Source organism: Paraburkholderia sp. RL18-085-BIA-A (assembly GCF_046027075.1).
Taxonomy (GTDB): Bacteria; Pseudomonadota; Gammaproteobacteria; order Burkholderiales; family Burkholderiaceae; genus Paraburkholderia.
In genome coordinates this window covers 1-57,671 of sequence record NZ_JARESU010000039.1, presented here as the reverse complement: position 1 = coordinate 57,671, position 57,671 = coordinate 1, and the positions used below count along the sequence as shown (strand labels likewise).

Below are 57,671 nucleotides of genomic sequence, written 5' to 3'. Positions count from 1 at the left end.
TCCCTTCGACATGGCCGTGAAGATTCGGATTCCCGACGTTCAGGCCTTCGCTGCGGATCATCTGCTCGAGTTCGGTCCCCGGAAAAATCCTCAGCCCGACCGTCACCGAAACGCGCTCTGGATCGACCCGCTTGATGAACTCGATCGATTCCCGCGCGGTTTCCTGGGTCTCGCCGGGCGCGCCGAACAGCAGTTCGATGATGTGCTCGAGGCCGTGGCGCTTCGCCGTATTGACCGCATCTTCGATGTCGGGGGCACCGAAAGTGCGGCGAAGTATCCTCAGCATCGTTTCGCTGGCGCTGTCGACGCCGAAGTTCATGCCGACACAACCGGCTGCTTTCATCGCGGCCGCCAGTTCATCGGGAAACGGCCGCGGCATACCGTACGCATACCACTGGATCTTGCCGGCGAGCCCGTGCCGGATGATGGCCGCGCACAGCGCAAGAGGATGCGCGACGCTCAGATTGAATTCCGAGTCGTTGATGTGAAAGACGTTGACCCCACGTTCGACCAGCGATGCCATTTCAGCGACGACATCGTCGGGTTCGCGCAGGCGCACCGTGCGGCCTTTGATCAGCGGCTCGACGCAATAGATACACGAGCGATTGCAGCCGCGCTTCGTTTCGATGCCGATCTGGCCGCCTTTGGCGAAATAGTGCTCGTTGTTTACCAGCTCACGTTTGTGGGGCCCTAGCCTGGCTAGCGGTCCGCACCCGTTCGGGGCGAGCGGCGTAGCGTGCACGCCAGCCGCATCGCGGTAGACCACGCCGGGTATGTGCGTGAAACTCGTGCCTTCTTCGAGGCAGCTCAGCAGCTCGGGAAAGCTGAATTCGCCTTCCCTGACGATGCCGAAGTCGGCGTCGAGGTAGGCGAGCAATTTTTCCGGCATCACCGAGTAACCCGCACCGCCCATCACGACCGGGACCGCGCGAGCACGCCGAAGCAGCGCGACGATGTCCCTGATTCTCTCGAGAAAACTGTAGCCGCTGGAAAAGTAGACGTCGTCGGTATTTCGCAGCGTCACCCCCCAGAAATCCGGTGCGGCCGTGCTGCAGTGCGCGGCAATGGCCGCCTCGCAGTCGTCGCAGAAGCAGAGGTCGAGCAAATTGAGCTCGAACCCCGCTCGCTCCATCGGCGCCGACAGGTAGTCGAACGCAATCGGCGCAATCGCCGGTTTGATCTGGTTCGTGTTGACGAAAGTGACGCGCTTGGCCATGTTCGATCGGCTCCAGGTGAAGGGTTCGCGAGGATTCGCCGAAGCGCGCCTAGACGGCGACGTCGATGGACATTTTCTGGCCCGCGCGCGCCACGGTCATCTCGCTCATGAACTCACTGAACCGATGCATCATCACCGCTGCGAGGTGCTTCGCCTTTTCCTCGCAGTCGGAGAACGCATAGAAGCCCGGTCCAGCGCTGCTCATCCCCGCATACACCGCGCCCTCGCGCTGCATCGTCTGGTCGAACTCACGCATCACGTCGGTCCGGAAAATGCCCTCGAGCACCTTCATGTTGCTCATGCTGTTGAGCTCCCAGCCGTGCTTCAGGAACGCAAAGAGGTCGTTGCGATGCAGTGCCGGCCGCAATTTCTTTTCGATGAAGTCGCGCCACGCGATGCCGTAACGCTTCTGCCACTCGACAAAATGCGTCGGCACGAAGCCCGCCTCGGTGGTGCCGGACATGTCCGCGCCCTCGCCATGGGCACGCAGCGCTTCGGTCGATAGCGTGTCGTAATTGCCGACGGCGGTGGTCACCCAAAGGTTTTCCGAACTCAGATTGCCGAGGAAACGGCCGTTGCCGTGCTTCTCGTCGACCCAGACCAGGCCGCCGAAAAACAGGCACGCTTCGCCGACGCCGGTCTCGAGGCCGAAATACACATGCTCGTCATCCTTCGCGGTCTCGACGTAGTTGCGGGTGATCATTTCCCACATGTCGTGTGGCGAAAACGGTGAGCCGAACAACGCGTTCAAGCCGGCGAGCGTCGCAGTGTTGAACGAGACATTCGAGCCGAAGCCGCTGTGCTTGTGCTGGATGCTGTGCAACCGATCGACACGGATGTCGTCGCGTGCATAGCCAACGGCTCGCTTGAACAACTCCAGCATGTGACGCCCGCTCGGCACGTCGCAGCCACCCGTGCCGCTCGTCGTCCTGCTGACGGTGATCCGGTGTCCGACCGTGCTCGTCGACACGCCGAGCCCGCCGCCGCCGAAGCCAGGCGCCATCTGCATAAAGTCGAATACCGCGAAGTGAAGGCGCCCCGGCACCGAGACCTCTGCATGATCGTAGCTCGGTAGCGCCTCGCGCTCCCAGTGCGGCAGCACAGTCAGATTCGCTCCCGGCAGGAACTGCCCCGCTTTTGCCTTCCACGCCTGATTCATTGCTCTACCTCCATCCTCGTGAGTATTCGTTTGCCTGACGTTTCTCGACCATTTACCTGGCTCTACGAACTTAAATGCGCAACCGGTCTTCGTCTCATGACGGCGGACATCGGGGACATCATGAACATCGCGGACTTGCTGCCCCGCCGCCATCCATTGTTCGCGCTCCACGTGCACGGTTCGTGCCAGGCATTCTCCTGCGACACGCGGTTAGTCCTGATTCGAAGCAATGACGAAAGCAGCCAGCCCGATTTCAAAAGGCAGCGCAATGCACGAGAACGTTTAGACGTTCAGGGCGCGGTGGATGAACTGGCCCGGTATCAAACGTCCTGCTGGCGACCTGCAGCCAACACATGCGCTTCACGTGTTGGCCCGGCACCGACATCCAGGCCGCGGCGACAGGCTCCCCGAACGTGCGTCGACAAATCGCAGGACCTGCCTGAATTCGCGCGATACCGGCGGCCCGTCTTTTGAAATCCGGCCACTCCGTTCCGTCACTGCAGGGGAAGAGGATGCCTTTCTTGCGGTCACCGAATGACTGGCATAAATCATGCGGAAAGTCCCCACGGGAAGTGGCCGTCTTAGCATGATTCCTCTTTGCCGTATCCGAACCCGAATCGCATGGCATCGGTCGATTGCCAGTCGTGACTCGCCCTCTTGATCTTTGACGGGAGCCGCAGATGACAGCAACCTTGAAGGACAACGCGCTGGCGCGACGCCGCATCGATTGGCCGCGCGCTTTGCGGGCGATCAAGGCGCTGCGAGCGAGTACAGACGATATTCAGCATGCCTATGAAGTGATGATCGCGCTCGACGGCGGCCAAATGGAGGCGATGTACCAGCGTTTTCTCAGCGAGCCAGGCGCCGCCGCGCTGCTTTCCGAGCAGCCGTCACTGCTCGCCACGCTCGGGGATTCCGACACGCTGCTCCACTTGCCGCCGGGCTCGTTCGGCCGCGCTTACATGGCGATGATGGAGCACAGCGGCTACCGCGCCGATGGTCTGCTTCAGGCGAGCCGGCTGGCCGCTGGTCTCGAAGAAATCCTCCCCGGTCCGGACCGTCAGTGGTTCATCGAGCGCAGCGGCTGCATTCATGACCTGCTGCACGTGCTGACAGGCTATGGTCAGGACTGGGCCGGCGAGACCTCGCTTCTCGCGTTCGACTGCGGCCTCGAGCCGATGCGTGCGCGCCTCGTGGGTCTGCTCGGCACCGCGCTGACTGCGCCGTGGTGGCCGGACTTCTGGGTCCATCGTTTTCTGCGCCGCGCGTGGCTACGTGGCAAGCGCGCGCGCATTCCCCTTTCATACCGCTGGGAAGTCGCGTTACAGCGACCACTCAAAGCCGTCCGCTCCGAGCTGGCGATCGAGCCTGTCGCGCTCGCCCACCCACAGGGCATCCTGGCCGGCGGCCAGACGCTGCCGTGGCGCTACGCCGCGTCGAGCAACGCGTGAACAGAGAGGATCCCACCATGGCCGGCACACCGAAGAATGCGTCGACGCGAAACAGCGTATTCGAAATCGTACGCACGCAGCTTCTGGACGTCTGCCGCGAACATCAGCGCGACTTCGACGCCGAGATTCGCCTTGAGAGTTCACTCATCGCCGATCTTGGCCTCGACTCGCTATCGCTCGTCGAAGCGGTTGTCGCACTCGAGCAGGCGTTCGGCATCGAGCGCCTGCCGCTAGAAGCGTTGAACGAAGGATGCGACCAAGCGTATTTCACAGTCGGATCGCTGGTGGATCTGTGCATACGGCACACCGCAGTCCCTGTCGCCGCCGATGAGGGGATGCGCGCATGAGCCCGCGCCTTTCTCTGGCCACCTCGCATACCAGGCGTGGCCGGCTTGCCGCTGCGGCAGCCGCTTTCGGCAACACGCTCGGCCGCATGCCGCTGGCGGCCGAGGCCGTGCCGATCGCCGGCGCGTTCATCTGCTCGCTTCTGCTGTACGGACGGATAGCCGGCGTCTCTCTCGAACCGGGCTGGCATGTACTCGCCGGCCTTGCGTCATTCTTCCTGCTGTTCGTCCAGCTGCGCCTGATCGACGACCTCGACGACCTCGAACGCGACTATCGCGCCGGGCACTCGCTGTCGGCGCAACGCGCGGCACTACGCGCACGCCTCCTCGCCAGCCTCGCGGTCGTCGCGCTTCTGCTCGTCGCGCTGAACAGCGCAATGGAGCACGCATTGACAGCCGCCGCGGCCGCCACCGCGCTGGCCTTCGCCGCCCCTTTCGCTTTCAAGCGGCTGTTCCCGACCCGCCCGTTGCTCTGCTTACCCGCTTTCGAAGGCGCGCCATTCGCCAACTTCATGTACGGCTATTTCTTATGGCGCGACATGGCTGACCGCGAACTGAGCTTCTACGTTGTAGTGTGCGTAGCGGGTTCGATGTGGACCGGTTACGAGTTCTGGAAGTTCTCGCGCAAGGTTGGCACCACCGCACTGCAGCCCTATCACCTCTCTGCGCGCGGAGTCCGGGTCGCGTTGAATGCCCTCCTGATTCTGGCGCTGGGCATCAACGTGTCGCTTTCGCGCCTGGCAGGCATGTCGCAAACGTACTCAATCTATGCAGCGACACTGCCACTCGTGTGGCTCGTCTGGCTCAACGCGAGCTGGCCGGGCCCCGCGAGCAGGCCGGGCCGGCCACGCTGGGCTGGCACCCGCTTTATCGTCGCCGTCGAGTTCGGACTGCTGGCCGGGCTTCTCCTCAAATGACATGCAACTCTGGATGGTCATCCACAATGAATAAGCACGTTCTCGTCACCGGTGCGCGAGGTCTGCTGGGCGCCGAAGTGATCGCCCGGCTGACGGCAATGGGATACCCGGTCGTCGCATTTCTGCGCTCCGATGGTCCAGTTGTCCGCAACGACGGCACGCCGCTCGCAGCAACGCCGTACCGCGGCCACACGCCCGCGGCCGGAACCCTCGCATGTGTGCAAGGCGACGTCGCCGAAACCCGCCTTGGACTCGATGCGGAAACTTACGATGCACTGCGCGCGGGGACAGTCGCGATCGTCCACTGTGCCGCGCTGACCAGCTTTGGGCGCAAGCCCGAGGTCTACGACGCGATCAACTTTCGCGGCACTGAGCGCATCGTCGAGTTCGCGCAACGACGCAGCGATGCGCCGATTCCGCTGCTCTATGTGAGCACCGCCTATGTCTGCGGCGAGCGCCCCGGCGTGTTCAGCGAGGACGATCTCGAACTTGGCCAGCGTCTGGGCAACCCGTATGAGCAGAGCAAGTACCGCGCGGAACAGTCGGTGCGAGCGGCGATGCGCACCGGGCTGCCCGCGGCGGTCCTGCGCCCGTCGATCATCGTCGGCGACTCGGCGACCGGCGTGATCCGCAAGTTCGACACGCTCTACACCGTCGTGCGCCTGACGGCCGCGGGACTCGTGCGCACGATGCCCGGCGACTACGGCGCGACGCTGAACATCGTGCCGATCGACTGGGTCGCGGACTGCGTTGTCGAGGCGCTGGCGAAGTTCCCGCTCGTGCGAGGACGCACGCTGCATCTGACCTCGGGCACGCCAACGACGCTGCGCGAAATCAACGACGTATGCGCGGAGTTTCCATCGTTTCACGTACCTCGCTATGTGCCGCGGCATGTCTTCGATGCCGCCGCGATGAAACCGCTCGAGCGGCGTTACTACGATGAGGTCGTGAAACTCTACGAGTCGTACCTGACGCGCCAGGTGCGCTTTGCACGGGACGCGACCGCCGCCATCCTGCCGGCTTTGCCTCGCGCGGCGGGCAAAACGCTGCTACGCAGGATCTTTCGTTATGGGATCGCGGCGGGCTACTTTGTGCCGCGCACGGCTTGACGTTTAGGGAGCCTCACCATGTTGATGACTGATCCGATGCTCGCCGACCTCTGGCAAAAATCGCGGGCCGCACTGAGCACCCAGTTCGAACAGCGGGCACCGAGCGCCGTCTTTCTCGAAGGCTCGATCGCCGAAGGCTTCGGTAACGAGCGCTCCGACGTCGACTTCGTCGCGATTGTCGATACGGGGCTCGAGCCGGCCACGATGCCGTACATCCTGTTCATCGATGGCCGCCGGGTCGAAGTGAGGTTGCTGAGTCCGGCGCGCCTGCGCCGCGAACTCGCGCAGGTCCGCGAAGCACTGGGCAAAGGCCGTCGCGCGGTTGCGCGCCTGTCGTGGAATCTGCTCGAGCGTTGCCAGCGCTTTATCGGCGCGCTGCCGATCGACAACCCGGCATTGATCGAGACGCTGCAAGCCGGGCTCGGCCGCGAGGCGCTCTGCGAGGCGGTGGCGCTGTGGTTCGACGATTTCGCGCGCCAGACCGGCCGCTATGCGGTGGCGATGTTCGCGCTCGGCGAGCCCGACTACGCACGCGCCTGGATCAGGACCGCCGCGTTTCATGCGGCGAAGAGTCACGTGGCACGCCTCGGCGAGTGCTACATGGGCCCGAAATGGCTGTCGCTGCAGCTCGAACGCGCGGCCGTGGACGCCGGCCGCGTCGGCCGTCTCTGGAACCTGCTGCACGCGCCGCGCGAGCATGGCGCGGCAAGCGGGTTCCTCGCGGCGGGGGTCGCGCTGATTCGTGAGTTCGGCGTCAACGGTGTGAGCCTCGTGGCCGATAACGTGCTGATCGGCCCGGGCAAAGACACGACGACGTGGCAGATTGGCGAACGAGTCCACGTGCTGCGCGGTAGCGACGTCTTTGCGCTCGACGACGAAGCGGCCCGGGCCTGGCGTGCGATCACCTTCGACACGCCATGCACGGCCATCGCCGGCGCTGGCGACGCGCAGGCGACCAGCCGGCGCCGCGCGCTGATCGCCGGGTTCAGCCGGCTGGGCCTCGTCAGCCTGCGCTGGAAGGGCAGCGGAGAAATCCACGCACGTCAGCAGGCGACTTCGACGCCGGTGTCCCGTGCCCCCTTGATCTCGATCGACGGCGCGCGCCTCGCGGCCGGCCGGGAGACCGGCGCCCAGTTGCTGCCGATGCCCGCCGGACGGTTCGCCGAAGCGGGTCTCGAGATGATCTGGGCCAACATCGGTCTCGAGAACGCGCGCGAGGACGCCCAAGGTGCACTCCACCACGGCCAATGGAAGGTGCTCGAATACGCGCTGCAACGGATGATGCAGACCGCCTGCATGGTCACACTCGGGGCGCACGGCGTGACGCCGCAGTCGACGATGGAAGAAGCGACGCTCGACGCGATCCGGCTGCTGCCTCTCGATGCGGCGCTGATCGACGGCATCCGCGAACTCGAACAGTGTTCGATCGGATCGGCACGCGACGCGCAGCGTTACGTCGCGCTGGCCGACGAGCTGGCGCAGCGGCTGCGCAAACTCGGCGGCGACCCGCAATTTCCGGCGAGCTTCGATACGACGTCGGGTTGGCGCGGGACGATCCACGCCGCCTACGACTGGATCAACCTCGGCGCGCATCTCCACGCGCGCTTCCCGCAGACCGCTCACGGCGGGCGCGGTACCGCCGAGGAAGCGAGAGATCTGCTCGCTTCGTCGAGCACCTGAGCAACGAGGCCCCAAATGAATTTCGACACCATTGCGCCCGCACGCGGCGAAATCGACCCGGCCGGAAGCCGCGCCCCACTGGAGGCCCACGCCGCGAGCAGCAGCGCCGGCCCGGAAGCATCGCCACGCATGATCCTCACCTCGGCGAGTCCGGCCGAAACCATCGAGCGGCTTGCTGGCAACAAGGGAAAATCGCTCCATCGGCTCGCGAACCTCGGCGTTTCGGTGCCACCCTGGGCGATCCTCGGCACCGACTGCTTTGCGGAGTTCCGCCGCGACGGCGGCCTCGATCAAACCATCGGCGCGCTGCTTTGCGACTTCACGCCGGCGAACGCCGCCGCGATCGCAAGCGCAATCCGCGAGGCCGTGCTGACCTGCGACATGAGCGCCGCGTTGCGCGCCGACATCGCACGCGCGTACGGGACCATCGGAGATGCGCCGCTCGCGGTGCGCTCGTCCGGCGTCGAAGAGGACAGCGCGAGCTTCTCGTTCGCAGGCCAGTTCGATACGTTCCTCGATGTCCGCGGGCTCGACTCGACGCTCGAGCACGTGCGCCGGTGCTGGGCTTCTGCGTATTCCGAGCGCTCGCTGCGCTACCGGTATCAGCACGGACTCGATATCGTCGGCGCCGGCATGGCCGTGATCCTGCAGCGCCTCGTTCAGGCGGACAAGAGCGGCGTCGTGTTCACGATCAACCCGGCGAACGGTAAGCGCGACGAGCTCGTGTTGAGCGCCGTCTACGGGCTCGGCGAGGGACTCGTGTCGGGCGCAGTCGACGCTGACACGATCACCGTGGACCGCCGCACCGGACAACACAAGCAGGTGGTGATCGGTGAAAAACGCGAGCGTCATGACGGCCACCACCTCCGCGAGGTGCCGGCCGCGCTGCGCGATATAGCGGCCCTTTCCAATGACGAGATCACGCGCGTCGTGGCGACGGCCTGCACGCTCGAAAGTACGCTCGGCGAGCCGCTCGATATCGAATGGTGTATCGCGGAAAAGCAGTTGTGGATCCTGCAGGCGCGCCCGGTCACCACGCCGGTCGCAGCGGTCCAACCGCAGGCGGGCGAATTCCAGCTGTGGGACAACTCCAACATCGTCGAGAACTATCCAGGCGTGACGACGCAGCTGACGTTCACATTCGCGCAGCACGTCTATACGCAGGTGTTCCGTGAGTTCTGCCGGCTGCTCGCGATTCCGCACCAACAGCGGCGCGAGATGGATGGATTCCTGGGCTCGACGCTCGCGTTCCTGAACGGGCGCGTCTACTACAACCTGCTGCACTGGTACAAGCTTTCCGGGCTCGCGCCGTTCCAGGACCTCGGGCGCAAGATGATGGAAGTCCAGATGGGCGTCGGCGAGCCGCTCGATCTTGCGAGCTTCGCCGCGCTGATCACGCCGTACACGGCAGGCTCGCGCGCCGGACTCGCCTGCATGCGGGCCTTGAGCGGCGCGAAGTTCGCGTGGCACTTCGCCCATCTCGAGCGTAACGTCGCGCGCTTCCGCGCGTTCTTTTATCCGGTCTACGACGAGTTCAACGCGCTCGACTATCGCTCGCTTCCCGCCGACGCGGTCTATGCGCACTACCGCCGCTTCGAGCAGGCGCTGCTCGCGCGCTGGGGCATGATGATCGTGCTCGAGTCGGCGATCGGTCTCAGTTACGGCGTCGTGCGGCGCCTGATCAAGCGGTGGATGCCCGGTGCGCCCGACTGGCTCGAAGTGGCGGTGATCGGCGGCATCGACGACATCGAGTCCATCGAGCCGGTCCGCAGGCTGGCCGCGATTGCAGAAGCCGTGCGGGCGAAGCCTCAGGTCGAAGCACTGATCCGCAACACGCCGTCAGCCGAAGCGTATGCGGCGCTGCGCGGCTGCGGCGCCCCCGAGATCATCGCCGACATCGAGCGCTACCTCTCTGACTTCGCGTACCGCAGCAAGAACGAACTGAAGCTCGAAGAGCCCGATCTGCGCGAAGACCCTGGCGTGCTGTTCGATATGTTGAAGGCCTCGCTCGCGCATGGTGCTGCGTCGATCGATCGCACGGGCAGCGAAGCGCGCATCGAAGCGTTGTTGCGCGAGCGGCTCAATCCGCTCCAGCGCTGGATTTTTGCACGCGCGCGCAGCCGCGTGCGCGCCGCTATCCGGGCGCGTGAGACCGTGCGCTTTTGCCGTTCGCGTGCGTTCGGGGTCGCGCGCCGGATGTTCCGCGCGATCGGCGACGGTCTCGCCGGCGACGGCGTGCTGGCAACGGGCTGCGACATCTTCCATCTGCGCCTCGAGGAAATTCGGGGATGCTTCGAAGGCACGGTCTCCCATCGCGAGCTGCGTCCGCTCGTCGAGCAGCGCAAGCGCGACGATGCGGCCTATCGCGACATGGATGATCTGCCGCCACGCTTCGTCACGCATGGCCCGGTTGCGGCCTGGCTCAGCAAACCGGCGAACCTCGCCGGGCTGCACGCGACGCCTGCCCACGCGGGCGGCGCGACGCTGCGCGGCACGCCCTGCTCGCCGGGCTTCGCCGAAGGGCCGGCGAAGGTCGTGCGCGAGGCGAACGAGTTCGACGGCGGCATCCTGGTCACCTATCGGACCGACCCCGGCTGGGTACCCGTATTCGCGTCGGCGACCGGGCTGCTGATCGAGCGCGGCAGTCCGCTGACCCATGCCGCGATCGTGGCACGCGAGATCGGGATCCCGACCGTCGTCCAGATTCCGGGCCTCACAACGCGCGTGCAGTCGGGGATGCAGCTAAGGGTCGATGGCCATAGCGGCGTGATCGAACTGCCCGAGCCGACCTGAAATGAAATGGCTGCCCGCTGACCATTGAACCCGCCCCTGCAAAGGAAATCGCCATGTACCACCTACTCAACGATCGTCGCGACCTGCCCCATCTGCGGCTCTACATCCAGTGCGCGCTGCTATTCATCCCCGCCGCAGCCGTGCTGTATGGCCTCGGCCACTTTCCCTGGTGGTTAGGCGTTGTGTATGTGCTCGTCTGGAACGCGTTCGGCGACCGCTTCACGATGAGCTACCACTGCACGCTGCATCGGCGGCTCTTCAAGAAACCGTACCGGGCGTGCGAGATCCTGCTCGACTGGGTGCTGTGTCCGTTCTTTGGTCAGACGCCGGGCACTTTCTATGTCCATCACATGGGCATGCATCATATCGACGACAACCTGCCACACGATCTGAGCTCCACGATGCGGTATCAACGCGATAGCGTGAGCGGCTTTCTGCGCTACTACCTGCGCTTCGCTGCGCTGGTCCCGGTCGAGCTCAGCGTCTATCTGTGGCGCTCGCGCAATACGAGGCTGATCAGGCAACTGCTCGCGGGTGAGGTCGCGTTCTACGCTGCGATTTCCGCAGCCGCGTACTGGAACCTCCGGGCGACGCTCGTCGTGTTCGTGTTCCCGTTCCTGTTCGTGCGGCTGATGATGATGATCGGCAACTGGGTCCAGCACGCGTTCATCGACCCCGATCATCCTGACAACCCGTACACGAGCAGCGTCAATACGATCGACTCGCGTTTCAATGCGCGCGTCTTCAACGCCGGCTATCACATCTACCACCACGTCCGGAAAGGGACGCACTACAGCGAGCTCACGACGGAATTCGCAGCGAACCTCGAGAAGTACGGTCGCGAGGACGCGGTCGTTTTCGATCGCATCGACATCGCGCAGATCTGGCTGCTGGTCGTCACGCGCCAGCACCGCAAGCTCGCAACGCATTTCGTGCGCCTGCCGGGCGCGCCGGCGCGCAGCGACGACGAGGTGATCGCGCTGCTGCGTCGCCGTCTGCAGCCGATCCGCGACTGGACGCCCGCTGCCCAAGCGAGCGCCGAACCTGCCGCCTGAGGCACGCAAGCCATGCACATCACGCAAGTCACGCGCGCGTTGTCCGCTGCTTCGCTCGATGAATGAAGCTCGATTACAGAACCAAGGACCCGTCAACATGGACCAGACGCTAGTCGATGCCGTTTCAGCGCTGCCGCGGGGCGACGCCCGAGGCCTCCGCTTTGTCTCCACGCACGGCGACGAGCACTACTATCCTTACGAGGTGCTCGAGCGCGAAGCGCGCAAGCGTGCGAGGAAGCTCGCGGCACTGGGCTTGAACAAGGGCGAGCGCGTCGCGCTCGTGATCCTCGACCCGGAAGCGTTCATCCTGAGCTTCCTCGGCGCATCGTTCGCCGGTCTCGTCCCGGTACCGATATTTCCGCGCGGAAGCCTCAACTTCAGGACCCGCACGCGCTACGCCGAAACCGTGAGTCACATCGTGCGCTCGGCTGGCGCGCGGATGCTGCTCACGTCGAGCTCGGCAAGAGAGACCATCGAGGACGTGCTGGCCGTCGACACCGGCCTCGAACGCATCGTGACCGTTGAAGCGCTGGTCGACGCCGAGCCGCCCGCCTGCGATTTGCCAGCGCTGCATCCCGATGACCTGTGCTTCCTGCAATACACGTCGGGCAGCACGTCCCTGCCGAAAGGCGTGATGGTCACGCATCGCAATCTGGTCGCGAATGCCAGGGCGTTCCTCGGACCCCGAGGCATCGATCTGCGCGAGCAGGACGTCTATGTCAGCTGGCTGCCGCTGCACCACGACATGGGGCTCATCAGCGTGCTCGGCGCGCTTATCTGCGACTTGCCTAGCGTGCTGCTGGCAACCGAAGGATTCGTGCGTCGGCCTGGCCTCTGGATGGAGGCGATCACGAAGTACGGCGGCACGATCAGCTTCGCGCCAAACTTTGCGTACGCGCTCGCCGCGCGCCGTACCCGCGATCAGGACCTCGAAGGCCTCGACCTGCGGCGGCTGCGCGTGGCCGGCTGCGGTGCCGAGCCGATCAACGCACAAGCAATGCGCCAGTTCTGCGCGCGCTTCGAGCCGGCGGGCTTTCGCGCCGAAGCGCTGCTGCCGTGCTACGGAATGGCCGAGGCCACACTCGCGATCACGTTTCACGACCACGGCCAGCCGATCGTCACCGACGTCGTCTACACGTCCGCCCTGGGGCTCGGTCGAGCCATACCGGCCCCGCGTGATACCGGATTGCGCACGATCGAACTGGTCGGCTGCGGCCATCGCTTCCCCGGACACGAGTTGCGGATCGTCGACGAATCCGGGCGGCCGTTGCCCGAACGCTGCGTCGGCGAAATCGTCACGCGCGGGCCCAGCATCACCGCGGGCTATTACGGCCAAGCCGACGCGACCGCCGCCGCGTACCGCGACGGCTGGCTCCAGACCGGCGACCTCGGCTACCTCGCCGACGACCAACTCTATATCTGCGGCCGCAGCAAGGATCTGATTGTCATTCACGGCTCGAACCACTATCCGCAAGACATCGAATGGGCGGTGGCCGAATTGCCAACGGTGCAAAGCCGCGGTGTCATCGCGTTCAGCGTGATGCGCGATGGCGACGAGACGCTGATTGTCTGTGCCGAGGGCAAGGCGGCGGACGCCGCGGCGCTGCGGCGTGCGATAGCGCAGAAGGTCGCCGAATGCGCGGGCCTGCAGGTCGGTCACGTTGCGGTCGTGCAGGCGGGCAGCTTGCCGCGGACCTCGAGCGGCAAAGTGCAGCGCCGTCGCACCAAGGCACAGTTCGAAGCCGGCGAACTGGAGGAACACACGTGAGCCGCATGCGCTGGCGCGGGATCATGCTGACGGTGTCGGGCGCGCTCGCGCTCGCCGCCTGTCACGCGAAACAGGCCGAGGTGACGCCGCCGCGCCCGGTCATCGCCGTGGTCGTGCACCGGGACAGCAAGCCCGTTCTCGCGACGCTGCCGGGCGAAGTCAACGCACGCTATGCGACGCCGCTGTCGTTTCGCATCGCAGGCAAACTGATCGAGCGGAACGTACGTCTCGGCGATACGGTCACGGCCGGCCAGGTCATCGCGCGGCTCGATCCCGACGACGCGCAACGGAGCCTCGCGAGCGCGCAGGCTCAATTGATGGCGGCGCAGCATCGGCTCGGCTTCGCCGAGCAGCAACTCGATCGCGACCGGGCGCAGGCACAGGAACAGCTGATCGCGACGGCGCAGCTGGAGCAAACGCAGGACGCGTATGTGGCAGCCGTCGCGCAGCGCGATCAGGCGCTGCAGCAGTTCGCGTTGCTGAAGAATCAGACCGAATACACGGTCCTCGCGGCGGACCATGCAGGCGTCATTACCGCCGAAGACGCCGATACCGGGCAGAATGTCGCGGCGGGACAAGCGGTCTACCATCTCGCGTGGTCAGGCACGATCGACATCCTCTGCGACGTGCCCGAGAGCCTGCTGCAGGCGCTGGCGGTCGGCAGCGCGGCCAGTGTCTCGCTGCCGGCCGTCACGGGCCGACGCTTCACCGCCCACGTCCGGGAGCTGTCGCCGGCTGCAGATCCCGGTAGTCGAACCTATCGCGCGAAACTGACGCTCGATGCGCCAGGCCCCGAGGTCCGCCTCGGCATGACGGCCACCGTCACCTTCGCCGACGCGGCAGGCGAGGCGCAAGCGGACGATCCGATCACGCTGCCCGCCACCGCGCTCTTTCACGAAGGCAACGCGCCGGCCGTCTGGGTCGTTCGGCCCGGCGACCATGCGCTGGAGCTGCGCCGGGTCCAGCTCGGCCGCTACGACGACCACACCATCTCAATCTCGCGAGGCCTCAACGACGGCGAGCGCGTCGTGCTGCAAGGCGTGCACACCGTCAGCGCCGGCGAGACCGTGCGCGCGGTCGCGCCGTTGCATCCCGAGGACTTCGCATCATGAGAGGGCTGTTCAGCCAGGGGTCCGGCGGACCGGGTGGCCCCGGTGGAGCGGGTGGGCCGCGGCGCCCGGCAGCGGACGATACGGGCCGCTTCAATCTGTCCGCGTGGGCGATTCGTAACCAGGCGCTCGTCATCTTCGCCGTCGTGCTTGCGACGTTGTTCGGCGTGCTCGCCTATTCCCGGCTCGGACAATCCGAGGACCCGCCGTTCACGTTCCGCGCGATGGTGATCCGGACCTTCTGGCCCGGCGCAACCGCGCGCCAGGTAGAGGAGCAGGTAACCGACCGGATTGGCCGCAAGCTACAGGAAACGCCTGATCTCGACTATCTGCGCAGCTACTCGCGTCCCGGCGAATCGCTGATTGTCTTCACGATGAAAGACTCTGCGCCGGTGAACCAGGTGCGCGAGACATGGTACCAGGTGCGCAAGAAAGTGGCCGACATCGCGGATACGCTTCCGCCTGGCGTGCGGGGGCCGTACTTCGACGACGAGTTTGGCGACGTCTACACGAACATCTATACGCTCGCGGGCGACGGGTTCTCGCCGGCCCAATTGCACGACTATGCCGACGAACTTCGCAGCGTACTGCTGCGCGTGCCCGGCGTCGCGAAAGTCGATTATTTCGGCGACCCCGACGAGCACATCACGATCGAGATTCCCAACGCGCAATTGACGCGGCTCAGCATCACCCCGCAACAGCTCGCACAGGCGATCAATGCGCAAAACGCGGTCACGCCGAGCGGCACGCTAGCCACCGCGTTCGACCGCGTGTACGTGCGTCCGAGCGGCCAGTTCACCGACTTGAAGGCGATGGCCGACACGCTGATCAACATCAACCACCACCTGGTTCGTCTCGGAGACATTGCAACGATCAGGCGCGGCTACGACGATCCGCCGGTCTCGCAGGTTCGCACCGACGGTCGCGCCGTGCTCGCGATCGGCATCACGATGCAGGCTGGCGGCGATGTGATTCAGCTTGGCAAGCTGCTCGACGCGCAGACCGCCGAATTGCGTGCGCGTCTGCCTGCGGGGCTCGAACTCGATGAGGTGTCGAGCATGCCGCACGCGGTCTCGCATTCGGTCAACGCCTTTCTGGAGGCCGCCGCCGAAGCCATCGCGATCGTGCTGGCCGTGAGCCTCATCTCGCTGGGCTGGCGCGCCGGCGTGGTGGTTGCGATCTCGATCCCGGTCGTACTCGCGGTCACTGCGCTATGCATGGATGGGTTCGACATCGGCTTGCACAAGATCTCGCTCGGCACGCTCGTCCTCACGCTGGGCCTGCTCGTCGACGATGCGATCATCGCGGTCGAGATGATGGCCGTGAAGCTCGAGCAGGGATGGAGCCGCGCAAGGGCTGCGGCGTTCGCCTACAGCAGTACCGCGTTTCCGATGCTGACGGGGACCTTGGTCACGGTGGCGGGATTCTTGCCGATCGCGTTGGCAAAATCGGCCACCGGCGAATACACGCGCTCGATTTTTCAGGTGTCCGCAATTGCGCTGATCGCTTCGTGGTTCGCGGCAGTCGTGCTGATTCCGTTGCTCGGCTATCACCTGCTGCCCGAGCGCAAGCGCACCGCACGCGAGCCTGCTGGGCACGGTGTCTGGCACGCGCTTCGCAAGATCCGCCGGCCCGACGACGCGCCGCCGGGGCCGGCCCCGGCGGCGGCGCTCCGCGCCACCCGCTTTCATAGCCGCCTGCGTGACTGCATCGCGTGGTGCGTGAAGCGGCGCCTCGTCGTGCTCGGCGTCACGGCTGCGCTATTCGTTGCCTCACTGGCCGGCTTTGCGCTCGTGCCGCAACAGTTCTTCCCCAGCTCCGAGCGGCCCGAACTGCTCGTAGACATGCGGCTGCCCGAAGGTGCGTCGTTCGAAGCGACGCTGCGCGAAGCAGCGCGCCTCGAAAAGACGCTCGCCGGCCGGCCCGAGATCGATCATCTGGTCGACTTCGTCGGAGCGGGCGCACCCCGGTTCTATCTGCCGCTCGACGTCCAACTGACCCAGCCCAACTTCGCGCAGTTCGTGATCACCGCAAAGTCCGTCGACGAGCGCACGAAGCTTGAGCGCTGGCTCGCGAGCACGCTGCGAAACAGCTTTCCCGCCGTGCGTGCACGCGTTTCGCCACTCGAGACGGGTCCCTCGGTCGGCTATCCGGTGCAGTTTCGCGTAAGCGGAAGCGACCTCGGCACCGTGCGAGAGATTGCAGAAAAAGTCGCGGCGACGATGAAAGCCGATGACCGCACGACGGGCGTCCATTTTGACTGGGACGAACCCGGCGAACGCTCGGTGCGCTTCGAGATCGACCAGCAGAAGGCGCGCGGGCAGGGCGTCACGTCAGAAGATGTGGCGAGCTTCCTCGCGATGACGTTGTCGGGCTACACCTTCACGCATTACCGGGTCCGCGACAGGTTGATCGGCGTCGACCTGCGCGCGCCCCAGCGAGAGCGGGTCAACCCCGACGAGATCGTGAACCTCGCGATGCCGACGCCGAACGGCTCCGTTCCGCTCGGCGCGCTCGGACACCTGAACAACGAGCTCGAATACGCTGTGATCTGGGACCGCGACCGTCAACCGACGATCACGGTCCAGTCCGACGTGCGCGGCAACGCGTTGGACATCGACGTGATCCAGGCGATCGATCGGACGCTGGAGCCGCTGCGCGCGTCGCTGCCGATCGGCTACCGGATCGAGACCGGCGGCGCGGGCGAGATCAGCGGCAAGGCGCAGGCGTCGGTGATCGCGCAGCTTCCGCTGATGCTGGTCGTGGTGCTGACGCTGCTGATGATTCAACTGCGCAGCTTCGCGCGCGTGCTGATGGTCGTGCTCACTGCGCCGCTGGGGCTCATCGGCGTGGTCGGCGCGCTGCTGCTGTTCGGCAAGCCGTTCGGCTTCGTCGCGATGCTCGGCGTCATTGCGATGTCCGGCATCATCATGCGCAACTCGGTCATTCTCGTCGATCAGATCGAACGCAATATCGCCGCGGGCCACGCGCGCGTCGATGCGATCGTTGGCGCAACGGTCCGGCGCTTCCGCCCGATCATGCTGACCGCCGCGGCAGCGGTGCTCGCCCTGATCCCGCTGCTGCGTTCGGCCTTCTTCGGACCGATGGCGACCGCACTGATGGGCGGCATTACGTGCGCCACCGTGCTGACAGTGTTCTTCGTGCCCGCGCTATACGCGACGGCGTTCAAAGTACGGCACGGCGAACGCGGTGTGCAAACCGCGACCCCGACAGTCGGATATACGTGGAGTTGATCGTGGCCACAGACTGCAACCCCGTTGTCGGGCCGGCGCTGGCGAGCGCGACGCATTGCGCCGGCGCGCCGGGTCGAGCGCGCGCAGCGGCGATCAATGGTTGGCGCGCGGCGTTCAGTGCGGCCGCAGCAATCGCACTTGGCGCATGCTCGTTCGGTCCGAGTGGCCAGCCGCCTGCGATGCCCTCTCCCGCCCATTACGGCGTCGAGCCCCTGCCCGCGCAAACGGTCGCGGCGCTCGGTGTCGCGCAGCGCTTCGCCCCCGGCGCGCAGCCGGCGCCGCAATGGTGGCGGCTGTTCGGCTCGACAGAGTTGAATGCCCTCGTCGAAGAAGGCTTGCGCAACAGCCCGACGCTCGCGGCCACCGACAAGCGCCTGGCCGCGGCCCACGAACAACTGCGGGCCCAGCTCGGCAGCTCGCTGCTGCCGTCGGTCGATCTGGTCGCGCAGGCGTCGCGCGGGCGCGATCCTGGCATTCCGGTTCCCGGTGGCCCAAATACGCTGCTTTACAACCAGTTTGTCGGCGTAGTCCAGGCGCAATATACGTTCGACCTGTTCGGCGCGGTGCGCAAGGCCAACGCGGCCCAGTCCGCGCGTGTCGACATCGAAGCGTATCAACGCGAATCCGCGCGGCGCGCACTGGCCACCAACATCGTCACGGCGACGATCGAGGCGGCGATGTTGCGCGCCGAGATCGATGCGAACGAGCGATTGATCGCGCTTGCGGGCGATCAGGCTCACGATACCGAACGGCATTACCAACTTGGATCGCTGCCGCACGCCGACGTGTTGACTGCACGGCAAAGCATGGCCACGCTTGCGGTCAGCGTGGCCGAGCTGCGACAACGGCTGACCGTGACAAGGCATGCGCTTGCGGTGCTGCTTGGCCGCACGCCTGACGCGGCGCCGCCCGAGCCCGATCTGGCGAGCCTCCACTTGCCGCAGGACCTGCCCGTCGTGCTGCCATCCGACCTGTTGCGCGCGCGGCCCGATATCGAGGCTGCCGAGGCGGCGCTGAAAGCCGCCGCAGCCGACGTCGGCGTCGCAACGGCACAGCTGTTTCCGAGCCTGTCGCTGTCCGCATCGATGGGGCAAGGCGGGTTCAGCTGGCCGCTCGCGCTGTCGGGCGCCGGCGCGATCTGGGGCATCGGCGCGACGATTTCGCAAGCGCTTTTTCATGGCGGCGCGCTCGTCGCACAGCGGCGCGCGGCAATCGACGCCTACGAGGCCGCCGTATTCCAGTACAAGCAGACCGTGCTGGCGGCGTTCGAAAACGTCGCGGACACGCTCGCGTCGCTCGAACACGACGCGCAGGCACTCGAGGCCGCGAGCGTCGCTACCCGTGCTGCACGCGAGGCGTTCGATGAAGTCACGTCACGCCACCGGCTCGGCGCGCTGCCCGCTTCATCCGCCCGCGGCGGCGAGCAGCAGTACGAGGCTGCGAGGCTCGAAGAAATCCGCCTGATCGGCCAGCGCCTGACCGATACGGCGACGCTGTTTCAGGCGATGGGCGAGTTGCCGGTTGGCAGCAACGAGACGCCTGACCATCTGGCCGGCAAGTGATCAGCCCGCTGCTCCCGCCGGCGCCCGATTGCGTTCAGCGTGCGGGGCCGCGGGGAACGCCGACAAGGTAAGTGAGACCGAGCGGCGATCCGTGCACCGGCTGCGTGCCGATGTCCCATTCGAAGCTCTGCTCGTCCGGGATACTCGCCACCAGTTCGCGCAATTCGTCGGGATCGTAGATGCGCAGCATTGAAACAATGCCGTCAAACAGACATAGCAGCGGGATGGCCGGGAGGACATAGGTGAGCAATAGTCGCGACCAGCGAAACGGGCGGATCAGCGGAGTCAGCACGAGCATCATCAGCGGCATCAGCAGAATGAACACGATACCGAGCAGGCGGTGGTCGGCGCCCTCGACGACGACAATCGCCCGGCGCTTCATCACCGCGTCGGCAAGGATTGCCCGCGCATCGTGCGGCCGAAAATGGTGGAAAGCATTGAACATCGTGCGCACACCGTCGAATCTCGATGGCACATCCATCGCATCCACCGGTTCGCTTACATAAGTGACGCGGCCGGTTGACCCGGCAGATACCCGCTCGTGCGCGGCGCGGTTGGGATAGAAGTCTGTCAACTGCACCGTCACGCAACCGGACTGCGCGAGCAACGGTGCAAGCGTCTGCCACGGGCCGCCGCCGCCCGAGCAGAGATCGACGATCCGGTCGCTGCCGGCCCGCCGCATCGCGTCGCGCAGCTTGACCGCGATGACGTTGAATCCCTTGTGGGCATTGGCCAGAAAGTGCAGCCAGTCGGTAGCGCCGTCACGGACGGCCCGTGGGCACCACGGCTCGTCTTCGATTTCGAGCAAATGCAGGCGTCGCATGATCACGCGGGCAACCGAGGTAACTGAAGACCGGCATGTTCCATAACGCCCCCTTGCAATGTGAAACCAGCTGGGCGGAGCAGGCCATCACGCTAAACACCACGCATGTCAGCATTTGTGATGCGGACTCTTCACCGAAGTCAAACGAGTCAACGCGTGGGCTTTTTAACGATGTCAGTCGACTATACGGCAAGCCATACTGTTCGGGAGACGAAATTCTCCACCGCTTACGGCGCCCGCAAAGGCGACCGGGTCGGCCGGGATCGACAACACAAACCTTGGCGATTCGAATATCTGGCAGTACGCTAGGAAGGCGCGTGATAGTTGGATCGGCGGTGCGCGGCGGTGCTGTTCGGTGGTGCGCGTTCAAGCGTGCAAGCGGAGGAAAGAGATGGCGATGAGCCCGATGGCAATGCGCTTCATCGCGCTGTGGTCTCGCAGCGGCGGCGTGGATGGCGAAGCCGTCTATGCGGACCTCGCGCGTCTTTATACCGAGCCGACACGTCATTATCACACGCTGCGCCATATCCACCGCTGCCTGAACAATCTCGATTCGACGCGTGACGCCGTTCCGCATCCCGACACTGTCGAACTGGCGCTGTGGTGCCACGATGTGATTTATGTTCCGGGGGCCGGCGACAACGAGCAGCGCAGCATCGAGTGGTTTCGACGCTGGGCGAATGGCCGCATCGCATCAGACGATCGCATCTGCGAAATGATTCTGGCGACCAGGCATACCACTGCGCCGACCCTAACCGATGACTGCTTTGTGGTCGACATCGACCTCGCAGTGCTCGGCGGCGAGCGTCAGTGCTTTTGTGAAGACGGGGCGCGGTTGCGGGCCGAGCGTCCCGACCTCGACGATCGCGCTTATGACGCTTATGAACGGAGGGTCCTCAGCAATTTTCTCGCCCGTCCTCGCATCTACTACACCGATCTATGTCACGCGCTCTGGGAAACACGCGCGCGTAACAATCTGCTGTGGCGGCTGGATCGTGAGTTGCCCTGGAACGTCCGGAGCGTCTGACCAGCTGTTGGCGCGAGCTCGCCGTAGGTGGTTTGCGCGGCTGGGGTTACGGCCAGTCCATTAGCTATGCGTACCAAGGCAACCCGGTTCCCATGATGTCGTATGGCGCGATTATTGGCTTGCCGATTGTCACGTTTTCGATTGGCGCTTTGGCTACTACCGGGACCGCCTGTTGATGCTGGCGCGACTACGCGTAAATCTCCGCGACCACGCTTCAAACGACCACCCGGTCGTCCGTTCTAGCGTTAAGCATTCGACTTCGCGAACGCGCCGCCACCCATCGACTCGTCGCATTCGCCCTTGGGAGCCAACAGCACGAGGCAAGTGCCGCCTCTAACAGCACATCCGAGGCGGGGTATCAATTTATCCGCAATGTGTCCGCAAGCAATGCAACAGAGTGCGAGGCCAGTCGGTGAAAATCCTCTACATATTTGCTACCACGTTGTCGATACTGTCAGCACGCTGTTACGGTGAGGCAACCAGCTATCCGCCTTTGCCGGCGCTCAACCTCGATATCTCGCAGACGTCAGTCTCCGGCCTGTCGTCGGGAGGGTTCATGGCGGTGCAACTGGCCGTCGCATACTCGTCGATCATCAAGGGTGTGGGCGTCGTCGCGGCCGGTCCGTACTATTGCTCGCAAAACAACCTTCTGATCGCCATGTCCCGGTGCTCGTGCACCATCCAGCCGGCGAGCGCGTGCCTGGTGTCGGCTGACAGTGCCGATGTGGCAAAGCTCGTCTCGGTGGCCAGGACACTATCGGCCAATCACATGATCGACGACGCCGCTGGTATCGCGAGTCAACGCATCGTCACGATCTCGGGGGCGCAAGATGCGACCGTGCCGTCGCCTGTCGTCACCCAGTTGCAGCAGTTCTATGCGGCGCTCGGCGTGCCGGCGCAGAACATGGCGCACTCCGAAATCAGCGACGCAGGCCACACCATGCCCACCGTCGACTATGGAGCGGCCTGCGCAAAAAGCGAATCGCCGTTCATCGGCAAATGCGATTTTGATGGCGCGAAGATGATACTGGGCTGGATCTACGGCCCTACTCCGGTCGCGCCGCCCGCTGCGGCGAAGCCACGGGGACGCTTCATCCGCTTCGATCAGAGCCGCTATCTGCCGGCGAACCGTCCAGCGAGCTTTTCCTGGACGACGGGGATGGACACCACCGGTTGGCTCTACGTCCCGAGCACTTGTGATGCCGGTGCCCCTTGCCGACTGCACGTTGCACTGCACGGTTGCGAGCAGGGTCAGGACTATGTCCCGCTCGACTCGCGGCCTGGCCTCTTCTTTGGCACCACATTCGTCCGGCACGCTGGCTATGCGCAATGGGCGGACAACAACCGGATCGTGGTGCTATATCCGCAGGCGGTATCGATTCCCGGACTCAACCCAAACGGATGTTGGGACTGGTGGGGTTACACCGACAGGCATTTCGCCGACCAGCAAGGCATTCAGATGCGCGCGATCAGGAACATGATCGAACAGTTGACGTCGGGCGCCCGACATTGATCGGCTGAAAGTACTGCTTGTGCGGCATCGGCAGTTCGATCGTTCACCTCTTTCCGCATCGCCCCTGGCTCTCACGTGGAGACGATGCGGACTAGTTGCCGCGCCCGGATGTATATGCACTGGTAGCGCACGCTGGGACTTTGCGCCCACAAGGTCCCATATCGGACGGTCTCCACGTCAGCCCGTACCGGCCGACGAGGTCGCGGATGCAAAGAGAAGTTGGTACCGTGATGCGCTACGCGCTCCACCACACGTTTTCCGCAAACGAAAACCCCATCATGCCGCCTGTCGGAATCGCGCCGAGTCCCTTCAGCCTTACGTCGTAACCATCGAGCAGACTCAGGAACGCAGGAATGCCAATTCCGCCTTCGTTGCTGACGATGGTCTGCATATCCGCATACATCTGCTTGCGTTTGGCATCGTTGGTCTCTGCGCGCGCGGCGAGCAGCAACTGGTCGAACTGCGCACTTTTCCAGCCCGACTCGTTCCACGGGGCATCGGACTTGAAAAACTGCGTGAACAACACATCAGCACTGGGACGCGGATTGATGCTGCCAAATCCGAGTGGATGCTTCATCCAGTGGTTCGACCAGTAACCATCGGTCGGAACCCGGTCCACCGTCAGGTTCACGCCTATCTTCTGCGCGCTTTGCTGCATCAGCACGGCCATTTCAATCGAGCCGTTAGCGGCGGTGGTGGCGAAGATCGGCGGAACCGCAGTACCCACGGCGCCGGCCTTCTGCAAATGAAACTTCGCGCGATCCAGGTCGTACGGCCGTTGCGGCAGTCCCGCGAAGAAGTATCGATGCGACGGTGGAATCGGCTGATCATTGCCGACCACGGCATAGCCGCGAAACACCGAACTCTTGATCTGCTCGCGGTCGAACAGGTATTTCATGCCTTGCACGAAATCCGGATTGCCGGTGAGCGGATTGTCGCGACGCATGATCAGATCCGTATATAAACCGGACTTCGTCTCCTGGATCGCGTAGCCGGGTGTCGAGGCGACGCGCTGCGTGGCGCGTGGATCGACGGCCGCGATCAGATGCACATCGCCGGACAGCAACGCGTTCACGCGTGCAGCATCGTCGCTGATGCCGATCAATTCCACTTCATCCAGATACGGCTTGCCCGGTCTCCAGTAGTTGGCGTTGCGTGCTCCGACGGTCGTGACGCCCGGCTTGAAGGTCTTGAGCTTGAAGGGCCCCGTACCCACCGCAGTGGAAAAATCGGTGACGCCGTTCTTGACGATCACGAGTTGTGGCGTTGCGAGGATCGACGGCAGGTCGGCGTTGGGCTGCGTGAGCGTGATCTGGATTTCGTTGGGACCGGTCGCCTTGATGTCGTCGAACTGATCGGCGACCGATTTCACTTTCGACCCTGTCGCCGGATTCTTGTGTCGCATCAACGAGTACACGACGTCGGCGGCATCGAGCGCCTTGCCGTCATGGAACGTCACGCCCTTGCGCAATTTGATGATCCAGACCTTCGCATCGCTGCTTGTGAACGACTCGGCCAGCGCGGGTTGCGGCGTCAGGCTGGCGTCGAACTGCGTGAGCCCACTATAGAACATGAAGAAGCGGATGTAATCGGTGCCGGTCGAGCCCTTGGCCGGATCGAGCGTGTCCGCGGTCGAGCTTGCGTCGTACGCAGCGCGAATCCTGCCGCCCTTCTTCGGCGTGTCGCCAAAGGCGCTCGACGCGCCCGCCAGCATCCCGCCCGCACCGGTGGCGAGCATGCCAGCCGCCGCCAATACCCGCATCATGTGACGACGGCTAAGGCCGCCCGGTTTGTTTTCGTCGCTCACGGTGCCTGCTCCTTGGTCCAAAGTGGAACAAATCCATTTCTAGGCTGCGGTGGTCGGGCTGCGTCGATGTCTGGCGCCATGCACGTCAAGGCCGCCAGGCCCGTCGAGGCCCCTGTGATAGCGACGCGCACGTGAAGCAGAAAGCGCGCGGGCTAGATGGATTTAAGCATCGTCAAATTAAAGAAAGATCCCGATAATGCCGCGCATACAGGCGGCGCACGTGGTTTTGGTGGCGCTCTTCAGCATAAATAGCTGCGCGCTCTGCGAGCGCGGGTCGGCGGCCGACTATCTGCAGCGCTTGCACGACGACTCCGTCTGCACTAACTCGCGCGCGATCCTCTGGTACGACCCCTTCGCTTCGTCAGGCCGAAGGACCCACGACGTAATCGCCCGGCGTCACGCCGACAGTCCGCCTGAAGTGGCGGCCCAGATGACTTTGATCGAAGAACCCGACTTCAGTCGCCACGACGGATGGCGGCGTCCCGTGCCGCAGCAAGCGTTGCGCATGCCGCACGCGCACGAGGCAGAGATAGCGGTGCGGCGAGATACCCACTTCCTGCCTGAACAGCGTCGCAAAGCGTGAAACGCTCAGTCCGGCGAGCGCGGCGAGCATCGCAAGGCTCACGGGCTGCGCGAAAGACGTTTCTATAAACGCGACCGCCCGCTCGACGGCGCGTGAAGTCGTACGCCGCAGATCGGACGTGGCGGTCGAAGCCGGTCCCGGAACAAGCGGCGCAAACACCATCGGGGTAGCCGGCAAATCTTCCGCCGCATAGTCGAGCTTCTTCGCCATGGACGCACCCGTCAGGCCTCGACCGGGACGGCGCTCGCCGTCGTGGCGAAACGCTGGATCGCGAACGGATCGATCGGCGTACTGGTCGCGCCCGTGTCGATCAGTTCGGCCATCACGTCGCCGACGCCCGGCCCCAACTGGAAGCCGTGCCCGCAAAAGCCGAACGCGTAATACAGCCCGTCGACCTTGCCACTGCGTCCCATGATCGGACGATCGTCGGGCATATAACCTTCGACGCCACTCCACACGCGAATGATGTTCAGCCGTGTCAACGCGGGTGCGAGTCGCGCCATCTGTCTGAATTGCAGCAACGTGCTTTCCGGCAACACTTTCGCGCGCCGTTCGTCGAGATAGGCAGGGCCGCGTGCACATCCGCCGATCACGATATTGCCGCGCTCCACCTGCCGGAAATACAGCACTTCCTCGATGAACGGCGACGACACGCCTACCACCGGACCGATCGCATAAGGAACCGGCTCGGTCACGGCCATTTGCGGACCGTGAATGGCAATCGGCACGGGCTCGCCGAATTGCGCACTCAACTGACTGCCCCACGCGCCTGCGGTAATCAGCAGGTTCGGCGCGCAGAAGGTGCGGCCATCGGTGCTGGTCGCGCGAAACAGATCACCGTCTTTCTCGACGGTGGCGATCTCGGTGTTCTCTTCGATGCGGGCTCCAGCGCGCGCCGCGGCGCGTCCGAAAGCGGGCGCGGCGAGACGCGGATTCGCATGACCGTCCTGCACCGAATGCGACGCGGACAGCACTTCATCCCCGAGAAACGGAAACTTCGCGCGCATCTGCGCGCCACGATACAGATCGAGCTTGAGCCCGTATTGCGCCGCTTCGCGCGCATAGATTTCGAACCCGTCGTCCTGTTCTTGCCGGTAGCAAACGCGAACATGACCGGACTTCAGAAATTCGGCGCTATGACCGATCAGTTCGGGCAACTTGCCCCAAATCTCGCGCGACCGGTTCGCAAGCGGCAATTGCGGCAGAAAGCGTCCTTGCCGACGCACGTTGCCGAAGTTCGTGCCGCTCGCCTGCTGACCGACAAGGCCGCGTTCGAGCAGCACCACCGAGCGGCCTCGCTGGCGCAAGAAAAACGCCGCGGCAACACCCATGAATCCGCCGCCGACAATCATCACATCCGCATCGATCCGGCTCATTTTCCCTCCGCTACCTCAGTGGGTTCAGGCGTCGTAACGCTCACCGGAATAGTCGAAATCGCAAACGGCTTGACCGGCGCCTGGCCGCGCAACCGGCCAACCTTGTCGAGCGGCACGCCGGCTGCGGCGGCAATGACTTCGGCTGCCGCATGGCCGCAATAACGCCCCTGGCAACGTCCCATGCCGACGCGGCTGAACGCCTTCGCGCGATTCGCTTCGCACGCGCCCTCTTCGAGCGTCACGCGGCGCAACTCGCCCACGCTAATGCCTTCGCAACGGCACACGATAGTGTCGTCCGACAAACGTGCGGCATGTTGCGCGGGCCACGGAAACGCGTCGGCGAGACCGGCGCGAAAGCGGTCCATCTTCGCACGCTCGCGCTTCAATGCGTCGACGCGCGCCGCATCGACCGGCCGACCGAGATCTTTCAATACCGCCAGTGCTGCGAGCGCGCCGGCCGCTTCCGCGCCGTCGGCGCCGAGCACGCGTACGCCATCGCCGGCGAGATAGACCGTCTTGACCGAACTACGACCCATGGCGTCGAGTTGCGGCAACCATTGATGCGTCGACGCATCGAACGTGAAAGCGCAACCGGCCAGATCTGCGAGTTGCGTCTCCGGACGCAGGTGATAGCCGAGCGCGACGGCGTCGCACGCGATCCGCTGCACGGTGCCACACGAATCCCGGTAACTGACGCCTTCGACGCCAAGCTGATCGTGACCGTGGATCTCCACGGGCTCGATGCCGCTGACGATCCTGACGCCGCTTTTCTTCAACGACTTCACCAGCGTCGCGCCCTTGCGCAACACGTCCGGCCGCGCAAGCAGCTTCGGCAACGCGCGCAGGCGCTTGCTGAACGGCGACGTATCGAGCACTGCCGCGACCTTCGCGCCCGCTTGCACGTACTGGTTCGCTACCAGATACAGCAGTGGCCCCGAACCCATGAACACCACGTTGCCGCCGATCGTGCAGGCCTGCGCCTTCAGCGCGATCTGCGACGCGCCAAGGCTGTATGTGCCGGCGAATTGCCAGCCTTTGACGGGCATCAAACGGTCGGTCGCGCCGGGGCAAAGAATCAACGCGTCGTACGCGTGGTCGCTCGCGAGGCCATCGCGGGCGGTATAGAGCTTGCCGCCCGAGATGTTCCAGGCCAGCGTTTCGGGCCAGTAATCGACTTTCGCGCGCAACGCTTCAAAGCTGTCGTGCAGACTTTTCGCACGCGCGGCTTCAGTGCCGTAGAGCTTGCTGTACGGACGCGAAAACTGGTCCGGCTGACGACGATAGATCTGTCCGCCGTCGCGCCGTCCTTCATCGACGATCATCGGGCGGATGCCCGCCGCAACGAGTGTTTCGGCGCAGCGCACGCCTGCCGGCCCCGCGCCGACCACGATCACACGAGGTTGGACCATGACACCTCCGGCTGGCGGGTGACGATATCGAGGTCCGCGTCGACCGTCGTGGTACAGGCGCGCAAGCGCTCGCCGTCGGTGGTCCAGACCCAACAGTCCTGACACGCGCCCATCAGGCAGAAACCGGAGCGCACTTCGGGACCGAACTCGGAATGGCGAACGTGATCGTTATTGCAGAGCATTGCGACCAGCAGCGTGTCGCCTTCAAGACCGGCGACCACTTCGCCGTCGACCCTGAACGACACGGCGCGGCGCCCCGTCTCGGCAAGCCGGACGAATCTCGACTTCATGCGCATGACTCCTGTTGCACGCCGCCAACGCGGCGTCGATCGAACGTGGAAATGGCGGCGAACGCCGTCGGCGTGTCTATCAAAAGCGGCCTCATCAATGCAGTATGTCCTGCACGCGGTAATACGCGCCGACCAGCGGCAGGAACCACGCATGGCCGAAATGCCCGGGTATCGCGGGCCATTCGAGTTCGCGCCACGGATTCACCGCAGCCGAACCGTACAGCACGTCGGCCATCACGCGGCCCATGTGGACCGACATCTGCACACCGTGACCGCTATAGCCCATCGAATAGAACAAGCCTTCGTGCTGGCCTGCGCGCGGCAGGCGGTCGGCGGTGATATCGACCAGACCGCCCCAGCAATAATCGAGGCGCACGTTGGCGAGTTCGGGAAAGTAGGCCGCCATACCGGCGCGCAAAATCTCGCCGCTCTTGCTATCGGACTTCGGGCTCGACATCGCGAACCGCGCCCGTCCGCCGAACAGCAGACGGTTGTCCGGCGTCACCCGAAAATAATTGCCGATATGCCGCGTCGTCACATACGCGCGGCGTGCCGGGAACAGACGATCGAGCTGGGCTATGGGCAAGGGCTCCGTCACGACGATAAAGCTGCCGACCGGCGCAATTCGGCGACGGAACCACTGGAACGGTCCCAATTGCGACGCGCCGGTCGCGACCAGCACGCGATCCGCGCGGATCGTGCCACGGTCCGACGTGATCTCGTATCGTTGGCCGTCGAGTTGCTTCATCTGCGTGACGGCGGCGTGTTCGAAAATCCGGGCGCCGTTGCGCACCGCCGCCTGCGCGAGTCCGACACCGAACTTGCCCATATGCATCTGCGCGCCGTTACGCTGCACCAGCCCGCCGAAGAAACCGTCCGAACCGATTTCGTCGCGAATCCGGTCCGGCGTGATCAGCTCGATGTTCTGATCGACCTCGCGACGCAACACCTCGTAGGTCTGCTGCAGGCCTGCGAAATGCTGCGGCTTCGCGGCGAGCTTGAGCTTGCCGGTCCGAACGAAATCGCAGTCGATGCTGTGCGTGCTGACAATCGAATCGACGGTCGCCACCGCGCTTTCATACGCACGATAGAACGCCTTCGCCTGCGGCGCGCCGATCTTCGCCGCCAGCGACGCGTAGTCGTGCGCGAGACCGGTGTTGCATTGACCACCGTTGCGACCCGACGCTTCGCCCGCAATCTGCCCGGCTTCGAGCACGACCACCTGAACGCCGCGCGACGCCAGTTCGAGCGCCGCCGACAAGCCCGTAAAACCGCCGCCGATCACGACCACGTCGGCACGTCCTTCCACCGGCCCTTCGCAGCCTTCGCGAAATGCAGGACGCGTGTCCAGCCAGTACGATTCGAGCTTCATCAGATCCTTTTCAGCGAGATTCACGTGTTACGCGGGACGCACGGCGCAGTTCGAGGCCGCGCGAAGCAGCTTCGAACCGTCTGACGTCATTCAACACCGCCCGAAGCCGTTCAAAGACCCACGACACCGGCGAGGCCGCCGATGTCCTTGATCTCGGTGTACCCGTAATACGGCGTGGACGGTTCGTGACCGCGCGAGACGAACACCTTGTTCCTGATGCCGATGTCGTTCGCCGACATCAGGTCATAACGCAAGCTCGACGATACATGCAGAATGTCTTCCGGAGCGCAGCCGAGGTTGTCCAGCATGTATTCGAACGCTTGCAGACGCGGCTTGTACGCCTGCGCCATCTGCGCGGTGAAGACCTTGTGAAACGGTGCGCCAAGCTTGTCGACGTTGCTCTGGATCTGATCGTTCGACGCGTTCGACAGGATCACCAGCGGGATTTCCTTCGCGACCTTCGACAGCCCTTCCGGCACGTCCGCATGCGGACCCCAGGTCGGCACGGCGTCGTAGAACTTCTGTGCTTCGGCATCGTTGTATTCGATGTTCCAGCGCTTCAGTGTGCGGCGCACCGCGTTCTTGACCACGTCCTGATACGGCTTCCATGCGCCGAGCACTTCGTCAAGACGATAGGCGGCGAAGTCCTTGACGAACTGTTCCATCTGCCCGGCCGGGACGCGGTCCGAGAACAGCTCGCGTGCCATGTCGCTCATCCGGAAGCGCGTCAGCGTGCCATAGCAGTCGAAGGTGATGTATTTGGGCTTGAAGCGGGTCATGTCTTTTTCCTGTGATCAGCGAAGAGTGAGCCGGGGCCGGGTAAGAAACCGGCGCGACCACGAGTCGTGCTCGCGCCATTGCAATCGGGTGTCGCGGCCTATCGTCGAAACGATACGCCAGCAGAACGCCGTGATGTTTCGCGCTGCGCGGCGTGGTCTGCTGAGACAAATTAAATCACCGCAAAAAAACCCGGTTGCCTTGTATTGCAAACCCCGAGGCACAGAATCCACCGTTTTTGGCGGCTTGCGCAGCACAACATGCGGCGTGTTTTCGACGCGGTTTTGCGCGTCCCGAAACGCACACGGCCGCGTCTGCGAGGACGCGGCCGTGAGGAGCGAGGCGGCCGTGGCGGCCGCTTCGACGATTGGTAGGGCCGCTATGCGCCGTCGGTGATATCGATCAGCACGCTCTTGAAACGCAGATTCGCTTCATAGGCCTGGCGTCCGAGATCCTTGCCGATGCCCGAGCTTTTGTAGCCGCCGGTAGGGATCACGAAATCGGCGGTGCGGCCGTAGCGGTTGATCCACACCGTGCCCGCTTCGATGCCGCGCATCATCCGTAGCGCGCGGCTCAGGTCCGAGGTATGGACGCCCGCCGCCAGCCCGTACTTTTCATGGGACGCGAGCGCGAGAGCTTCATCCTCCTCGTCGAAAGTCTGCACTGTCAGCACCGGTCCGAAAATTTCTTCGCGCACGGCTTCCGAATCCGCCGTCACGCCGGTCAGAATGGTCGGCGCGTAGAACGCGCCGTCGCCGTTCAGCGCAATGCGCGCGCCGCCCGTCGCCGCCTGTGCGCCGCTCTCCAGGGTGCGTTTGACGATGCCGTCGATCCGCTGCAACTGCGGCGACGAAATGATCGGCGGGAGCGTCGTGCCTGCTGCCCAGGTCGCGCCCGGCTTCAGCGCGGCGAATGCCGTCGAGATACCGTCGATCAGGTGCGCCGCCGCGCCGCGCTCGACGATCAGCCGCGAGCCGGCCACGCACACTTGTCCCGCGTTGCCCGCGATCGCCGCCGCCACGCGCCGCGCGACGCGGTCGAGATCCGGCGCGTCGGCGAACACGAGTTGCGGGCTCTTGCCGCCCAGTTCGAGCGTGACCGGCTTGGTGCCGGTCTGCGCGCACGCGCTCATGATTGCCGCGCCGGTCTGACTGGAGCCGGTGAACGTGACCTTCGAGATCTTCGGATGACGGCACAGCGCGTCGCCAGTCGTGCGTCCGTCGCCTTGCACGACGTTGAAGATGCCCGGTGGAATGCCCGCCTCGACCGCGAGTTCGGCCAGCCGCAACACGGAAAACGGCGTCAGTTCCGAAGGCTTCAGCACCACGGCATTACCCGCCGCCAACGCAGGGGCAACCTTCCACGATGCCATCACCAGTGGAAAATTCCATGGTGCGATCGCAGCGATCACGCCATACGGCTCAGCGACAGTCATGCCCAGATGATCGGATCGGGTCGCGGCAACCTCGCCGCCGATCCGGTCCGCGTACTCGCTGTAGAAACGGATGCCTTCCGCCGTGAACGGCACATCCCAGCGGGCGGCATCGGCGATCGGACGGGTCGAACCGAGCGCTTCGAGCGGCGCGAGCGTCTCGACATCGGCTTCGATCAGTTCCGCCCAGCGACGCATCACGCGCGCCCGCTCGCGCGGCGCACGACGCGCCCAATCGCTAGTCTTGAACGCGCGCCACGCGTCTTCCACCGCATGGTCGACGAGCGTTGCATCCGCTACCGGCAACGCCGCGTAAGCGATGCCGTCGGACGGCCGCGCGACGTCGATGACGCCCGCGCCCTCCAGATACTGTCCGCCGATGAAATGCGCACTGCGCACAGTGACGCGAGAAGGATCGAAGTTGTTCATCTTGGTCGTTTCAAAGGTCAGTCTGATGACAAGGGCGGCACCCTGCGAACGCGACCGCGCAGCAAAGGGCCCCCCGCTTTAAGCGCGGGCCACAAGGCTTAGTCCGCCGCAGTCAGTTGCGGATAGTTCGCAACAAGCTCCGCGAACAACGCGTGGACGATAGCCGGGCTGCCGTCCGCGCAAGCTTGTGGCTGCGCTGCGATCCGCGCATCCAGCGCCTCGAAAATCCGATGCTTGATGAAGTAGCGCCACTGCACCGGCACACCGGCCAGCAGCGACGTCAGCGCGGCGTACCGTTCGCGGGTCCACTTCGTTTCGAACGCATCGCGGTGTGCGCCAAACGAGAATGCGGGCGCAGCCTGACCTTCGAGCCGCGCGCGAGTTTCGTCGCGCAGATGCGCGGTTTGCGCGACGTCGAGTGCCAGTTGCTCGCCCGTCAGCACGACGCCGTACACGTCACGCGCCTCGTCGAGCGTGACGTAGCCGCGCAACACGTCTTCGCGGACCTTCTCCGCATCGCGATCGACAGGAAGGCCGTAACCGCCCGCACCTGCCCCGACCAGCCGGATCACGTCGCCCGGCGCGCAGACCACCAGATCGTTGTTGTCCAGTTCCTCGGCGTTCGGCATGCCGGGGTTGCGCGTGAAGCGCGCGTTCGCGCCCGCATGACCGCCGCGCACGCCCCACGACGCGAAGCGCGTCCGGTCCCGGTTGCGCGCCGTCACCAGTGTGTTCGGCGCGAACACCTTGAACTCCATCACGAGACCTTGTCCGCCGCGATACTGTCCGGCCCCGCCCGATCCCGGCGCGACGCCGTAGCGCGTAATGCGGATCGGCACTTCGGCCTCGTTGATTTCGACCGGCGTGTTGCGCAGGAACGCGTTGTTCGCGCCGGAGCCGTCTTCGCCGTCGTCCGACGGGCTGCCGCCCGCACCGCCGCCGATCGGTCCGATCGAGGCCATCACCGTCGCGCCATGCGGGTTCATCGTCTTGACGCTGAGAATCGACAGGCCGCCTGCCGGACACGCGGCGAGGCGGTCCGGCACCGCTTGCGCGAACGCGCCGAAGGTCAGCAGATGCAGCAGCTTGCAGGTCAGACTGCGCATGCCGACCGCAGCCGGCTTCACCGCATTGACGACCGTCCCTTCGGGCAAGATGCAACGCGCGACGCGCAACATGCCCGTGTTCAGCAGGATGTCCGGGTTAAGCGTGTACAGCACGTACACGAGGCCGACCAGCGCCAGCGCATGCCGCTCGCGTCCGCCGGTCGGCATGTTCAGCGACGACTGCAACTGCGGATCGCTGCCGGTGTAATCTATCTCGACCGACCCGTCCCGGATGCGCGCCGTCAGCGCGACGCGCATCGGCTTGCCGCGCACCGAGTCTTCGTCCGCATATTCCGCGAAGAAATAATCTCCATCTGGAATGCTGCGCAACACCGTGCGCGCCTGTTCTTCCGAGTAGTCGAGCAACGCGCCCATGCCGGCCTTGAAGCCGTCGATGCCGAAGCGTTCGACGATTTCAAGCACGCGGCGCTCGCCGGTATGCAGCGACGCCAGCTGCGCGCGAAAGTCGCCGAGATTCTGATCTGGCACGCGGACGTTGGCCGCCATGATCTTCAGGATCGATTCGTCGACGACGCCCGCCCGCACGATCTTGCACGGCGGGAAACGGATGCCTTCCTGTTCGATCTCGGTCAACGTGCGAGACAGCGACGCGGGCACCGCCCCGCCCATATCGGTATTGTGAATATGGCCGCCGACGAAACACACGATCTCGCCACCATGGAACACCGGTTTCCAGATCACGATATCGGGCGTATGCGTTGCGACAAAGCCGCTGTACGCGTCGTTCGTCATGCACACATCACCGGGCTCGTAGTCGTCGATCATCGCGATCACCGGGCTGTAATCGAGCCCGACATACCAGGTCGCGCCCAGCGTCTTCGGCGACGCGAAGGTAAGCCCTTCCGGCGTCGTGATCGCGCACGAGAAGTCCTCGGTTTCCTTGACGAACGTCGAGTGCGCGGTACGCACCAGCGTGTACGCCATACTCTCCGCCGCAGCCACGCAATAGTTCGCGAAAATCTGCAGCACAGCCTTGTCAAATTGCATTGCGATGCTCCGTGCGAAATCAGTTGACGTTGGTGAACACGAGGTTGCCGTAGGTATCGACGCGGCCGCGGTAACCCGGCAGCACGCTGGTCGTGCAATCGTCCTGCGGGATCACTGCGGGGCCGTCGATTTGCTGGCCCGCTTTCAGGTCTTTGCGGTGATACAGCCCGGCGTCGTGGAACGCGCCGTCCATGAATACTCGAATCGTGCCGGCTGGCGTCGGCGCTTGCGTGCTGGTTTCGATCGGTTGAAGGACGGGCTTCGGCGTGGCCGCGGTGATGACAAGACGGAGTGCGACGACCTGCATTTTTGCGGCAACGTCGCGGTGTCCGTACAGCCGTTCATGCTCGCGATGGAACGCTTCCTCGAGCGGCGCGAGATCGTTGCCGGTCAGCCAGTGCATCTGCAACGGCGTATCGATTTCGAACGACTGGCCCTTGTAGCGCATCTCCGCGGAAATCGCGACCGTCGCGTTCGACGCATCGCCGATCTGGCCAGTCATCCACTCGCGCGCCGCGTTGTCGAGACCGCGCACATCGTCACCGAGCTTCGCCAGCGACGCCGCGTCGAGGTCGTAATAGGTGGTTTTGACGAAGTCGTTACGCGTATCCGCAATCAAGCCGCCGAGCGCGCTCAATACGCCGGGCGCCATCGGCACGAGGATGTTATCCATACCGATCGCGCGTGCGAAGTAGCACGCGAGCATCGGACCCGCGCCGCCGAACGGCAGCAGCGAAAACGTGCGCGGGTCGATCCCGAAACGCGACACGATCCGGCTCACGCCCGCATACATGCCCGACACCGCGACGTTGACGATCGCTTCGGCGGTCTTGTACACGTTCGAGCCGAGCCGGTGCGCAAGGACTTCCACCGCACGATGCGCGGCGTCGTGATCGACCTTCACCGAGTTATAACCGAGGCTCGCATTGCCGATCACGCCGAGCACGACGAACGCATCGGTGATCGTCGCGCGCGTGCCGCCGCGTCCGTAACAGACCGGTCCGGGGTTGGATCCGGCGCTTTCGGGACCGACTTTCAGCACGCCGAAGTCGTCGACCCAGGCGATCGAACCGCCGCCATCGCCGATCGACGACACCGACACCGACGGAATATGAATCTGGAAATCGCCGATATATTCGCCGCTCGCGTATTGCGGTTCGCCATCCACGATCAGCGCGACGTCGGCGGTCGTGCCGCCGATGTCGAGGCTCATGCACTGCTTCAACCCGCTTTGCCGCGCGACATACGCCGCGCCGATCACGCCCGATGCCGTACCCGACAGAATCATCTGCACGCAGTTGGTCTTGCCGGCCTCTGCGTTCATCACACCGCCGTTCGACTTGGTGACTTTCATGTCGGCGGTGATGCCGGTTTCAACCAGCGCGCGTTGCAGTGACGTCAGATATTGTGACACCTTCGGTTGCACGTAACCGCCGATCACCGCCGTCGACGTGCGCTCGTATTCGCGGATGATCGGCCACACGTCGCTCGAGCACGACACGAAAAAGCCCGGCATTTCGGCTTCGATGATCGCTTTCACGGCGTGCTCGTGCGCCGGGTTGCGATATGCATGCAGCAGCGAGACGACCACCCCTTCGCATCCCGCGCAGCGCAGCTTGTCGCATGCGTCGAGCACGCTCGCCTCATCGACGGGTGTTTCGACACTGCCCTGCGCCGTCAACCGTTCGACCACGCCGAACACGCGCTCTCGCGGCACCAGCGGCGCGGGCCGCTTCGACAGCAGGTTGTACATGTCCGGGCCTTTGAGCCGCGCGATATCGAGCACGTCCTCGAAGTTGCGCGTCGTGATCAGCCCGAGCCGCAAGCCCTTGCGCTGCACGACCGCGTTGACGCCGACGGTCGTACCGTGCGTGAAATAGGCGACGTCCTTTGGCGCGATGCCGTAACGCTCGGCAAGCTGTTCCATGCCGCTCAGCACTTCGCTGCCCGGACTATCGGGCCGCGAAAACACCTTCAATGTTTTCAGCTCGCCTGTCGCGTCGTTCAGTACGGCAAAATCGGCAAACGATCCGCCGATATCCACCCCGATTCTCATGCCCATGAAAGAGTCCCTTGACGTTAGTCCCGGAAGCCTGGACGAGCGCCTTCCGCCGGACGACCGGAATCACGCCCCGAAGCCATGCTTCGGGGTCCGTTTCAAATCGAATTGTCGAAAAGCCGCTCGCTAGGCGCGTTCGACCTGCGCGAACGCGAATGCTTCGTGCGGTGTCTGAAAGCTCAGCAAGTCGGCCTCGCTGCGATGGCACAGCACCTGCGCGCCGTTTTCCAACGTGCGAATCGACGGCGCCGCGTGGTTGCACAGGCCGTCGACTCGCATCGCGCAGCGGTCGAGAAACGTGCACAACTCGGGGTTGTCGGCGGACGGTCCGATCGGCGCGAGCGGCTGATGACAGCGCTCACTCGCCTCGTCGAGCCAGCCGGCGCGCAGCTCGGGCGCGGACGACACCAGCAGGTGGGAATAAGGATGGAACGGCGGCGCGCACAACGCTTCGCGGTTGCCGGTTTCCACGCGATGGCCCGCGTACAGCACGACGATGTCGTCGCTGATTGCGCGGACCTTCGCGATGTCGTGCGTAATGAACACATACGACACGCCGAGCTTGCGTTGAAGATCGCGCAGCAGATCGAGAATCGCCGCGCCAACCACGGTATCCAGCGCTGACGTCACTTCGTCGCAGAGAATCAGATCGGGCTCGGCCGCAAGCGCGCGCGCAAGATTGACGCGCTGCTTCTGGCCGCCGGACAACTCGAACGTCGAACGCGACGCAACCGACGCGGGCAGCTTCACCAGTTCCAGCAGTTCGGCCACGCGCGCCTTCGCCTTCGCGCCTTTGATGCCGTGATAGAACGCGAGCGGACGCGCCAGCGTGCGTTCAACCGTATGCACCGGGTTCAGCGCGGTATCGGCATTCTGGAACACGATCTGGATGCGGCGGAACTGCTCCTTGGTACGCTTGTCCAGATTGCCGGCGAGCGGCTCGCCGTCGAGCAGCAGACTACCGCCCGACGACGGCACCAGACCGGCGATCACCTTCGCGAGCGTGGTCTTGCCCGACCCGGACTCTCCGATCACGCCCACCGTCTGAGCACGCCCAATCCGCAAATCGACGTCGTTCAGGATCACTTTCGCGGGCCAGCCCTTCGCGTCCTTGCGGCCGTAGCCGGCCACCACGCCACGCACTTCGAGCAGCGGGGTGTCCGACGTGAGCCGGGCCTGGGGCGACTGCCCGGAGACCGGCGCGGGTTCATCGGCACCGCATGCGGCGCTGTCCGGCGTTACCGCGGCGATCAGGCTCTGGGTATAAGGATGCGCCGGTGCATGCAGGATCTGTTCGGTTGCGCCGGCCTCGCGGATCTGCCCGTCACTCAATACGAGAATCCGGTCCGCCATCTGTGCGACGACCGCGAGATCGTGCGACACGTAGACGGCCGTCATGCCGAATTCCTTTATCACGTTCTTGAAGGCCTGCAAGACATCGATCTGCGTCGTGACGTCGAGCGCGGTGGTCGGCTCGTCGAGAATCACCAGTTCGGGGTCGGTGATCAGCGCCATCGCCGCCATCAGACGCTGCAACTGACCGCCCGACACCTGATGCGGATAGCGCTTGCCGATCTTTTCCGGCTCAGGCAAGGCCAGCGCGCGAAACAGTTCGACCGCCTTTGCCTGCGCGGCGGCCTTTGAAAGCGTGCCGTGAATCAGCGCGCTTTCGATCACCTGATCGAGAATCGCACGCGCCGGGTTAAAGGCCGCCGCCGCGCTTTGCGCGATATACGCGACCTTGCGTCCGCGCAACGCGGCAAGCCCTTTCGCCGACAGCGACCGCACATCGGTCCCGCCAACGTGAATCGTCCCGCCGGAAATCCGGCAACCGCTGCGCGCATGTCCCATCAGCGAAAGCGCGATGGTCGTCTTGCCCGAGCCGGATTCGCCGATCAGCGCCAGCACCTCGCCGCGCGCCACGTCGAAATCGATGCCGTGCACGATGGTCGTATCCGGTTCGCCCGGACGGCTGCCGACCACGCGCAGGCCGCGCACCTCGACCAGATTGTGTGCGATGGTGCTCATTCAATGACCTCCAGCGGTGCGTGCGGCGGCTTTGCGGCGGCTGCGGTGCGGTAGCCCGTCGATCAGCAGGTTCACGCCGACCGTCAGGATTGCGATGGCCAGCGCGGGCATGATGACGACCGGTGCACCGTCGCCGAGACCCGCGATATTCTCGCGGACCAGCGAGCCGAGATCGGCATACGGCGGTTGCACGCCTAGCCCGAGGAAGCTGAGCCCGCTCAGCAGCAGCACGACGAACGTGAAGCGCAAGCCGGTATCGGTCAGCATGGGATGCAACATGTTCGGCAGCATTTCGACGCACGCGATATAAAGTGCGCTTTCGCCGCGTGCCCGCGACACCTGTACGTATTCGAGCTGGCTGATGTTGACCGCCAGCGAGCGCGCGATCCGGTACGAGCCGGGCATATAGCTGATCGCTGCGGTCAGCACGAGCAGCGTCAGCGAAGAACCGAACGCCGCGACGACCATCAGCGCGAACATCTTCGACGGGATCGACGTGATCGCATCGAGCAGGCGGCTCATCGTTTCATCGACGACACGGCCCGCAACCGCGGCCAGCAGGCCGAGCGTGGTGCCGGTGACAGCCGCAAGCAACGCAGCGGCCAGCGACAACAGCACGGTCAGCCGGGTGCCGTAGACGATCCGGCTCAGCATGTCGCGGCCCAGGTAATCGGAGCCGAGCGGCAGCTTCGCGCTGAATGGGGCGAACACGTCCGGCGTCAGGATCGTGCCGACTTGGTGCGGCGCGAGCCACGGTGCGAAAGCGGCGACGAACAGCGCGAGGCAGACCATGCAGAAGCCGATCCAGCCTCCTTTTGACAGACCCATGCGCGCAACCAGTGAACGGCGTTTGCGTTGCGGCGCACCCGACGGCGCTGCCGGCGCGCCGCCGAAGGGTTGCGAAGGCTGCGAGGGTTCGGGGTCCTGAGGACGATCCGCGCCTGGCGGCAACGCGCTGCTGCGTTGTACCAGTTCGTAATGGTTCATGGGCGGCTCCTGCTGCGGATGCGGTGAATACGGGCGGTTGTCGTTCATGTGCGCAATCTCGGGTTCGAGAGGATTGCGCAGAGATCGGCCAGAAAGACAAGCACCAGATAGCCGAGGCAAAACAGCAACGTGCAAGCCTGGACCAGCGGAAAATCGCGGTTCGCGACAGCGTCGACCATCAGACGCGCAAGTCCGGGGTAGTTGAAAATCGTCTCGACGACGATCACGCCGCCCAGCAGATAAGACAGACTCAACGCGATGGCATTCGCAATCGGGCCGATCGCGTTCGGCAATGCGTGACGCAATACGACGCGCGCCGGGCTGGCGCCCTTGAGCACCGCCATTTCGACATACGACGAACCGAGCTGCTCGATCACCGCGGCGCGCGTCATCCGAGCCATCTGTGCAATCACGACGGCGCACAACGTCAGCACCGGCATCGCATAGGCGCGCAAGAACTGGTTGAAATTATCGATCTCGCCGCTATACGACAGCGCGGACAGCCAGTGCAGCTTGACGGCCAGCACCAGCACGGCAACCGTCGCGATCAGGAATTCGGGCGTGGCGACCAGCGACAGCGTGCCCAGGCTCACGATCCGGTCGATCAGCGTATCGCGCCTGACTGCCGCCAGAATGCCGCACGACACCGCGATCGGCACCGACACGGCGGTCGTGATCGCAGCCAGCGTCAGCGAATTCGGCAGCCGGCCTTCGATCAGTTCCGTCACCGGCATGTTGTTGGACAGCGACAGGCCGAAGTTGCCATGCACCAGACCGATGAGCCAGTTCAGGTAGCGCAGGTAGGGCGGTTGATCGAGACCGAACTGCTGGCGCAATGCGGCCACCGTTTCGGGCGTTGCCGCCTGGCCGAGCGCGGCCTGCGCGGCGTCGCCGGGCAGCAGATTGGTGATCAGGAAAATGATGATCGACACGATCAGCAGCGTGAGCGCGGTGACTGCAACGCGCCGGCCTATCAGTGCGGCTATGTTCTGGTTCATCGTCCGGATCTCCTCAAGGTGACATCGCGCAAACTGGCGCGTGGGGACGCGCGCCGGTTTGCGCGTACTGCTTCAACTCGCAATCGTCACGCGTTCCACCATACATGCTCGGCGAACGAAAAGCCCATCATCGCACCAGTCGGGATCGAGCCGAGTCCTTGCAGACGCTGGTCGTTCGCATCGAGCAGGCTGATGAAGGCAGGAATGCCGATACCGCCCTGCTCGGCGACGATGACCTGCATGTCGCCGTACATCTGCTTGCGCTTCGCGTCGTCGGTTTCCGAGCGGGCCGCCAGCAGCAACTGGTCGAACTTCGGATTCTTCCAGCCCGACTCGTTCCACGCGGCGTCCGACTTGAAGAACTGCGTGAACAGCACGTCGGCGCTCGAGCGCGGATTCACGCTGCCGAATCCGAGCGGATGCTTCATCCAGTGGTTCGACCAGTAACCGTCGGCCGGTACGCGATTGACCGTGACGTTCAGGCCGACTTTCGCGCCCGTCTGCTGCATCAGTTCCGCAATTTCCACCGAGCCGTTCGCGTCGGGCGTCGCGTAGATCGGCGGCAGCGGCGTGCCGATTGCACCCGCTTTCTGGAAGTAGAACTTTGCCTTGTCCAGATCGACCTTGCGCTGCGGCAGCGATGCATTGAAGTAACGATGGCCCGGCGGAATCGGCTGGTCGTTGCCAATCACCGCGTAGCCGCGAAATACCGCCGTGCGGATCTGATCGCGATCGAACAGATATTTCATGCCGTTCACGAAATCAGGGTTGCCCGTTATCGTGTTGTCACGGCGCATGATGAGGTCCGAATACAGACCCGACTTGGTTTCCTTGACCGCGTAACCCGGCGTCGATGCGATGCGTTGCGTCGAACGAGGGTCCACCGAGTTGATCAGATGAACGTCACCCGACAGCAGTGCGTTCACGCGTGCGGCGTTGTCACTGATGCTGATCAGTTCGATCTGGTCGAGATACGGCAGGCCCGGCTTCCAGTAGCTGTCGTTGCGCACGCCGACCGTGCTGACGCCCGGTTTGAACGACTTCACCTTGTACGGGCCGGTGCCGATGCCCGCGTTGAAATCGGTCGTGCCGTCCTTGACGATCACGAATTGCGGCGTCGCGAGAATCACCGGCAGATCGGCGTTGGCCGATTCGAGCGTTAGCGTCACCTCGTTCGGACCGGTGGCCTTCACGTCGGTGAACTGGTCGGCCAGCGACTTTACCTTCGATGCCGTCGCCGGGTTTTTGTGGCGCATCAGCGAGTACACCACGTCCGCCGGCGCGAGCGCCTTGCCGTCGTGAAACGCGACACCCTTGCGCAACTTGATGACCCAGGTTTTCGCGTCGGACGTATCGAGTGCTTCCGCGAGGTTCATCTGCGGCGTCAGGCTTGCATCGAGTTGCGTCAGGCCACTGTAAAACATGAAGAAGCGGATATAGTCGCTGCCCGCCGAACCCTTCGCCGGATCCATCGTATCGGCGGTCGAACCGACGTCGTAGGCCACACGGATCTTGCCGCCTTTTTTCGGCGCGGGCGCGGCGAATGCGGACCTCGCGCCGGCCAGCAGTCCGCCCGCGCCGGTTGCCAGCATGCTGCCAGCAGCCATTACCCGCATCATGTCGCGGCGGCTGAAACCACCGTTTTTGACTTCGTCGTCGTTCATGCGAACTGCTCCTAACAATGAGAAGGTTGGATTCTGCTTAACCGGCATGAGACGATTTAAGCACCCCAAAAAACTACCGGTTGTCGCGATCGGAGCGTCCCGACCATTCGAATCGACCGTTTTGGGTGGTCTGCGCAGCACGATTTGCCGTGCCCCTCTGCGGTTATCGCCGCGTCTCCCGATGCGCCGGGGCGGCGGCATCGCGATAGCGGCGGCGAACAACGCTGCGTTCGAGAGAAATCGTAAAGTCTCATGCGTGATATATGCCGCCGACAAAAATGCCGATTCAGCACAATCGACGCGTTCCGGCCCGGTTGACGATGTGTTTTGTAGCGAGTTGCGTCGAACCGGATTCTGGTGAGGCAAGATAAAAGGAACGTCCTATTAACGACGCAGCCGAAATGCGACAGTCGCAGGCAAGTGTGACGTCTTTCAAGGAGTGAGCCGTGTCCGGATCCGCAGAACAAGAAACGCCTATCTATCGACGCTTTACCCCTGACGACATCGCGGCCGCGCATGGCCTGTCGATGGCGGTCAGCTGGCCGCATCGTGCCGAAGACTGGCGCTTTGCCGCCGATGCGGGAAGCGGGTTTGCCGCCGAAGAGGCCGGTGTGGTGATCGGCACGGCGCTGTTCTGGAAGTTCGGCGCGGATCGCGCGACACTCGGCATGGTGATCGTGTCGCCGGAACATCAGGGCCGCGGTATCGGCCGCAAGCTGATGATGCTGGTGCTCGAAGAGACAGGCAACCGGGTGACCTTTCTGCACGCGACCGTGGCCGGTCAGCCGCTGTACGAAAAGCTCGGTTTCCACGCGTGCGGCTCGCTCGAACAGCATCAGGGCGCGGTGTTCCAACCGCCGCTCGTGTCGTTGCCTGCGGGTGAACGTCTGCGTCCGCTGGGCGTCAACGACACGCCGCAACTGGTCGAACTCGCGTCGCGCGCATGCGGACTGGATCGCAGCGCGGTGCTGCCCGCACTGCTGCAGGCCGCCGACGGCATCGCGCTGGACCGCGACGGCGAACTGCTCGGTTTTGCGCTGTTCCGCCGTTTTGGACGCGGTTATGCGATCGGTCCGGTGGTAGCTGCAGATTCCCCCGATTGCAGCCGTGCGAAGGCGCTGATCCGCCATTGGCTCGCGCTCAACGAGGGCGCGTTCGTGCGGATCGACGTGCCGACCGGCAGCGGTCTGAGCGACTGGCTGATCGGCCTGGGCCTGCCGCGCGTCGACAAGGTCGTGAAGATGGTCCGCAATGCGGAGCCGTCGCGGGTCGAAGGGCCACCCGATACGCTGTTCCGCCAGTTCGGCATCATCAATCAGGCGATGTTGTGACCCTGACATTCTGCCGTGACCTTTCTCTATAAGGCCGATCCGGTTCGGGGTGCGCAATGGGCCGAACGCTTCGCGCTGCGTGCGCCGGACCTTCCGTTCCGGGTTTGGCCCGATATCGGCGACCCGGCCGAGGTCCGCTACCTCGCCGCGTGGTCGCCCGGCGATCTCGCCGAGACACTGCCGAACCTCGAAGTGGTGTTCTCGGTCGGCGCGGGCGTCGATCAGTTCGACCTGACACGCGTGCCGCCGCATTTGCCGGTCGTGCGGATGATCGAGCCGGGCATCGTCGAGGGGATGGTCGAATACGTGACCGAAGCCGTGCTGGCCGTGCATCGCGATCTGTTCGACTATGCATTGCAGCAGCAGGCGCGTGTGTGGCAAGCGTTGCCGGTGAGAGCGGCGTCGACGCGCCGGGTCGGCGTGCTGGGCCTTGGCATGCTCGGCGCGGCGGTGCTCGAACGTCTGAAGCTGTTCGGCTTCGCGTGTGCGGGCTGGAGCCGTTCGCCGCACCAGATAGATGGTGTGGACTGTTATGCGGGCGACGCGTCGCTCGGCGCGTTCCTCGCCCGCACCGATGTGCTCGTCTGTCTGTTGCCGCTGACCGATGCAACCCGCGGGCTGCTGTCGCGCCGGGTGCTCGATGCGTTGCCCGATGGCGCATCGCTGATTCATACGGGACGCGGCCCGCAACTGAACACCGCCGATCTGCTCGACGCACTGCGTCGCGGACGTCTGCGCAATGCGGTGCTGGACGTCACCGATCCCGAGCCGCTGCCTGCCGGTCATCCGTTATGGACGCAGCCGCGCGTGCGCATCACGCCGCATATTGCCAGCGCCACGCGTCCCGACGGCGCCGTCGATGCGGTTCTCGACAACCTGCGCCGTCATCGCAACGGTGAAGCGATGCTCGGAGAGATCGACCGCGAGCGCGGCTATTGAGCGCGTGATGCACTCGTACGCACTGTTGTTAAGCGGGCGCGGCAGAATATGCTGCGCGTTGGGTGCAAAACGCGTCAACTGCGTTCTTTGAGGTTTTTTTTGGCGACACGGCGGGTAGCGGGCAATCGTTAGTATGGACCGGTCAACAGTCACTTCCGCTCCAACCCGCGACGAGAACCCAACATGCCGAACCAATCGCTTATCGAAGCCGACCGCAAACACCTGATCCATCCGGTCATCAACTACCGCGCCCATGAAGCACGCGGCGTCACCGTGCTTGAATCGGGCCACGGCGCGTATCTGCGCGACCGCGATGGCAACGAACTGCTCGACGCATTCTCCGGCCTGTGGTGCGTGAACGTCGGTTATGGCCAGGACAGCATCGTCAAGGTCGCAGCCGAACAGATGGCGCGCCTGCCTTACGCGACCGGCTATTTCCACTTCGGCTCCGAGCCCGCGATCGAACTGGCGGAGAAGCTGGTGTCGTATGCACCGGTATCGCTGCAACACGTGTACTTCACGCTCGGTGGCTCAGATGCCGTCGATTCCGCGATCCGCTTCATCACGCATTACTACAACACGACCGGCCGTCCGTCGAAGAAGCATATGATCGCGCTGGAACGCGGCTATCACGGCTCGTCGTCGATCGGCGCGGGGCTGACGGCGTTGCCCGCGTTTCATCGCAACTTCGACCTGCCGTTGCCGAGCCAGCATCATTTACCGTCGCCGTATCTGTATCGCCAGCCGGCGGGTATCGACGCGAAGGCGCTGATCGCGCAGTCGGTGGCGGCGCTCGAAGCGAAGGTCGCCGAACTCGGCGCGGAGAACGTCGCGGCGTTCTTCTGCGAACCAATCCAGGGTTCAGGCGGCGTCGTGGTGCCGCCGGTCGGCTGGCTGAAGGCGATGCACGACGCGTGCCGCCGCCTCGACATCCTGTTCGTCGCCGATGAAGTGATCACCGGGTTCGGTCGCACCGGCCCGCTGTTCGCATGCGAAGCCGAGCAGGTCGAACCGGATCTGATGACAATTGCGAAGGGTTTGACCGCCGGCTATGCGCCAATGGGCGCCGTGCTGATGTCGGACGCGATCTATCAGGGGATTGCCGGCGAAGCAAACGGCACGGCGATCGTCGGTCACGGGCATACGTATTCCGCGCATCCGGTCAGCGCCGCGATCGGCCTCGAAGTGCTGCGGCTTTATCACGAAGGCGGACTGCTCGCGAACGGCCAGGCGCAGGCACCGCGCTTCGCTGCCGGTCTCGATGCGCTGCTCGATCATCCGCTGGTTGGCGATTCCCGGCATCGCGGCCTGCTCGGCGCGCTCGAACTCGTATCGGACAAGGAAAGCAAGCAGGGCTTCGATCCGTCGCTGAAGCTGTCGGACAGGATCGCTGCGGCGGCATATCGCAATCAGCTGGTGTTCCGTGCATTCGGCGACAACATCCTCGGGTTTGCTCCCGCGCTGTGCTATACCGAAGCCGAATTCGACCTGCTGTTCACGCGCTTGAAACGCACGCTCGACGAAGTCATGAACGAGGCGGATGTCCGCGCCGCGCTCAAGGGCTCGTCCCACGTGGGATCGCCCGGAACAAGGCGCGCGGCAGCATAACGGCGTGATAACATCGGCATGCCTTTAAAGGATAACCTTCGATCGTCAGACCGACCCAAGACATGAGTAGCGACTGCAAACTGGACCGGATTGACCTGCGCATTCTTTCGCAACTGCAGAAGAAAGGCCGCATTACGAATGTCGAACTTGCCGATGCCGTGGGGCTGTCACCCAGCCCCTGCCTGATCCGCGTGAAACGCCTGGAAAAAGCCGGCTATATCATCGGCTATGGCGCACAGATCCAGCTTGAAAAGCTGGGCGATGTGCAGGTGGTGTTCACCGAAGTCACGCTTGCCGATCATCGCCGCGAAGACTTCATCAAGTTCGTCGCGGCTGTTCGCGACGTGGACGAAATTGTCGAATGCCATCTTGCGAGCGGCGGCTACGACTATCTGCTCAAGTTCGTCACGCGCAGCGTGAGCCACTACCAGAGCATCGTCGAACGGCTGCTCGAACGCGACATCGGCATTGAAAAGTACTTCAGCTATGTGATAATCAAGACGCCGTTCATCAAGACGCACTACCCGCTCGAAACGCTGTTTTCGCAGAACCACAATTGAACGGTAGACGCGGTGCCTGGAGTCGACCGCTTGAGGCTGACTGCTCGAGGTTGCCCACCTCGGGCTGAGCACTTCCGCGCTACCGCCATGGCTCTACGCCAGCCGCGCCTTTCTTTCATTCCGCTTTACCCCCTCTTCGCCAACGCCACGCGACGCCCTCAAAGCGTCGTGTATTGCGTTCGCGCGCTCTTTTCGGAATGCGTGCAGTGTGCGCGCGTCAAATGCAGATTTTTATGCTGCGCACGCCCGCATAGAATGAAGCTCATCGTTTTACGCTAGCGCGTTGCTACGCGCCTATCAGGAGAGACCCGGTATGATCCGCAGTTATCGCATTGCCGTGATCCCCGGCGACGGCATCGGCGTCGAAGTGATGCCCGAAGGCTTGCGCGCACTCGAAGCAGTGAGCCACCGATTCGGTATCCGGTTCGACTTCAAACATATCGAATGGGCGAGTTGCGACTACTACGCACAGCACGGCCAGATGATGCCGGACGACTGGAAAGCGCAACTGCAAGACTGCGACGCGATCCTGTTTGGCGCGGTAGGCTGGCCCGACAAAGTCCCGGACCATATCTCGCTATGGGGTTCGCTGCTGAAGTTCCGGCGCGAGTTCGAGCAGTACATCAACCTGCGTCCCGCACGTCTTTTCGAAGGCGTGCCGTCGCCGCTGGCCGGACGCAGGGCCGGCGATATCGACTTCATGATCGTGCGCGAAAACACCGAAGGCGAGTATTCACCGGTGGGCGGCACGATGTTCGAAGGCACCGAACGCGAAGTCGTGATGCAGCAATCCATCTTCACGCGCCACGGCACAGAACGCGTGCTGAAGTTCGCGTTCGATCTCGCGCAACGTCGCGAGAAGAAGATCACGGTTGCGACCAAGAGCAACGGCATCTCGATCAGCATGCCATGGTGGGATGCACGCGCCGCCGAAATAGCCGCGCGTTATCCGGACATCAAGTGGGACAAGCAGCATATCGACATCCTGTGCGCGCGCTTCGTGCTGAACCCAGACCGCTTCGATGTGGTGGTTGCATCCAACCTGTTCGGCGACATTCTTTCGGACCTCGGTCCCGCATGCACCGGCACGATCGGCATTGCGCCGTCCGGCAATCTGAATCCCGATCGCACGCTTCCCTCGCTGTTCGAACCGGTTCACGGCTCCGCGCCGGATATCGCCGGCAGGAACATCGCCAATCCGGTTGCGATGGTGTGGTCGGCGGCGATGATGCTCGATTTCCTCGGCAACGGCGAAGGCATCGAGCGCGAAGCACACGACGCAATGCTCGACGCGATCCAGCATGTGCTGAAGGAAGGTCCGCGCACCGGCGATCTTGGCGGCAAAGCGAATACGACGGAAGTCGGCAAGGCACTCGCTGCCCGGATCGCCGGAACCGAACCGCGCTAATCGCGCCACGCGCGCATACATCATCTGCGACGCACGTACAAAGCACACACAGGTCACGAACCAGGAACGGAAACCGCCCATGTCACTTGAACAGCAAGCGCGTCCGCTGATCCGCGCGGACAACTTTATCGATGGACGCTGGGTTGCCGCGCAAAGCGGCAAGCGCTTCGCCGTCACCGATCCCGCGACTGGCGAGCGCATCGCCGAAGTCGCCGACAGCGGCCCGCAAGACGCACGCGCCGCCACCGACGCGGCCGCGCGCGCGCTGCCGCAATGGCGCGCCCGGCTGCCCAGGGAACGCGCCGCCGTGCTGCATCGCTGGCACGCGCTGATCCTCGCGAATCAGGATGCGCTCGCCGCGCTGATCTCGCTCGAACAGGGCAAGCCGCTCGCGGAAGGACGCGGCGAAGTCGCGTATGGCGCGTCGTATGTCGCGTGGTTCGCGGACGAAGCCACGCGCATCTACGGCGACCTGATCCCGCAGCAGCAGCGCGGCAAGAAAATGAGCGCGGTGAAGGAGCCGATCGGTATCGTCGCCGCTATCACGCCGTGGAATTTTCCGCTTGCGATGATCGCACGCAAGATTGCGCCTGCACTCGCGGCAGGCTGCACCGTGGTCGGCAAACCGGCTGAAGACACGCCGCTGACCGCGCTCGCGCTGGTCCAGCTTGCGCACGAAGCCGGTGTCCCGGCGGGCGTGCTGAACCTGATCGCGTCGTCGCGCGAATCGGCGGTGGAAGCCGTCGCCGACTGGCTCGGCGATAGTCGCGTTCGCAAGATCACGTTTACCGGATCGACGCCGGTCGGCAAGTACCTGGCACGCGAATCGGCAGGAACGCTCAAGAAGCTGTCACTGGAACTGGGCGGCAACGCACCGTTCATCGTCTTTGACGACGCGGATCTCGACGCGGCGATCGCAGGTTTGCTTGCCGCGAAATTGCGCAACGGCGGACAGACCTGCGTGTGCCCGAACCGCGTGTATGTGCAGGACGGCATTTACGATCGCTTCGCCGCGCTTTTGCGTCAACGGGTCGCCGCATTGCGCGTCGGACCGGCGACGGACGAAGCGTCGCAAATCGGTCCGATGATCAACTTGCGCGCGGTCGACAAGATTGCGCGTCACGTCGAGGATGCGCTCGCCAATGGCGCGACGGTGCTAACAGGTGGGCGCCGTCTGACCGAACTCGGTCCGAACTACTATGCGCCGACCGTGCTCGGCGACGCGTCGTCAAAGATGGCGCTGTGCGGCGAAGAAACCTTCGGGCCGGTCGTGCCGCTGTTCCGTTTCGACACCGAACAGCAAGCCGTCGATGCGGCGAACGACACGCCATTCGGTCTTGCCGCGTATTTCTACAGCGAGAATCTGCGCCGCATCGAACGCGTATCGCGGGCGCTGGAAGCCGGAATTGTTGGAATCAACGAAGGCGCGCTGTCGTCGGAAGCCGCGCCGTTCGGTGGCGTGAAGGAATCGGGCTACGGTCGCGAAGGCTCGAAATACGGCCTCGACGACTATCTGTCGATCAAATACCTGTGCCAGGGAGGATTGGAATGAGCAACGAAGCGAACCACGCGTATCCGATCGAAATCGAATTCCCCGACATTTCCGCGCATGCCGAAGGCAACACCGGCATTGCCTACGTGCAAACGTTCGACTCGGGCGCGCCCGGCCCGCACGTGATGATCAATGCACTGACACACGGCAACGAAGTGTGCGGCGCAATCGTCGTGGATACGTTGTTGCGCGCCGAGTTACGGCCACGGCGCGGCAAGCTGACGCTGTCGTTCGCGAACGTCGATGCGTACGCGCGTTTCGATCCGGAACGCCCCGACGCCGCGCGCTTCGTCGACCAGGACTTCAATCGCGTGTGGACCGCGACCATGCTCGACGACCTGTCGCGCACATCGAGCGAACTCGAACGCGCGCGTCAGATGCGTCCGGTGATCGACACCGTCGATGCATTGCTCGACCTGCATTCGATGCACGAGAAAAGCGCGCCGCTGATCGTCGCTGGTCCGCTCGACAAAGGGATCGCGCTAGCGGTCCAACTTGGCACGCCCGCGACCGTGATCTGCGACGAAGGCCATCCGGAAGGACGCCGGATGCGCGACTACGAAGACTTCGGTCGCGACACGAGCCCAAAAAACGCACTGCTGATCGAATGCGGCCAACATTGGGAAGAAAGCGCCGTGACGGTCGCACGCGACACCACCGCGCGCTTTCTGCTGGTGGCTGGTGTAGTCGACGAAAGCGACCTGCCTGATGGCTGGCTCGCGCCATTGCCATCGACACTGCATGTGGTGCGCGTCACCGAACCGGTCGTCGCAAAGAGCATGGATTTCCGCTTCGCCGGTGCGTACACCGGGCTCGAAATCTTCGATAAGGCGGGAACGGTGATCGGCTGGTCGGACGGCCAAGCGGTAGTTACGCCGTATGACGATTGCATGCTCGTGATGCCGTCGCTGCGTCAACTTCGCCCCGGCGTGACCGTCGTGCGGCTCGGCAAGATCGAACAGCGCATCGAGCGCGCGTGATCCTCAGCGTAATTCCCGGCCAGTCATTCAACTACAAGGAGAGCATCTCGTGAAAGTTCAGCAGATCAAGGAGGCCGTACGGTTTCAACCACTCGAAGACTGGGGAACCGCCGCTCTGCCGGGCACCCAACCAGCGCGGATCTCGGGACGTCAATACGTGATTCCGGGCGCGGAAGCGGTCGATACCGGCGTGTTCGAATGCTCACCGGGGACGTACCGCCGCTCGGTCAAACAGGCCGAAGTGATGCATTTTCTGGCGGGTTCTGGATCGTTCACGCCGGACAGCGAAGACACGATCCATTTTACCGGCGGCGATACGTTGTTCTTCGAAGCGAACACTGAAGGACTGTGGCGAGTGAATGAAACGATGCGGAAAATCTATGTGATTTTTTAGCCAACGCCGGCCTCGCCGGCATCGCTTGTGCTGCAACCGGGCGTCACCTTCAAACCATTGAGGTGGCCTCGATTTCGATCCTCAGTCGGAAGTGCAGCGCAGAGACCGGCAGCACCGCTCCGGGCAACCGCGCGCCAGCGCCCCAGCGCGCGCAAATCCGCTTGAGCTTCGAAAACGGACAAGTGCCGAACCGAAGCTGCACGTTCTCCATGTAACGCTCTACTTCCTATAGGTCGACGCGTCCGGCTGGAGCGCGGGCTTCGCGTTCGATTGGGCTACTACTGCACCCGCCGTCTGGAATGCCGTCCTATTCAATAAATAAGGCATCCTTATATATTGAATACGTCCCGGCGTCACCGGTTGTTTGCACCAGAACCGCCTGCACGTGCTCGCCTACAACATGAAGCGGGTTATCAAGCTTTTCGGTTCAGAAACGGCTATGAAAGCGATGCGGGTGTGAAACCCGTATGCGACTCACTGACCCGCAATACATTCGGCACTGAATCGACGTTCGTCGTCCCGCAATCGATACGCCCCAATCTGCCAACGAGCCAGCGTGTCCTCAAACTTCCGCCGGCTGCGCGTTTTGACACACTCTGGGCCGGTCTTTGCCAGACAGCCACCGGCGCTACGCGACCCTCTGCGAACCTTGGGTGGCGCGAATGCGAACGACCCCTTCCAAGGTTTTTCGGTCGCTTACGCCTTAAGACTCGTCACGGCGCCCCGCATACCAGTCCCAATCAATCAGAAGAAATGGCGCAGACCAACGCGGGATACGAACTGCTTGTCTGTCGACGAAGTTCCCATCGCAGCGATCGACGCAACCGTACCGGTCGCTCCGCCCGCCTTTTGCCCTGCCAGTTCGACATAGATATCAGTCTGCTTCGACAGCAGGTAATCGGCAGCGAGGTTGACCATAAACCAGTGGGAATCGTCCAGCTTGTCGTAAGACACTTTTGCAGATAGGTCGATATCCGGCTTCGGACGATAGTCTCCGCCGAGATGCACTACCTGGTCCGTCGCGGACTGTCCAGTGAGCTGAAGCTTCGTGTTCGTATAGACCGCTGAGGCGCGCCAGTCGCCAAACGTGTACATTCCCGCCGCGCCGAGAATGCGCTGGTTGTCTACCAGCAGTACGGTCGATGGCGTCATTCGCTGCCCGAGCAGGGTCGGCACGCCTGTCGCTCCGGCCAGAATCTGAACCTTGTTGATGTCGGTGACGACAAGTCCGGCCTGGAACGGGCCGTAGCTATACTGAGCATTTGCACTATAGGCGCGCCCAATGTTCGTCGAGGACGTTCCGGCATTCTGTCCGAACGAATACATTGCGCCGAAGCTGAAGCCCCCGAAGCTTGCGCTGTTGAACTGCACAGCGTTATTGAGCCGCTCGCCGGACGCGCGATCGAGGTCGGCATTCTGGAAAAGCATGATCCCCGTGTTCAGGAACGGCACCATGTATCTTTCCAGTTGCAGAGTGTAGTCGTACTGGCGGCCGAGAAGCACATCACCGACGCCAGTTTTCCCGAGACCAACATACGCCTGCTTGCCGAAAATCAGGCCTTGGCCAAGCGCGCCGCTGTTCAGGGAAAATCCGTTCTCAAGTTTGAACACCGAGTGCAAGCCGCCGCCGAGATCTTCGGTTCCCGTGAAGCCAAGCGCGTTCGACTTATTGATGCCGTCCGCCATCTTTACCACCGACTTGCCGCCGATATTGTTGATGTAGCTAATGCCGTTGTCGACGCTGCCATAGATCGTTACCGACGACTGGGCGAATGCGCTCGCACCCAACGACTGGAGTGTGAGCAATGCCGCGATGTGGTGTCTCTTCATTTATTTTCTCGTGAAAGTGCGTTGATCTCAGAAAAAAACGGCGTAACGAGGCCGACGCTACGCACGCCTCGTTACTGCGTCACTGCAAGGGGTCTTTGCGCTGCCCTTGGGTCAGGTTCCGACGCGCTTGTCGCGGGTCTCGGGCAGCAGGGACATCGCAAGGAGGCTGACCACGCTCGTTGCCACTACGTAGTAAGCGGGGGCCAACTCACTATGGGTCAGCGCGATGACCCAGGTAACGGCGAACTGCGTTGTACCGCCGAAAATCGCGGTTCCCACGCCATAGGTAATCGCGATCCCGGTGCTTCGGAAATGTGCCGGCATCAGTTCCGGAATGGCGACCAGGCCGCCAGTGGCGCTTGCCGCAGTCAGCGATGCCAGTACGGCAGTTACAGCGAGGAGAGTCGACGCGCCCGGCGCGGAGGAGAGACACCAGAACATGGGCACGATCAGGACGGCGAGCGCGACCCGCGGCACGATCATTGCGGCCTTGCGTCCCCAGATATCGCAAACAATGCCACCGACAAGCGCAAAAACGAATGTCAAGGCGCCGCCAACGAGCACGCTCATCTGTGCAAGGACGGGCGGCAGCTTCAGGACCTGGATGGCATAGGTGGTCATGTAGTTTCCGACCTGCGTGGAGACGGCACCGGCCAGCAGGACCAGCGTGCCTAGCACGACATACCGGAGGTTGCCGGAAAGGCGGCTCGTGTCGCTTTGTCCCGGCACCGCTGTCTTGGCGCTGTGCTCAAGCGTCTCCGGCATCTTTCGGCGGATGTAGATCGCAACCGGAACCAGCAGGAGGCTGAACAGGAAGGGAACTCGCCAGCCCCAGCTGGCAAGCTGTGAGGGAGACAGCAGTAGCGAGATGGCCACGCCGATCATGCCACCGACACAGACGGCCAAGCCCTGGCTCGCGAGTTGCCAGCTCGTGTAGAGACCCCGACGGTGAGCGGGCGCTGCTTCGATCAGAAGCGCTGTCGCGGGGCCGACTTCGCCCCCGAGGGCGAATCCCTGAACCAGTCGGCAAATCACCACGATAACGGGCGCCGCCGCACCGATAGCCGAGTAAGCCGGTGTTGCGGCAAGGCCCAAAGTGCCGATCGTAATCAGCGCGACCGTGAGGATCATCGCCGGCTTGCGCCCGGCCCGGTCGGCGAACCTGCCGATCAGAATCGCGCCCAACGGACGCATCAGGAAGCCAACGCCAAAGGTTGCCATCGACGCCAGCAGACTGCCGAATTCTCCACCAACGGGAAAGAATGCCCGGCCGATATAGACGGCGAAGAACGCATAGATGACGAAGTCGTAGAATTCGAGTGCGTTGCCGGCTACTGCTCCTGCGACTGCTGTCCGGCTGAGCCCGGCATTCGCGTGGACCGTCCTGCGTCGCTCTTGAGGATCCGCCTCAAACGTACTGGGCGTGGTCATGTGGTGTGTCTCCATTGTTGTAATGTCCTCGGATGCCGTTCAGGCATCTGGCCAAATGGCCGGGCTCACTCGTCGGCGTTTCTCTGCATGCCGTTGAGCGACTGCAAGTAGACCTCTCGCCCTTGCACCCAGGCTGCGAGGTTCCAGTCCTCGCGTTGGGGGTAGAAGGCTCGTTTGAGCGCAGCCTTGATCGAGTCCCGCTTCGACCCATCGGCGCATCCGTAGCGATGTAGCCAGTGCTCCGCTCGCATGGCAACAACAACCTCTTCCATAGGGTAGGTGCCGAACTCGAGACAAACGTTCGTCTGTACGGCTTGCGGGCACTCTTGCGAGAGCGCAGCCTGGATCGGCCCGGTCAGCGGAATGCTTGAGGAAGTCCCCGTGGAAACGGATGTGAGGTTATCGCCCCACCATCGCCGGGAACGGTCCAGCGTAACTGGGTTTTCAGGTGCCGCGAAAATGCGCTCGCCCACTCCATACGGGCCGAGGCCCGTATGGATGTCAATCGAAGCGATATGTCGGCTTGTCGCGGCATAGTTGCGCAGAATCTTCCGGAACGTCTCATTGCTCCAGGTCGGCGCCGTGCCGCCGAAGTGCAGTCCGTCCTTGAAGGCATATTGGCCTAGTGAAACCGCTCGCTGGAAGCCCCGTGCACCGACTCGCTCGCGAAATGCGTCCAGGTGTACCTCGTTATCGCTTCGCGGGGGCCACTCAGGCGGCAGAAGCAGGTCATGAATCTCTGCATAGCCCGGGTTGTCCGGAAGCGTTGTTGAGAAGTCAACAAAATTACGGTTCAGATCGACGTTTTCCTGCGTAGCCCGGCGCGTATGCGAGAAACCATAGGGGTTGACAGCATGCACGTGAAGCACAGCGGTATTCTCAGTGTCGAACCTTTGCCCCGGATCGGATGCCAGCTCGAGAAGCCCGGTCTGTATCGCCGATCCGCAATATCCTTCGACGCCGTGGCATCCGCTGATCACGATCAGCAGGTTGGACGCCCCTTCTGGCCCGTCCAGGACGACATCGGTCGCCAGGGTTTCGCCATTCGCACCGCGTAGCGGCAATTCATGGGAGTCGACAGTCAGTCCCCTGCGGGAGGCCGCGTCGACGAACTTTTCACGCGCTTCGGCGTAGCTGTTGCTGAACAGCTGGTTGATTGCTTGTTGTTTCACGGTCAGATTGTGCGATTCAAGCGGAGATGCGGGATTGCAGGCGCTCCTGTTGCCGGAGCCGACAGGCGTTGCCAAAAGCAGTAAATATCGCGTGCGCAAGTGGGCTGTCATCTACGCGCATTTCGGGGTGCCATTGCACGCCGAGCGTGAATTGCGTGGCCGACTCGACGGAAACGGCCTCGATGAGGCCATCCGGCGCCTTCGCCTCAACGCGCAGACCAGCGCCCAGCCTCTCGACCCCCTGATGATGCAGAGAGTTGACCATTGCCGTTGCCTCATTCGAGAGCTGCGCGAGTCGCCCGCCAGGGACGATGTCGATCGCGTGGCGGTCTTCGTACCAGTGCTCCAACGGCCGGTCATGGTCGCCTTCACGGTGGTCAAGGCGACCGGGCTGATCATGGACAGCGCGCTCCAGCGTGCCGCCAAACGCGACATTCAGTTCCTGAAATCCGCGACAGATGCCAAGAAGCGGTACTTTCGCCTCGAGGATTTTTGGCAGCAGCGGTAGTGAAACGGCGTCTCGGTGCGGATCGACGAACGTGCATGCGGGCAGGGGTTCCGCCCCGTATCGCTCCGCGGCGACGTTGGATGGGCTGCCGGTCAGGAGCAAGCCGTCGATCGAGGCGATCAGTGTTTCAGCGTCGACGCCTTCGGCATGGGCCGGAACGATGATGGGAAGCACTCTGGCGACCTTTGCGAGCGCATGCACATATCCCTCCAGCACGGCATGGGCCATGTGCTTCTGGCGCTCAAAACGGTCGGCGATGATGGCGACGACAGGCTGAAAAGAAAGCGGGTGATTCATGGCGATCAAAAGTCTCGAAGTTATGGGGCGAGTCTAGATAGCTGATTTGGTAATGTAAATTGCATAATTTTTTGGGATATCATGCAATTCATGCAAGTGATCGTCGATCTATGAATAACCGTCAGCTTCACCATTTTCTGGCCCTGTTAAACGAGGGTTCGTTGAGCGCTGCCGCCATGCGTGTTCACCTCAGCCAGCCGGCGTTGTCTCGAAGCATCAGGGCGCTGGAGGATTCACTTGGTGTGCCGCTTTTTGACCGTACCGAGCGCCGGCTCCGTCCCACCGTGTATGCCCATTCCTTTGCGGAACGGGCGAGGCGCATTGTCTTCGAAGAGAAGGAGGGCATGCGGGCTCTAGAACTGATGCGCACCGGCGACGCGGGGACACTGTCGTTCGGAATGGGGTCGTCGCTCGTGAGCTCGCTCCTCAAGCCGATGATGCTTCAGTTGCTCGAGGGAGCGCCTCGATTGAAGCAGCGCTCTGTCATTGACTCTTCGGACCGGCTGATGCAGCTACTGCTCGAAGAGAAGCTCGACTTCTTTGTCGGTGACATCAGGGTTGCGGCTACCCAACCTGATGTCGCCGTTGAGCCGGTCTATCGATTGAGGTTCGGATGGTATGCGCGCACGGGTCACCCGCTATCGAAGCGAACGGCAGTCACGATAGGGCAAGCGATGCAGTTCCCGCTGATTGCGGCCGGCTATCTGGAGGAATCGCTCGCCCGTCGTTTCATGGAGCTTTATGATCTCGCGGGGGCGTTCGCCGATCACTTTGCTGTGGTTGTCAATGATCTCCCCACCGTGGAAGATCTTGTTTCCTCGACCGATGCAATCGTGCCATCCACCGACCATGCGATGCTAGCCGGCATACGGACCGGGAGGATCGAGTCGATTGATCTCGCACCTCGACTCGACATGGAGCTCACGATAGGGATCGTCCGCCTCAAAGGGCGGACCCTCATACCCGCAGCGGAGCGAGCCTTTGCGATCGTGCGGGAACGCCTGGCACGTGCTGTTCATGTCGCCTGACGCGTGCGCGCCACAAGCTAACGAACCGTCGCTTCCAATCGGATCGTCGAAGGAGAACTGCCTCGTTATGCAAGAAAGGACGTTGATTCGACCGACGATGGCTTACTTGCTCCGTGTGGCCCATTCGGCAAAGTGCGTTTGCCGAATGAGCAGTCGGTTTAAGTGCGTTGCATCCACCGGTTGAATCCGCCCTTGAGAGCGGACAGTCGCGGCCCGTGGCAACTCGATGGCGCAGTCGGCTCGTCGCGGCGGGTGGAGTTGAGTTGGAGTTGCCCGGGTTTCGCCAGCGTGTCACAGCGCGGGTTTGCAGCGCTCACGCTTGGCCCCGGGCGCGGCCTTCACGACGCGGTCATTTCGAAGACGTGGTAGCTCCAAGGCGGCAGATCCAGGTAAAGACCACGCGAAATGAGATCGTTGCCATCGCGATCAAGACTCGTCGGCCCCATCATGTCCGTCAGCCGCACCGTTTTGCCGATCACGTCGGCAAACGGGATTCGGACATAACACTGACTCTGGTTGCCCGCGTAG

45 protein-coding genes and 1 pseudogene (1 of these 46 running past the window's edge) are annotated in these 57,671 nt (G+C 63.6%); 22 read left to right on the top strand and 24 right to left on the bottom strand.

Features of this window, described 5'->3' with window-relative positions:
* Window positions 1-1,216: the 5' portion of a B12-binding domain-containing radical SAM protein gene (locus P0D89_RS24815; protein ID WP_408362250.1), read on the bottom strand. 323 nt of this gene lie to the left of the window's left edge; the window shows 1,216 of its 1,539 coding nt (coding positions 1-1,216); it begins with the start codon at window positions 1,214-1,216; its stop codon lies beyond the left edge, outside the window.
* Window positions 1,217-1,265: 49 nt separating this feature from the next.
* Window positions 1,266-2,375, bottom strand: a complete 1,110-nt coding sequence (locus P0D89_RS24810; protein ID WP_408362251.1) for a hypothetical protein — start codon at window positions 2,373-2,375, stop codon at window positions 1,266-1,268.
* Window positions 2,376-3,055: 680 nt separating this feature from the next.
* Between P0D89_RS24810 and P0D89_RS24805 the strand changes: the two genes are divergently transcribed.
* The 11 genes from P0D89_RS24805 to P0D89_RS24755 all read left to right on the top strand — a co-directional run bounded on the left by P0D89_RS24805 (window position 3,056) and on the right by P0D89_RS24755 (window position 19,417).
* A complete protein-coding gene (locus P0D89_RS24805; protein ID WP_408362252.1) occupies window positions 3,056-3,826 on the top strand; it encodes a Coq4 family protein in 771 nt (256 codons plus the stop codon).
* A gap of 17 nt (window positions 3,827-3,843) precedes the next feature.
* On the top strand, window positions 3,844-4,173 hold the full coding sequence (locus P0D89_RS24800; RefSeq protein ID WP_408362253.1) for an acyl carrier protein: 330 nt from the start codon (window positions 3,844-3,846) through the stop codon (window positions 4,171-4,173).
* Window positions 4,170-5,087: a hypothetical protein gene (locus tag P0D89_RS24795; RefSeq protein WP_408362254.1), complete on the top strand. Its 918-nt coding sequence runs from the start codon at window positions 4,170-4,172 to the stop codon at window positions 5,085-5,087. The genes P0D89_RS24800 and P0D89_RS24795 overlap by 4 nt, the downstream gene beginning before the upstream one ends.
* Before the next feature lie 26 nt (window positions 5,088-5,113).
* A complete protein-coding gene (locus P0D89_RS24790) occupies window positions 5,114-6,196 on the top strand; it encodes an SDR family oxidoreductase (RefSeq protein WP_408362255.1) in 1,083 nt (360 codons plus the stop codon).
* Window positions 6,197-6,214: 18 nt separating this feature from the next.
* The gene (locus P0D89_RS24785) at window positions 6,215-7,876 is read left to right on the top strand and encodes a nucleotidyltransferase domain-containing protein (RefSeq protein WP_408362256.1); all 1,662 of its coding nucleotides are present in this window, start codon (window positions 6,215-6,217) and stop codon (window positions 7,874-7,876) included.
* 15 nt (window positions 7,877-7,891) lie between these two features.
* Window positions 7,892-10,669, top strand: coding sequence for a phosphoenolpyruvate synthase (locus tag P0D89_RS24780; protein WP_408362257.1), 2,778 nt, complete (start codon window positions 7,892-7,894; stop codon window positions 10,667-10,669).
* 53 nt (window positions 10,670-10,722) lie between these two features.
* Window positions 10,723-11,724, top strand: coding sequence for a fatty acid desaturase (locus P0D89_RS24775; RefSeq protein WP_408362258.1), 1,002 nt, complete (start codon window positions 10,723-10,725; stop codon window positions 11,722-11,724).
* A gap of 97 nt (window positions 11,725-11,821) precedes the next feature.
* Window positions 11,822-13,492 carry a fatty acyl-AMP ligase gene (locus P0D89_RS24770; RefSeq protein WP_408362259.1) on the top strand — a complete coding sequence of 557 codons (1,671 nt, stop codon included), beginning with the start codon at window positions 11,822-11,824 and terminating at the stop codon, window positions 13,490-13,492.
* Between the two features lie 5 nt (window positions 13,493-13,497).
* On the top strand, window positions 13,498-14,604 hold the full coding sequence (locus P0D89_RS24765; protein WP_408362291.1) for an efflux RND transporter periplasmic adaptor subunit: 1,107 nt from the start codon (window positions 13,498-13,500) through the stop codon (window positions 14,602-14,604).
* Window positions 14,601-17,855 carry an efflux RND transporter permease subunit gene (locus P0D89_RS24760; protein WP_408362260.1) on the top strand — a complete coding sequence of 1,085 codons (3,255 nt, stop codon included), beginning with the start codon at window positions 14,601-14,603 and terminating at the stop codon, window positions 17,853-17,855. Before P0D89_RS24765 ends, P0D89_RS24760 begins: the two co-directional genes overlap by 4 nt.
* Before the next feature lie 2 nt (window positions 17,856-17,857).
* The gene (locus tag P0D89_RS24755) at window positions 17,858-19,417 is read left to right on the top strand and encodes an efflux transporter outer membrane subunit (RefSeq protein WP_408362261.1); all 1,560 of its coding nucleotides are present in this window, start codon (window positions 17,858-17,860) and stop codon (window positions 19,415-19,417) included.
* 34 nt (window positions 19,418-19,451) lie between these two features.
* On the opposite strand, the gene P0D89_RS24750 is transcribed toward P0D89_RS24755, so the two are convergent.
* Window positions 19,452-20,240, bottom strand: coding sequence for a class I SAM-dependent methyltransferase (locus P0D89_RS24750; RefSeq protein WP_408362262.1), 789 nt, complete (start codon window positions 20,238-20,240; stop codon window positions 19,452-19,454).
* A gap of 397 nt (window positions 20,241-20,637) precedes the next feature.
* Here P0D89_RS24750 and P0D89_RS24745 point away from each other — a divergent pair, with 397 nt between their 5' ends.
* Together P0D89_RS24745 and P0D89_RS24740 are read left to right on the top strand one after the other, a co-directional pair.
* The gene (locus tag P0D89_RS24745) at window positions 20,638-21,267 is read left to right on the top strand and encodes an HD domain-containing protein (protein ID WP_408362263.1); all 630 of its coding nucleotides are present in this window, start codon (window positions 20,638-20,640) and stop codon (window positions 21,265-21,267) included.
* Between the two features lie 412 nt (window positions 21,268-21,679).
* Window positions 21,680-22,780: an extracellular catalytic domain type 2 short-chain-length polyhydroxyalkanoate depolymerase gene (locus tag P0D89_RS24740; protein WP_408362264.1), complete on the top strand. Its 1,101-nt coding sequence runs from the start codon at window positions 21,680-21,682 to the stop codon at window positions 22,778-22,780.
* A 235-nt stretch (window positions 22,781-23,015) separates the two neighbouring features.
* On the opposite strand, the gene P0D89_RS24735 is transcribed toward P0D89_RS24740, so the two are convergent.
* The 15 genes from P0D89_RS24735 to P0D89_RS24665 all read right to left on the bottom strand — a co-directional run bounded on the left by P0D89_RS24735 (window position 23,016) and on the right by P0D89_RS24665 (window position 42,105).
* Window positions 23,016-24,545 carry an ABC transporter substrate-binding protein gene (locus P0D89_RS24735; RefSeq protein ID WP_408362292.1) on the bottom strand — a complete coding sequence of 510 codons (1,530 nt, stop codon included), beginning with the start codon at window positions 24,543-24,545 and terminating at the stop codon, window positions 23,016-23,018.
* A gap of 214 nt (window positions 24,546-24,759) precedes the next feature.
* Window positions 24,760-24,891, bottom strand: coding sequence for a hypothetical protein (locus P0D89_RS24730; RefSeq protein ID WP_408377393.1), 132 nt, complete (start codon window positions 24,889-24,891; stop codon window positions 24,760-24,762).
* A 57-nt stretch (window positions 24,892-24,948) separates the two neighbouring features.
* The gene (locus P0D89_RS24725) at window positions 24,949-25,380 is read right to left on the bottom strand and encodes a helix-turn-helix transcriptional regulator (RefSeq protein WP_408362265.1); all 432 of its coding nucleotides are present in this window, start codon (window positions 25,378-25,380) and stop codon (window positions 24,949-24,951) included.
* 11 nt (window positions 25,381-25,391) lie between these two features.
* The gene (locus P0D89_RS24720; RefSeq protein WP_408362266.1) at window positions 25,392-26,546 is read right to left on the bottom strand and encodes an NAD(P)/FAD-dependent oxidoreductase; all 1,155 of its coding nucleotides are present in this window, start codon (window positions 26,544-26,546) and stop codon (window positions 25,392-25,394) included.
* Window positions 26,543-27,955, bottom strand: a complete 1,413-nt coding sequence (locus P0D89_RS24715) for an FAD/NAD(P)-dependent oxidoreductase (RefSeq protein ID WP_408377391.1) — start codon at window positions 27,953-27,955, stop codon at window positions 26,543-26,545. Before P0D89_RS24715 ends, P0D89_RS24720 begins: the two co-directional genes overlap by 4 nt.
* Window positions 27,937-28,245, bottom strand: coding sequence for a (2Fe-2S)-binding protein (locus P0D89_RS24710; protein ID WP_408362268.1), 309 nt, complete (start codon window positions 28,243-28,245; stop codon window positions 27,937-27,939). Before P0D89_RS24710 ends, P0D89_RS24715 begins: the two co-directional genes overlap by 19 nt.
* 94 nt (window positions 28,246-28,339) lie before the next feature.
* Window positions 28,340-29,617 (bottom strand): NAD(P)/FAD-dependent oxidoreductase, encoded by a 1,278-nt coding sequence (locus P0D89_RS24705; RefSeq protein ID WP_408362293.1) that lies wholly within the window; start codon window positions 29,615-29,617, stop codon window positions 28,340-28,342.
* A gap of 110 nt (window positions 29,618-29,727) precedes the next feature.
* Window positions 29,728-30,396, bottom strand: a complete 669-nt coding sequence (locus tag P0D89_RS24700) for a haloacid dehalogenase type II (protein WP_408362269.1) — start codon at window positions 30,394-30,396, stop codon at window positions 29,728-29,730.
* 377 nt (window positions 30,397-30,773) lie between these two features.
* Window positions 30,774-32,255, bottom strand: a complete 1,482-nt coding sequence (locus tag P0D89_RS24695) for an aldehyde dehydrogenase family protein (protein ID WP_408362270.1) — start codon at window positions 32,253-32,255, stop codon at window positions 30,774-30,776.
* A gap of 98 nt (window positions 32,256-32,353) precedes the next feature.
* On the bottom strand, window positions 32,354-34,369 hold the full coding sequence (locus tag P0D89_RS24690) for a hydantoinase B/oxoprolinase family protein (RefSeq protein ID WP_408362271.1): 2,016 nt from the start codon (window positions 34,367-34,369) through the stop codon (window positions 32,354-32,356).
* 19 nt (window positions 34,370-34,388) lie between these two features.
* Window positions 34,389-36,431, bottom strand: coding sequence for a hydantoinase/oxoprolinase family protein (locus P0D89_RS24685; RefSeq protein WP_408362272.1), 2,043 nt, complete (start codon window positions 36,429-36,431; stop codon window positions 34,389-34,391).
* A gap of 123 nt (window positions 36,432-36,554) precedes the next feature.
* Window positions 36,555-38,456, bottom strand: coding sequence for an ABC transporter ATP-binding protein (locus tag P0D89_RS24680; RefSeq protein WP_408362273.1), 1,902 nt, complete (start codon window positions 38,454-38,456; stop codon window positions 36,555-36,557).
* The gene (locus tag P0D89_RS24675) at window positions 38,457-39,443 is read right to left on the bottom strand and encodes an ABC transporter permease (protein WP_408362274.1); all 987 of its coding nucleotides are present in this window, start codon (window positions 39,441-39,443) and stop codon (window positions 38,457-38,459) included.
* A 44-nt stretch (window positions 39,444-39,487) separates the two neighbouring features.
* Window positions 39,488-40,441: an ABC transporter permease gene (locus P0D89_RS24670; RefSeq protein WP_408153538.1), complete on the bottom strand. Its 954-nt coding sequence runs from the start codon at window positions 40,439-40,441 to the stop codon at window positions 39,488-39,490.
* An 86-nt stretch (window positions 40,442-40,527) separates the two neighbouring features.
* Window positions 40,528-42,105, bottom strand: coding sequence for an ABC transporter substrate-binding protein (locus P0D89_RS24665; protein WP_408362275.1), 1,578 nt, complete (start codon window positions 42,103-42,105; stop codon window positions 40,528-40,530).
* Between the two features lie 446 nt (window positions 42,106-42,551).
* Here P0D89_RS24665 and P0D89_RS24660 point away from each other — a divergent pair, with 446 nt between their 5' ends.
* The 8 genes from P0D89_RS24660 to P0D89_RS24625 all read left to right on the top strand — a co-directional run bounded on the left by P0D89_RS24660 (window position 42,552) and on the right by P0D89_RS24625 (window position 50,877).
* Entirely contained in the window at window positions 42,552-43,436 is an 885-nt protein-coding gene (locus tag P0D89_RS24660; RefSeq protein WP_408377389.1) for a GNAT family N-acetyltransferase, read from the top strand.
* 15 nt (window positions 43,437-43,451) lie between these two features.
* Window positions 43,452-44,375 (top strand): 2-hydroxyacid dehydrogenase, encoded by a 924-nt coding sequence (locus P0D89_RS24655; protein WP_408362277.1) that lies wholly within the window; start codon window positions 43,452-43,454, stop codon window positions 44,373-44,375.
* Between the two features lie 183 nt (window positions 44,376-44,558).
* Window positions 44,559-45,983: an aspartate aminotransferase family protein gene (locus P0D89_RS24650; RefSeq protein WP_408362278.1), complete on the top strand. Its 1,425-nt coding sequence runs from the start codon at window positions 44,559-44,561 to the stop codon at window positions 45,981-45,983.
* Between the two features lie 62 nt (window positions 45,984-46,045).
* A complete protein-coding gene (locus tag P0D89_RS24645; protein ID WP_408153548.1) occupies window positions 46,046-46,543 on the top strand; it encodes an Lrp/AsnC family transcriptional regulator in 498 nt (165 codons plus the stop codon).
* A 313-nt stretch (window positions 46,544-46,856) separates the two neighbouring features.
* The gene (locus P0D89_RS24640) at window positions 46,857-47,951 is read left to right on the top strand and encodes a tartrate dehydrogenase (RefSeq protein WP_408362279.1); all 1,095 of its coding nucleotides are present in this window, start codon (window positions 46,857-46,859) and stop codon (window positions 47,949-47,951) included.
* A 79-nt stretch (window positions 47,952-48,030) separates the two neighbouring features.
* Window positions 48,031-49,503 carry an NAD-dependent succinate-semialdehyde dehydrogenase gene (locus tag P0D89_RS24635; protein ID WP_408362280.1) on the top strand — a complete coding sequence of 491 codons (1,473 nt, stop codon included), beginning with the start codon at window positions 48,031-48,033 and terminating at the stop codon, window positions 49,501-49,503.
* On the top strand, window positions 49,500-50,483 hold the full coding sequence (locus P0D89_RS24630; RefSeq protein WP_408362281.1) for a M14 family metallopeptidase: 984 nt from the start codon (window positions 49,500-49,502) through the stop codon (window positions 50,481-50,483). Before P0D89_RS24635 ends, P0D89_RS24630 begins: the two co-directional genes overlap by 4 nt.
* 49 nt (window positions 50,484-50,532) lie before the next feature.
* Entirely contained in the window at window positions 50,533-50,877 is a 345-nt protein-coding gene (locus tag P0D89_RS24625) for a cupin domain-containing protein (RefSeq protein ID WP_408362282.1), read from the top strand.
* 49 nt (window positions 50,878-50,926) lie between these two features.
* On the opposite strand, the gene P0D89_RS24620 is transcribed toward P0D89_RS24625, so the two are convergent.
* From P0D89_RS24620 to P0D89_RS24600, 5 genes are all read right to left on the bottom strand, one after another.
* A complete protein-coding gene (locus P0D89_RS24620) occupies window positions 50,927-51,088 on the bottom strand; it encodes a hypothetical protein (protein WP_408362283.1) in 162 nt (53 codons plus the stop codon).
* A gap of 533 nt (window positions 51,089-51,621) precedes the next feature.
* A complete protein-coding gene (locus P0D89_RS24615) occupies window positions 51,622-52,707 on the bottom strand; it encodes a porin (RefSeq protein ID WP_408377386.1) in 1,086 nt (361 codons plus the stop codon).
* Between the two features lie 111 nt (window positions 52,708-52,818).
* On the bottom strand, window positions 52,819-54,138 hold the full coding sequence (locus P0D89_RS24610) for an MFS transporter (RefSeq protein ID WP_408362285.1): 1,320 nt from the start codon (window positions 54,136-54,138) through the stop codon (window positions 52,819-52,821).
* Window positions 54,139-54,203: 65 nt separating this feature from the next.
* The gene (locus P0D89_RS24605) at window positions 54,204-55,310 is read right to left on the bottom strand and encodes a M14 family metallopeptidase (RefSeq protein WP_408362286.1); all 1,107 of its coding nucleotides are present in this window, start codon (window positions 55,308-55,310) and stop codon (window positions 54,204-54,206) included.
* 16 nt (window positions 55,311-55,326) lie between these two features.
* Window positions 55,327-56,115, bottom strand: coding sequence for a gamma-glutamyl-gamma-aminobutyrate hydrolase family protein (locus P0D89_RS24600; protein WP_408362287.1), 789 nt, complete (start codon window positions 56,113-56,115; stop codon window positions 55,327-55,329).
* 110 nt (window positions 56,116-56,225) lie between these two features.
* Here P0D89_RS24600 and P0D89_RS24595 point away from each other — a divergent pair, with 110 nt between their 5' ends.
* Window positions 56,226-57,143, top strand: coding sequence for a LysR family transcriptional regulator (locus P0D89_RS24595; RefSeq protein ID WP_408362288.1), 918 nt, complete (start codon window positions 56,226-56,228; stop codon window positions 57,141-57,143).
* A 338-nt stretch (window positions 57,144-57,481) separates the two neighbouring features.
* Here P0D89_RS24595 and P0D89_RS24590 read toward each other — a convergent pair.
* Window positions 57,482-57,671 (bottom strand): annotated as a pseudogene (locus P0D89_RS24590) (alpha-amylase family glycosyl hydrolase); the annotation flags it as partial.

Coding starts and splice junctions, on each gene's coding strand:
- P0D89_RS24810 (WP_408362251.1), bottom strand. CDS start 2,375: ATGAATCAGGCGTGGAAGGCAAAAGCGGGGCAGTTCCTGCCGGGAGCG.
- P0D89_RS24805 (WP_408362252.1), top strand. CDS start 3,056: ATGACAGCAACCTTGAAGGACAACGCGCTGGCGCGACGCCGCATCGAT.
- P0D89_RS24800 (WP_408362253.1), top strand. CDS start 3,844: ATGGCCGGCACACCGAAGAATGCGTCGACGCGAAACAGCGTATTCGAA.
- P0D89_RS24795 (WP_408362254.1), top strand. CDS start 4,170: ATGAGCCCGCGCCTTTCTCTGGCCACCTCGCATACCAGGCGTGGCCGG.
- P0D89_RS24790 (WP_408362255.1), top strand. CDS start 5,114: ATGAATAAGCACGTTCTCGTCACCGGTGCGCGAGGTCTGCTGGGCGCC.
- P0D89_RS24785 (WP_408362256.1), top strand. CDS start 6,215: ATGTTGATGACTGATCCGATGCTCGCCGACCTCTGGCAAAAATCGCGG.
- P0D89_RS24780 (WP_408362257.1), top strand. CDS start 7,892: ATGAATTTCGACACCATTGCGCCCGCACGCGGCGAAATCGACCCGGCC.
- P0D89_RS24775 (WP_408362258.1), top strand. CDS start 10,723: ATGTACCACCTACTCAACGATCGTCGCGACCTGCCCCATCTGCGGCTC.
- P0D89_RS24770 (WP_408362259.1), top strand. CDS start 11,822: ATGGACCAGACGCTAGTCGATGCCGTTTCAGCGCTGCCGCGGGGCGAC.
- P0D89_RS24765 (WP_408362291.1), top strand. CDS start 13,498: ATGCGCTGGCGCGGGATCATGCTGACGGTGTCGGGCGCGCTCGCGCTC.
- P0D89_RS24760 (WP_408362260.1), top strand. CDS start 14,601: ATGAGAGGGCTGTTCAGCCAGGGGTCCGGCGGACCGGGTGGCCCCGGT.
- P0D89_RS24750 (WP_408362262.1), bottom strand. CDS start 20,240: ATGCGACGCCTGCATTTGCTCGAAATCGAAGACGAGCCGTGGTGCCCA.
- P0D89_RS24745 (WP_408362263.1), top strand. CDS start 20,638: ATGAGCCCGATGGCAATGCGCTTCATCGCGCTGTGGTCTCGCAGCGGC.
- P0D89_RS24735 (WP_408362292.1), bottom strand. CDS start 24,545: ATGATGCGGGTATTGGCGGCGGCTGGCATGCTCGCCACCGGTGCGGGC.
- P0D89_RS24725 (WP_408362265.1), bottom strand. CDS start 25,380: ATGGCGAAGAAGCTCGACTATGCGGCGGAAGATTTGCCGGCTACCCCG.
- P0D89_RS24720 (WP_408362266.1), bottom strand. CDS start 26,546: ATGAGCCGGATCGATGCGGATGTGATGATTGTCGGCGGCGGATTCATG.
- P0D89_RS24715 (WP_408377391.1), bottom strand. CDS start 27,955: ATGGTCCAACCTCGTGTGATCGTGGTCGGCGCGGGGCCGGCAGGCGTG.
- P0D89_RS24710 (WP_408362268.1), bottom strand. CDS start 28,245: ATGAAGTCGAGATTCGTCCGGCTTGCCGAGACGGGGCGCCGCGCCGTG.
- P0D89_RS24705 (WP_408362293.1), bottom strand. CDS start 29,617: ATGAAGCTCGAATCGTACTGGCTGGACACGCGTCCTGCATTTCGCGAA.
- P0D89_RS24700 (WP_408362269.1), bottom strand. CDS start 30,396: ATGACCCGCTTCAAGCCCAAATACATCACCTTCGACTGCTATGGCACG.
- P0D89_RS24695 (WP_408362270.1), bottom strand. CDS start 32,255: ATGAACAACTTCGATCCTTCTCGCGTCACTGTGCGCAGTGCGCATTTC.
- P0D89_RS24690 (WP_408362271.1), bottom strand. CDS start 34,369: ATGCAATTTGACAAGGCTGTGCTGCAGATTTTCGCGAACTATTGCGTG.
- P0D89_RS24685 (WP_408362272.1), bottom strand. CDS start 36,431: ATGGGCATGAGAATCGGGGTGGATATCGGCGGATCGTTTGCCGATTTT.
- P0D89_RS24680 (WP_408362273.1), bottom strand. CDS start 38,456: ATGAGCACCATCGCACACAATCTGGTCGAGGTGCGCGGCCTGCGCGTG.
- P0D89_RS24675 (WP_408362274.1), bottom strand. CDS start 39,443: ATGAACCATTACGAACTGGTACAACGCAGCAGCGCGTTGCCGCCAGGC.
- P0D89_RS24670 (WP_408153538.1), bottom strand. CDS start 40,441: ATGAACCAGAACATAGCCGCACTGATAGGCCGGCGCGTTGCAGTCACC.
- P0D89_RS24665 (WP_408362275.1), bottom strand. CDS start 42,105: ATGAACGACGACGAAGTCAAAAACGGTGGTTTCAGCCGCCGCGACATG.
- P0D89_RS24650 (WP_408362278.1), top strand. CDS start 44,559: ATGCCGAACCAATCGCTTATCGAAGCCGACCGCAAACACCTGATCCAT.
- P0D89_RS24645 (WP_408153548.1), top strand. CDS start 46,046: ATGAGTAGCGACTGCAAACTGGACCGGATTGACCTGCGCATTCTTTCG.
- P0D89_RS24640 (WP_408362279.1), top strand. CDS start 46,857: ATGATCCGCAGTTATCGCATTGCCGTGATCCCCGGCGACGGCATCGGC.
- P0D89_RS24635 (WP_408362280.1), top strand. CDS start 48,031: ATGTCACTTGAACAGCAAGCGCGTCCGCTGATCCGCGCGGACAACTTT.
- P0D89_RS24630 (WP_408362281.1), top strand. CDS start 49,500: ATGAGCAACGAAGCGAACCACGCGTATCCGATCGAAATCGAATTCCCC.
- P0D89_RS24620 (WP_408362283.1), bottom strand. CDS start 51,088: ATGGAGAACGTGCAGCTTCGGTTCGGCACTTGTCCGTTTTCGAAGCTC.
- P0D89_RS24615 (WP_408377386.1), bottom strand. CDS start 52,707: ATGAAGAGACACCACATCGCGGCATTGCTCACACTCCAGTCGTTGGGT.
- P0D89_RS24610 (WP_408362285.1), bottom strand. CDS start 54,138: ATGACCACGCCCAGTACGTTTGAGGCGGATCCTCAAGAGCGACGCAGG.
- P0D89_RS24600 (WP_408362287.1), bottom strand. CDS start 56,115: ATGAATCACCCGCTTTCTTTTCAGCCTGTCGTCGCCATCATCGCCGAC.
- P0D89_RS24595 (WP_408362288.1), top strand. CDS start 56,226: ATGAATAACCGTCAGCTTCACCATTTTCTGGCCCTGTTAAACGAGGGT.